This window comes from Rhizobium sp. 25PS6, assembly GCF_032464655.1.
Classification (GTDB): Bacteria; Pseudomonadota; Alphaproteobacteria; order Rhizobiales; family Rhizobiaceae; genus Rhizobium; species Rhizobium laguerreae.
This window is the reverse complement of record NZ_JAWDIV010000029.1, coordinates 1-53,999: the sequence shown is the minus strand read 5'-3', so window position 1 is coordinate 53,999 and position 53,999 is coordinate 1. Positions and strand designations below refer to the sequence as shown.

The window sequence follows — 53,999 nt, the reverse complement described above, 5'->3', positions numbered from 1 at the left end:
AAGCGCTATTCGATGCTGGTGGAAGACGGCGTGGTCAAAGCCCTCAACGTCGAGGAAAGCCCCGGCCAGGCAACCGTTTCGGGTGCCGCCGCGATGCTGGAACAGCTCTGATCTCTCGAACAACAATTACCCCTCCCCAACCCCTCCCCACAAGGGGGAGGGGCTTAAGGTGCGGCTTCGTCGTCTACCCCATTGAACGTCGAGTGTGCGGTTGGCCGGGGGCCGAAACCCAATGAAGTTGGTCTAAGAAGGTCCTAAGCCTGTCAACAGCTCGTTCTGGCGGTTCCGTCCGCGTCCATTGCCTGCGGTCCACGGCCGTGTCGATAAAGCGAAACTCTATCAGGCCCGATGACTGTGCTGAAATCCGCAGGTAGGCCACTGAATAGGGCTTATGCTCGGTTTGTTGGACGCATAGATCAGCCATTGATGTCCATCCGAACAGCGCATCCCGAAGCGAACCCTGAGCGATGAAATCAGCAAGTTGCTCAATGCCCAGCAAGGCCGACGAGAATTTTTCGTCTTCCGAACGTTTTCGAACATTGCGGATATGGTCAACAAGCAGAGGCCAAGGCTTTATCATGCGCTAAGTCTGGCTTTGGAGCGCGCGCCTGTCAAATGGGTGCAAGCACTCGATTATCTTATGTCGATGCTGCCCGTATTTAGCTTAGCAATAAAACTGGGATTACCTCCCGCCTCAATCTCGCCTCAATCGTTATAACATAACGGTAATGTTATTACATTGTAGGATGTGCCATGCCCCCGAGCCCCGACCGCCCCCTCGTCAGCCTGCTGGGACAGTCGGCATTCTCCAGGGTGACCGGCATGGCTCTGGCCATTGCGCTCCTGTGGCTGGCGATCCACTGGGCGGTTGTCTTGCCATGACGCCGCTGATCCGTCTCGAGAATTTGACCGTCGCCTATAACAGGCACCCCGCCGTCCATCATGTCTCCGGCGCCTTCGCCTCGGGCAGCCTGACGGCGATTGCCGGGCCGAATGGGGCGGGCAAGTCGACGCTGCTGAAGGCGATCATGGGGGAGCTTCGCCCCGCCGAAGGCAGGGTCGAGCACCGGTTGGAGCGGGCACAGTTCGGTTATCTCCCGCAGGCGGCCGAGATCGACCGGCGCTTTCCGATCTCGGTCATCGACACGGTCATGCTCGGCGCCTGGAAGAAGACGGGCGCCTTCGGCCGCATCGCACCCGCCGAGGTGAAGAGGGCAGGCGAGGCGCTCTCCGCCGTCGGGCTCGAAGGTTTCGGCCGGCGCCATGTCGGCTCGCTCTCGGCCGGCCAGTTCCAGCGTGTGCTCTTTGCCCGCCTGCTGCTGCAGGATGCCGGCATTATCCTGCTCGACGAGCCGTTTACCGCAATCGATGCCCGCACGACCAGGGACCTCGTCGATATCGTCACCCGCTGGCACGGCGAAGGCCGCACGGTAATCGCCGTGCTCCACGATTTCGAGCTCGTTCGCGCCCATTTTCCGCAAACCCTGCTGCTCGCCCGAGAACTGGTCGGCTGGGGTGCGACCGCAGACGTCATGTCCTCCGTCAATCTCCTGAAGGCCCGCGCCATGGCCGAGCGCTGGGATGAGGATGCAAATGCCTGCGCACCCGAAGAGGCGCCGGCGGCATGACGGCTTACGATCTCTTCCTCGCGCCCTTTGCCGATTACGGTTTCATGCGCCGCGCGCTCGTCGCCTGCCTCTGCCTCGGGCTCGGCTCCGGACCGATCGGCGTCTTCCTGATGCTGCGGCGCATGAGCCTGATGGGCGACGCCATGAGCCATGCCGTGCTGCCGGGGGCTGCCATCGGCTACCTCGTCGCCGGCTCCCTGTCGCTGACGGCGATGGGCCTCGGCGGCCTCATTGCCGGCCTGTCGGTGGCGCTGCTTTCGGGCGCCGTCAGCCGGATGACCGTGCTACAGGAGGATGCGAGCTTTGCCAGCTTCTATCTCGCTTCGCTGGCGCTCGGCGTGCTGATCGTCTCGCTGCGCGGTTCGAATATCGATCTCCTGCATGTGCTCTTCGGCACCATCCTGGCGATCGATGCGCCCGCCCTTCATCTGATCGGCGCGATCACTTCGCTAACCCTCGTCATACTCGCCTTCATCTACCGGCCGCTGGTGGCCGAATGCTTCGATCCGGGGTTCCTGCGCGCCGTCGGCGGGCGCGGGCCGGTCTATCACGTGCTCTTCCTGCTGCTGGTGGTGCTGAACCTCGTCGCCAGCTTCCAGGCGCTCGGCACGCTGATGGCGGTCGGCCTGATGATGCTGCCGGCAGCCGTCGCCCAGCTCTGGTCGCGCAGCCTGGCCGTGATGATGGCAATATCGGCCGTCAGTGCCGCCGCATCCGGCTATCTCGGCCTGATCGCCTCCTACCATCTGGAGCTTGCCTCCGGCCCGACGATCATCATGACGGCGGCATTGCTCTACGGCTTCTCTATTCTTTTCGCGCCATCCGGCTTAGCCCGGCGCTTCTTCCCCCGCCCGCATTTGAAGGGCTGATCCCAAGGAGACTTCGATGACACCGCACAGACTGCTTCTCTCCGCAGCAATCCCCGCTTTGATGGCGCTGTCGGCCGTGCCGGCCTCCGCCGAAACGCTGAAGGTTGTGGCCTCCTTCACCGTGCTAGCCGATGTCGTCAAACAGGTCGGCGGCGAGCACGTCAAGGTGACGAGCCTCGTCGGGCCGAACGGCGATCCCCACGAATTCGAGCCGTCGCCGGCCGACGCGAAGAATTTGAACGCGGCTCAAGTCACCTTCGTCAGCGGCGAGGGGCTGGAAGGCTGGATGGACCGCCTGATCACCGCCTCGGGCTATAAGGGCAATCCGGTCACCGTTTCCGAAGGCATCAATACCCGCACCATGGAAGAGGACGGCGAAAAAATCACCGATCCGCATGTCTGGAACAGCCCCGTCAACGTCAAGGTCTGGGTCGCCAATATCGAAAAGGCGCTGTCATCGGCCGATCCCTCGGACGCCGCCGCCTTCAAGGCCAATGCCGAGAAGTACACAAAGACGCTCGATGAATTGAACGCCTATGCCCATGCGAAATTCGACAAGGTGGCCGACGATCGCCGCAAGGTGCTGACCAGCCATGATGCCTTCGGTTATTTCGGCCGCGAATATAATGTCAGCTTCCTGGCGCCGCTTGGTCTGTCCACCGAAAGCGAGGCATCGGCCGCCGACGTCGCCAAGCTGATCGAGCAGATCAAGGGCGAGCATGTGAAGGCCTATTTCTTCGAGAATTCCAACGATCCGCGCCTGGTCAAGCAGGTCGCCAAGGCAACCGGTGCCGAGCCCGGCGGCGAGCTCTATGTTGAATCCCTGTCCGACGCCAAGGGACCGGCGCCGACTTATGAAAAGATGTTCAAGTACAATGTCGACCAGCTCGCCGCCGCCATGGCGAAATCGAGCTGAAGTATCGAGGGCTGCAGGCCTATCCTGCGGCCCTCACAAATTAAGGTCGAAGACCAGGATGCCGGCAAGGCCTCCATCCGTCGACGAGACGATGCGCTCGCCGACGGTCACGTGCTCGGGATGGATGAGATAGGCGTCCCGGGCTTCGGCGCTTTCAAAGGTCACGGCAAAACCGTCGACGAAGCCGCCATGCAGTCCCTCGGGCGAAACATTCGGCCCGTATTTGATATCCAATATGCCGGGGATGAGCTGTTTCAGGGCGACGATCGCCGCAAACAGCGACTGCTTGTCTTCGGCCGTCATCGCGGTCTTCAGCCGCAGGAATACGCAGTGCAGGATCATCAGTGGTCCTCCCGATTTTCTTTGGCCCGATTTTCTTTGGATGGAGAATAGCGGCGAAAGCCGGGAGAGCAACGAGATTTATTTTTCACGCGGACGTTGTGCCGCAGCCGTGAGCCGGGCAGATTACATCTGGTCGGTCTTGACCAGGGGCCGCTTGTAGATCTTCTGGACGAGATCGCTCGCCAGCGCGCGAGCTTGATCTTTCTCAGCCGCCGTCATCGGCCGACAGGTGTTCCTGGTGTTTGAACTGTCGAGCACTGTCGTGGAACCGGAATTGGCGATGACGAGATGCCAGCTGCAGGAGGCGACCTTGTCGATGGCGACGGCACCATGGCAACCGGTGGACAGGCAGAAGGCAATGGTCCTCTGCGCCCCGTTGTCGCCTTTATAGGCCAGCGCTACGGCTTTCTTGATATCCGTGACCCATCGCTCGCATTGCGCCTGTTTTGCCCCCGGCTGGCAGCTTTTGGTGACCGGAGTGATCTCAGCGGCCTGAAGCGGCGAGACGCAAAAAACACCCATCGAGAGGGCGAACAGAAACTTGAGCATGGGATTTTCCTTGTGCAAGCAATGAGAGACGCACATCGCAGGCCGTTGGTCAATGGCTACTCACAAAAGGGAAGGGTGGCGCGCCAAGCAGATGTTGGCGAACCACCGGGAAAATCCGAAATTGTCTCGATCCGCCGCCGCCGCTATTCCAGGACGACCACGGCTTCGACCTCGAAGAGCATGGGGTCGATGGCAAGCTTGGGGACGGGAATCAGCGTCTGGGCCGGCAATGCTTCGCCGAACATGTCCTTGACATTCCCAGTCAGCACCTCGAGCTTGGACATATCGTGATCGACCACGAAGACCGTCAGCTTGGCGACCTGATCCGGCCTTGCGCCGAGTGCATCGAGGGCGGTGCGCAAATTCGCATAGGCCTGCTTCACCTGGACGGCGAAGTCTGGCGACAAGGCGCCCGTGCTGTCCTGGCCGCCCTGTCCGGAGATATAGGCCAGCCGGCCTTGGCGCGGCACGATCACCGCCGTGCTGTAACCGTTCGGCGAGGGGTCGTAGAGGTTTTTCGGATTGACGATGGTCAGCTTGAGATGGTCCTCATTGGCTGTCGCCGCGGTGGGAACGCTGATGGTCATGATGATGAGTCCTCCGATAATGTGATGCTTGATTGCGCGTGACATGACTTCTCCTGGTTTTCCAGGGCTGCGAGCGACGGATCCTCGCGGCCTGCAGGATGGAATCTTATCGCCACATGATCGACTCGTACGGCGTACGACTAAATTGCATCGTACAGCGTACGAGTCAATCGGTCAGGATCGACATTCCCAGCATTGTCGGCTTAGATCGACGTCTGATCGATAAGGAAGACGAATGGCAGCCAAACGCAGCGATGCTGAGAGCAAAGGGTCCGGGCGGAGAGGTGCTTCACCTCAGTCCGGGCAGGAGCCGCGCAGTGAGCCGCCTCTCTCGCTGGAACGGATCGTGGCGACCGCGGTAGACCTGCTGGACGCCGAGGGCGTCGATGGATTGAAGATGCGTCGGCTGGCCGATCGCCTCGGCGCGGGCGCGATGAGCCTCTATTGGCACGTCGACAACAAGGAGGAGGTCTTCGATCTGGCGCTGGATGCGGTGCTCGAATATCGCGCACCGCTCGGTCTCGTTGCGTCTGAAGACTGGCGCGAGGACATCGTCCATATGCTCGAAGACTGGCGCGCCAACATGCTGCGCCATCCCTGGTCGGCCTCGCTGTTGCCGCGCCGGGCGCTCGGCCCGAACATCCTCATTCGCCTGGAACTGCTGAGCAAGACCCTGTCCGGAGCCGGTGTCGCCGATGCGGATTTGAACGTCGCCATCTGGTCGCTCTGGAACTATGTGATCGGCGCCACCATCACTCGGGCGAACTTCGATCTCTCGGACGAGGACAGAGCCGCCGCGCAGCAGCGCCTGACAGGTCTCAGCGAGCACTATCCGACGATCGAACGCTCTCGTCTGCTGCTGGACAATGATTGGGACGGTGCTTTCAGGAAGGGCCTCGACTTCCTGCTCGATGGCCTCGCGCCGAGACCGTGAACATTCGTCATTCCTGAACGAGACGGTGCCGGATTCTGCGCACGTGCCGTGGTGATCGCGGTATCGCAGCGACACGTCCGGCTATTTCCGCAGGATTTTCTCCATCGCTTTCCCCTTGGCGAGTTCGTCGATCAATTTATCCAGATAGCGGATTTCCCGCATCGTCGTTTCCTGGATGTCTTCCACGCGGACACCGCAAACCACGCCCGTAATCAACGATCGGGAGGGATTCATCTGCGGCGCTTGCGCAAAGAAATCCTCGAAGTTGGTCTTCGCAGCCAACTGATCGTCCAGGCTCTGCTGGCTATGCCCCGTCAGCCAACAGATGATTTCATCGACCTCCGTCTTCGTGCGCCCCTTCTTCTCTGCCTTGGCGACATAGTGGGGGTAGACGCTCGCGACGCTGATGGAATAGACGCGATGCTTCGTCATGCCTGCTGCTCCTCAACCTTCCAGATATTTTCCGGCTTGAGATAGCTGATTTCAAGACCTCAACAAGTGGCCGATAATGGGTAAGCTTCCGCGGGCGCGAAGTAGATCAGTGCAAAGGCGGCATCTCTCCAGCGCCGCGCGTCTTCGACCGGATTGCACCAACAACGGACATCGGCTCGGTTTGGGTAGACGGCCGCTACAGGGGCCGGGAGCAGACCGGCAGCTTCGGTCTGCAAATCGTCCAGAGCGGAGATTTATGTGGGGGCGCGGGCATCGTCGTGAGACGCGCGGCCGTAAGGACCGGACCAAGTCAGGACTTCGATGTTGCCGATCCCGCCCCACGGGCTCAAGATTCACTCAGCCCTCGACGCATTCCGGCAGGCGCACAGGCTTTTCGAAACGGGTCAGCGCCTCTGGTTTTGCACAGGGCGGAAAACCGGCGAGCCGCATGGTCTCGATGAGCCGCCGCCTGTCGTCTTCATTTGTGTCAGGAAGGCTAACAAATCCCTCTATGGTAAGATCGGGAAACCATTTCAGTGCCTCCGCAAGCGCGGTTTTCGCTTCGGCCGTGCGGCCGGTGGCGGCCAGCGCGGCTGGGCGATATACCCACATCCGTCGACCGTAGTTCTCCGGACCCATTTGCTGCTGCATGCGAAGCGCGTCTTCATAGCGTCCGGCCATGAAATAGGCAGCAGCAAAAAGCCTGCTGCTCGCCATCGGGTAGTTCGGGTTAACACGGATTGCCCGATCGGCCATGTCGGCACCGCGCTGCGGCTCGCCGAAGCTGGATGCCAAGAAAGCGTAGAAGCTCAGAATTTCGAACTGGTTCGGCGCCATGCGTAGCGCCGTGTCGAATTCCATCTTGGCGCGTGCAAGATCGTTCCTGTCGCCGAAACTGAAGCCCAGCACGGCGTGCGCCTCCGCGTCGCTCGGATCGAGCATGACCGCACGTTCGGCAGCCTCGGCGGCCAGTCGGAAGTTGGCCTCGAAATCGGCGCCGAAACTAGGCATGACGCCATACGCGTGATAGAGCTCGACCCAGGCGCGCGCGAGCCCCGGGTCGAGTTCGACGGCGCGTTTGAGGAGCTTGATGGCCTCCTCGACGTCGGCGCGATTCATCTTCGTAAGCTGTTCCGTGCCGAGCAGGTACAGCTCGTAGGCAGTAAGGTCGTTTGGCGGCTTGCGATGCGCCGCAATCCGGCCTGCCTCCTGGATCACGCCGTGCCCGCCGCCGAGCCGGTTGGAGACCTGCTCGGAGATCTCGGTCTGGATAGCGAACAGATCTTCGTAGGGCCGGTCCCAGCGATCTGACCACAGATGCTTGCCGGTTGCCGCGTCGAAGAGCTGCGCGGTGATGCGCAGCCGGCCGCCCTGGCGCTGGATCGAGCCTTTGACCACGAAACTGACCCCGAGCGTTTTGGCGATCTCGGCCAACCTGATCGATCTGCCGGTGTATGTTTGAATCGAGTCGCGGGCGATTACCTGGAATTCCGGGAAACGGGCGAGATCGGTAATGATCTCTTCCGTAAGGCCGTTCCCCAGCCGGCGCGCGGCGGCATCCTCTCCAAGCATGGCGAAGGGGAGCACCGCAACAACCGGCTTGCCGCTCGGAGGCGTTGGCCGCAGCATCCACCAAGCAGCAATGACAACGGCGAGAACGATTAGTAACGATCCGACCACGGCGGCGAGCGGTCGCCGGCGCGCTAGGCTACTCGCCAGATTCGTGCCTGGCGTCGCTGCGGCGTTCGCCTCCGGCAGCACCAGCCAGTAGCCGCGCCGCGACTTGGTCCTCAGGATGGAGTGCCTGTCATCCTTGAGTGCGCGTCGGATCTCGTGGATGCATTGCACCAAGCTGTCATCGGTGACTGCCGTTCCCGGCCACACCGACTGCATCAGCTCACTCTTGGTGACCAGTCGGTTGGGGTTGTTCGACAAATAGCGCAGCACCGCGAAGGCCTGCGGCCTGAGATCAATCGAATTGCCTGGCCCGCCGCTCAGCGCTTCGTTGCTCAGGTCGGCAATTACCCCATTGATAAGGATCTTGGTAGGCACCGAGGTGTCCATCGGCTATCTCAATGTCGCTGTCTTTCCTGCCTCCCTTTTACCATATTTTTGGGTGGTTGGACTGTCGCCCGATCGTCGTTTCTTCGGCAAAAAATCGGATGGCATTCGTTACTCGGCAAGCCCTTCGGCTTACCCTCACGGCAACGTCTTCGGCATTGTCCAACCACAAACTCGTTGCATCGAGAGGAGGACCCACCCATGAAGCCGCGATTAGTCAACGCACCTCGCATCGGAATCCTTGTGTTCTCACTGTGTGCTCTCGGGCTCATGCCCTCAGCGCCGATGGCCGCGGATGCCAAATTCGTCGTCGAGCCGGTGGTGGAGAAAAAGGTGAAGGAACTGCCGCCCGGACCGTTATTCTGGCGGCTGGAGAATTTCCCTACCCTGGCCCAGGCCCAGGGCGCTGCGGGCTCCACCTCGCTTGCGGCGGAGGTCGCAGGCAAGGTCTGGTTGTTCACGCTTGGGCCGAAGGATGGCGTCACTGCCGTCGGCACCAAGGCCACTGAGATTGGTCCCCTCCCATCGGTCAGCGCGAGCGAATACTTGCTGCGCATCAACCGTGCCGGCGGCGCGCCGGGCTCCAAGTCGTCGATCCATTCACATCCGGGACCGGAGGCCTTCTATGTCCTGGCCGGCAAGCTCGGCCAGAGGACGCCCCACGGCGTGGCTTATGCCGAGGCCGGAACGACCATGGTCGGGCATGGCGCCGATACTCCGATGGAAGTGTTCAACGCCGGAACAACCGACCTCGATCAGTTCGCCATCTTCGTGGTGGACGCAAATCGGCCGTTCTCGTCGCCGGCCAGCCTCGACTGAAGCGACATTTCGCTGGGTGGCGCGAATGTTTGGACGGCGGCGAAACGCCACTCCGGCGCTTTCATCACGGCGCGGCATCTACAGGATCGGCGCATGCTGTTCAGATACGCGTCCGCCTGCCCCAGATGTGCTGCAAATCCGCGTTCGCCTGGAACTACTGAGCAAGACCTTGTCCAAAGCCGGTGTCGCGGACGCGGATTTGAACGTCGCGATATGGTCGCTCTGGAACTATGTGATCGGCGCCACCATCACCCGGGCGAACTTCGATCTCTCCGATGACGACAGAGCGGCCGCGCAGCAGCGCCTGACAGGTCTGAGCGAGCACTACCCGACGATCGAACGCTCTCGTCTGCTGCTGGATAATGATTGGAACGGCGCTTTCAGGAAGGGCCTCGACTTCCTGCTCGATGGTCTTGCTCCGCGCCTGTGAACATTGGTCATTCCTGAACGAGACGGTGCCGGATTCTGCACACGCGCCGCGGGTGATCCCGCACTGCCGCGACACGGTTTCCCGGCTATGTCCGCAGGATTTTCTCCATCGCTTTCCCCTTGGCGAGTTCGTCGATCAATTTGTCCAGATAGCGGATTTCCCGCATCGTCGTTTCCTGGATGTCTTCCACGCGCACGCCGCAGATCACGCCCGTAATCAACGATCGGGAGGGATTCATCTGAGGCGCTTGCGCAAAGAAATCCTCGAAGTTGGTCCTCTCAGCCAATTGATCGTCCAGGCTCTGCTGGCTATGCCCCGTCAGCCAACAAATGATTTCATCGACCTCCGTCTTCGTGCGCCCCTTCTTCTCTGCCTTGGCGACATAGTGGGGATAGACGCTCGCGACGCTGATGGAATAGATGCGATGCTTCGTCATGCCTGCTGCTCCTCAACGTTCCAGATATTTTCCGGCTTGAGATAGCTGACTTCAAGTCCTCAACAAGTGCCCGATAATGGCATCTCTACAGCGCCGCGCGTCTTCGACCGGATTGCACCAACAACGGACATCGGCTCGGCTTGGGTAGACGACCGCTACGGGGCCGATGAACGAACCCGCTGCGCGGGAGGGCGCCTGCGGTTGGAATAGAGGGCACAGGCCGGAGGTTGCGCCGGGGTTGAACGTCGTCCGGCAAGGGCGAAGCATGACGAGCTCCTAAAATGATCCCCGATAGCAGGCATTCGCGCCTATGAGGTTTGCACTGACTCATTCCAATGGGTATTGGATATGGATTAAGTAGGGGGAAGCATGAGCGCTTATAATCTTGGCAAGCTCGTAAGGATCGAGCTTCGTGACATCTGGATAAGTGAGTCATCTCATTTCACGCCGTGGCTGGCGCGCGAAGAAAACCTTCTCACGCTCGGCGAAACGCTTGGCCTTGAGCTCGAACTAGAAGCGCAGGAGAGAGCCGTAGGGCCGTTTCGCGCCGACATACTATGTAAGGACATCGGCACCAATGCTTGGGTGCTGATTGAGAATCAGCTTGAGCGCACTGACCATTCTCACCTTGGACAATTGTTGACCTATGCCTCTGGCCTAGAGGCCGTGACGATCGTTTGGATTGCCGCCCGATTCACCGACGAGCACCGCTCCACACTCGACTGGTTGAATCGCATCACCGACGAAACCTTCCGATTCTTTGGGGTGGAGGTGGAGCTTTGGAGGATAGGCGAATCGCCGGCTGCTCCTCGTTTCAACATCGTGTCCAAACCCAACAACTGGAACAAACTCGTCACGCAGGCAGCACGGGCGATCGACGAGACTGAGCTTACCGGCACCAAGGCGCTTCAACTGGCTTATTGGAGTGCATTGGGCAGCGTCCTGATGGCTAAGGGTGGTCCACTGGCGAGAGAGCGTAAGCCGCAACCGCAGTCTTGGATGTCCTATTCGATCGGACGCAGCGGTTTTGGGGTCAACGCTACGATGGTGCGTCCGAAACGACAGGTGCGCGCCGACCTTTGGATCACCTGTGCTGACGCCAAAGCATTTTTCCATCTGCTCCATGCACAGAAATTGGAGATCGAGGCGGAACTTGGCTATGCTCTTGATTGGGACGAACTGCCCGAGGGGAGGGACACACGGATATCGACACCGCTCAACGAGATCGATCCGGAGGATCAAGCGGATTGGCCCCGCCAACACGATTGGCTAGCCGCGCGACTGAACGAATTTTACCGTGTGTTCGTGAACCGGGTTAGGGGCCTCGATGCGAGCGCTTGGCAGCCTGAAGAAGCGACGGAAGGTTACAGGCCTGTCGTTTAGGTTCGGCCTGATGGGCCTCTCGCTCATCAGGCCTCTTGTCTTGAAGGAGGAGCGCTAGAATGAGCACCGACCTGGATACCGTGCGGTCCTATGATAGGGTCGCGACGGAGTACGCTGCCGAGGCCGCGGCGATGCCCGAATGGGTCGCGACAGAGATCGATGCGTTCGTGACCGAGCTGGGCGGCTCGGGCAGGGTGCTGGAGATCGGAAGCGGTGGCGGGCGAGATGCACTTGAGCTTGAGAAGCGGGGAATGAGCGTCCGGCGCACCGACATTGCAAAGGGTTTCGTCGAACTGCTTCGCGAAAGTGGCTTCGAAGCCGACCTGTTGGACCCACTGACCGATGACTTGGCCGACCCGCAGCGTCCCGGCACGCCGTACGACGGGATCTGGGCCTGTGCCTGCCTGATTCATGTCGCCCGCGAGGATTTCGGCACGGTGCTTGGACGGCTTGCCGAGGCAACCCGGACCGGTGGCCGATTGCACGCCTCGGTAAGAGACGGCGAAGGCGAGGATGTGTCCACACACGGCAGTGCTGCAGCGCCCCGGCGCTACGTCGAGACGTACTGGCGCGAATCTGCCCTGCGGTCCGCACTCACAGACGCCGGCTGGATCGTCAGCGAGGTACGTCGGTGCGTCGGAAGGCCCCATGATCATTGGCTGAGCGTTCGGGCGAGTCGGGCGTGACGCACATGGAACTTGCGGGAATGGCCGGTTGTGGCGCGACCATGAACTCCAGGTGGTCACCGCAATGTCGGCTTCCGGGTGAAGGCAAAGGTCCTCGGTGGCCGACATGAAGGCGCGAAGCCGACGTTCAGCGAGCTAATCTTCTATTTCCGATTGGGTCCCATGGCAGAGATGAGGGGCCACACCGGCCATGTTAGTCGTGAGCGCCGATCTTCCATAAACGCCTATTAGAGGATTGTTTTCGTCGCGGTCATCGGCGATCGGACGGTGCTTCCTCGCCGGAACGAGAAAGCATCGTCGCGTCTCGGCTTAGCGTTGCTCCGGCACTCCGGGCACTTTGGACCTCGCCTCTTCTGCGCAACGTGGCCGGAGCTCGAAGATTCAGCCCCGGGGCTGCAGCAACGCCAGAACGATAGTCGATAACGCCAACATGGCTGTAAGTGTCAATGGCGCTGCCGGACCGTAGTGATCGACCACGTAGCCGCCGAACACCGCACCGATGCTGATGGCGACCTGGAAGGAAACGACCATCAGGCTGCCAGCTGCCTCCAAGGCATCCGTTGCGCCGCGGGACAAGTTGGTTGGCAGTACTACCGGAGCCATCCCGAAGGCGAAACCCCAAAGTGTAACCAGGGCAAACGCGATGCCGCTATATGAACCCCACAGTACGAGAGCAAGCGCCGCAAACGCCATCAGTGCGCCGGTCACAGCGAGTGCCGTGCGGATATTGGCGTCTGCCATTCGTCCGCCGGCGATATTACCGATCACAGCGGCGATGCCAAACCCGAGCAGCGCCAAGGCAATCGGCCCGGTGCCAAGGAGGGTTACCTGCTCGAGGAAGGGTCGCACGTAGACTGAGCCGGCAAAATGTCCCGTCATCAGCAAGACGATGGCAAGCATTCCCAGTTGAACAGTGCGCCGTTTTGTCAGCCCGAAGACGTCAGAAAGACTGTTGCTCGTGGTTGCGGGTAACGTCGGCAAACTGAGAATCTGAAGCAGCATCGCAACTACCGCGAGGCCTGCGGTCATCGCCATGGCGGCACGCCACCCAAGCCAATCGCTAACCAAAGCACCCATGGATGGTGCAGCTATGGTGGCAAGAGAGACGCCCAGGGTGACTATAGCCATACCCCGCCCTGTCGCATTGGCGCCAACCAATCTGGCCACAACGGCAACTGAAAGTGCCCAGAAGCCACTTAGCGCGATTCCCAGCCCGGCTCGCCCCAACAACAATAGCCAAAAATCCGTCGCGAAGGCGGCCAGGAGATTGGAGCCGATAGCCAAGGCACTTAAGCCAACCAGGACAGTCTTCCGGTTCAGCTTGCCGATGAAAACATTGCTCAACAAGGCCGTTACCGCGCCGACAGACGCGGTTGCAGTGACAACCTGACCAGCTGTTCCCTCGCTGACGCCAAGGTCACGCGCCATCGGCGTCAACAGGCCCGCCGGCAGGAATTCAGCGGACACAAGCGCGAAGCTTGTGGCCGCCATCGAAATAACGGCAAACCAGGTGGTGCGGCTCCATGAACTCGGAACGGTAGTATCGAGGCCGATCGTGGTGCTGTCTAGCTGTGATGTTGTGTCCGTCATTGAAAATACCTCCAAGATTTGGAGGTCTTCATAGCGGAGTTTTTCAGGATGATATGTATCCTAAAGTCCGAATTCCATGTCCGTTCGTCCGGAAATGGTGCGACGCATAACCCCAGGCGATACGCTCGTGATGCGCTTGAAGGCACGAGCGAAAGAGGCTTCAGACTCATAGCCCAGTTGAGAAGCGACCTCGGCAACCGACATGTTTTGACCAAGCAACTCTCGTGCAAGCTGCATGCGCAGACGGGCGAGATACCGCGCTGCGCCTTCTCCTAAGATGGCACTGAAGCGTTCCGCGAAGATCGAGCGCGATTGACCTGCCACGCCAGCAAGGGTCTCCAGCGTCCAGTCATGGCCGGGATCTCGGTGCATGGCCGCCAGCGCACGGCCGATATGAGGATCGCGGATCGCAGCGAGCCAGCCGCTGGTCGAGGCCCCGCTGCAATTGACCCAGCAGCGAATGAGCCGTGCGACGAGTACGTCGGCCATGCGTGACAAAACCGTGGCGCTGCCTATCTGGGGCTGAGACGCCTCCGCCGTCATCGCGGCGAGAAGCGGGCCGACGACTGGATCATTGCCAGCAACATCACAACCCTTGATGATCGGCGGCATCAGAGCGATCAACGGGTTGAGCGCATTCGCACCCAAGGCCATGGAACCGCAGAACAGGGTGCTTGTCGCGCCTGTTCCTTCCTGCACCACTTCGCAGACGTTCCCCCCCAATTTGATGACCTGGCAGCTCTTTAGCGAGTCCTCCACAACATCCGGCCTACTGGCCAGTCGGTGTTCGACCCCTTGTGGCAACAAGACAAGATCGCCAGCTTGCAGTTCCTGCCATCCCTGGGTTTCTGTATAGATCCAGCATGGCCCCTCACTAACGAAATGAAATCGCAGCAGCTGTTGCTGCGGAAAGGCGATGCTCCACGGATCGCGCAGCTCACAACGGCCGTAGTTGACGCCGCTCAGGCGAAAGTCCTGTAGAACTTCGCTTAGTGCGTCCGTGGGAATATGCGTCGAAGACTGGGATGAACGATCAAGCATTGAGCCAATTTATATGCCAGGCGTCCGGACTGCAAGTATTGCCGATCCGGGCTTCCTCCGCCCCATTTGCCCAACACCAAATCGAGGTGAGCCCCATGTCGAGTTCGTGCGCCATTGATATAACCGACCGGAGCACGGTCGCCTTCTTGTCGCTGCTGTCGCGCACCAGGGCCTTGTCGAGCTTGATCGTGTCGAAGGGGAAGCGGGTGAGATAGGCGAGCGTGATATGACGCCCACGCTGGCACCGCTTCTCAGGTGATCCAATCAAAGCGGCTGCAGTACGAAAATTAGCTAGGAATTTTCGTAGCGGGGTGTCGGGAAAGCCGTTGGGCGTTCGTCATATTGTGAAGCCTACGGAGATAAACATGCTGACTTTGCCCGAAATTATCGAGTTTCAAGCACGAAAATATGTTGCCACTCGTCTGAGTGTGGTCATTCCTTTCGATAACGAGGTTGCCCCTGCATTCGACGAACTTTGGGATGCCTTTGCACGGGCAGGAGTTGAGCCTGATGGCATCGAATTCATGAAATTCAACCTGATCGATATGCCGCGCCTCGAAATCGAAGTGGGCATGACGACCGACAGCACGCTCCCTCTCTCCGGGCGCCTGGTCCATGGCGAGTTGCCCAGCGGAAGATATGTCAGTTCGACCTACACCGGCTCATACGACGGACTTTACGATGCAACCGCGATGCTGATCGGCTGGGCGAAGGAAAAAGGAATCAAATGGGACGTCACGCCGACAGAGGAGGGTGATTTATTCGCCTGCCGCCTCGAAATCCACGAGAATAATCTCTCGATTGAACCCGATCCGTCAAGATTGGTGACAACGCTAATGATCAAAATGGCTGATGGCGAAGGTCTCGAGTGAGCGCGATCAGCCAGGCTACTCTATTTTGATCATCCGAACATCTCGTCTCGATTCCGGTTGATGGCCAAGGCCACTGCGGTGCATTGAGAACCTATCCATCTGTCAGAACTTCGGCAGCTGAACGCCAACAAAGGAGTCGACCATGATTGCGTCCGTATCAAACGATCCAACCGGAGCACAGGTTGAAGTCGCCACCACGGCCGACGAGCGCGACGTGAGAGCCGTTCTGGACCGGTGGGTCCGAGCCATCCGGTCGCACGATCTCGACGCTGTTTGCGCGGAAAGGACCGACGATATTGTGATGTTCGATGTTCCTGAGCCGATTCGGCTGGCAGGCATGGGTGAATACCGAAGCTCATGGGTGCAATATTTCGCGTTCGAAGGATCGAGAGAGTTTCAGCTGCAGGACCTTCACGTGGTCTGCGGCTCCGATCTCGCGTGGGCACACGCTTTGCTTCGATGCGAAGGTGTCCCGGAGGCAACCGCGCGATTGACGGTTGGTTTTGTCAAACAAGATGGCGCGTGGCGGGTCGCACATGAGCACCATTCTGGACCTGCGAAGTAGGCGCGTTGAGGTGGTAGCCGCAATGTCTGCTTTCAGGTGAGGGCAAAAGTCGCCGTTATGGCCGACAAGGGGGCGCAAACCGGTTACAGGCGTCGCAAAAAATCCGCCGCGAAACTCCAGCTCTTGCGACAGAGACTTGCGGCGAGAACCCTCGACGCTTTCAAAGACCGGAGTGTCGCAAAAGTCAGGATTTTCGCGACAGTTGACAGCTTCTCGCAGGTTTTCGCTGAAATGAAATTGCGCATAGGCGGCGCCGCTGACGCTCTATCGCAATCGGTTTCGGGTAGCTCGGAAGGCCCGGAAAACTATCCTCGACGATCACAGCGGAGAGTGGTCTTGCCAACGCTCAATGGTGTTTTTCAACAGTATCCGCCAGAGCGGACATAGCGACATTTTCAGCGACGATTTTCGGTGTTGTCATAGCGTAGCGTGGCCGCCTCGACCTTGTCGCCGTTGGCCGCTGCCCATGAACACAGTGCTTCAAACGGCTCCCGCAGTGAATGGCCTAGTGGAGTAATTGCATATTCCACGCCAATCGGCTGCGTTGGGAGCACGGTTCTCGTCACAAGGCCGTTCCGCTCAAGCCTCTTCAAAGCGTCGGCCAGAGCCTTGTGCGTGATCCCATCGAGACGCCGCTTGATTTCGTTGAAGCGCGAGGGTTTGGGACAGATCACTGTCAGTATCAGGATCGTCCATTTGTCGGCGATCTTGTCGAGCACCGGGCGAACCTGCGCCATGTCGCCAAACGCGCGATCAGAAAGTGCTTCCAGGTCAGTATACTCGTCCATATCTAGGCTACTTCAGGTGCGTAATTGATACCAGATATACAACGTATATCATGGCGAGACCATCATCAATTGAAAGGATTTTCGATGGCTCGAATGAGTAACAAGGTTGCCCTGGTCGTCGGCGGCGCCAAGGGCATCGGCTTGGCAATTGCAGAGCGGCTTTCTGCCGAAGGGGCGAAGGTCTTCATCACCAGTCGTAGAAGTGAAGATGCCGAGAAGGCGGCCAAGGGGATCGGCAATGACGCGGTCGGCATTGCCGCCGATGCCAGTGTCCCCGAAGATATGGTGGAGGCTGTCGAAAAAGTGCGAAAGACATGCGGGCGTATTGACGCGCTCGTATTGAATGCAGGCCTCTCCGAGCCAGCGCAGATCGCCGAAATAACGCCGGACCACTTCGACCGCCACTTCGGCGTCAACGTCCGCGGGATGGTTTTCGGCCTGCAGGCGGCTCTCCCGGTGATGACAGGAGGTGGGGCGGTCGTCCTCGTCGGATCCATCGCCGATAACGCGGGCTACTCTTCTTACGGAACCTATGCCGCCACCAAAGCGGCCGTCCGTTCCTATGCTCGAACCTGGACGGCAGAACTCGCGCCCAAAGGTGTACGCGTCAACGTTGTTGCGCCCGGTCCAACCGATACGGAAATGATGGCTGCGGTCCCGGAAGACACTCGCGCGGCACTTGTCGCTCCGATCCCGATGGGACGAATGGCGAGGCCTTCAGAAGTGGCTGCGGCCGCCTTGTTCTTGTTGAGCGATGACGCGAGCTACATCGCCGGTGCCGAACTGTGCGTCGACGGCGGCTTGCGGCAGGTCTAAGGTTCCGTCGAAACGGTGTACCCGATCTGAGCAGATCGGGTACAGCAAAACGCGCCTGTCGTGAAGCTTCCGCTTAGAGCCGCATAGCAGCCGCACCCTTCAGCAACGAACGGATGTCCGCCTCGGGCTGAAGGCAGCCTTTGGCTGCCACCGGAAACCGACCAGCCGCTCCGATCACGCCCGTTTCGTCAGCGGAAAGCGGTCCCGTAGCAGCCGCAGCACCGATTCCGAAGGCATCGGCGGGCCGAAAAGGTAGCTCTGGCCGTAGTTGCAGCCCATCTTGGCGAGTTCGATGGCATCCTCGTTGGACTCGATCCCCTCTGCCACCACCTTCATGTCAAGCTCGCGCGCCATTGATATCACCGACCGGAGCACGGTAGCCTTCTTGTCGCTGCTGTCGCGCACCAGGGCCTTGTCGAGCTTGATCGTGTCGAAGGGGAAGCGGGTGAGATAGGCGAGCGACGAATATCCGGTGCCGAAATCGTCGAGCGCCAGCCCGATGCCGGCTTCCTTCAGCTTCTGCAGCACGAGGCGGGCCTGTTCCGGATTTTCCATCACCATGGATTCCGTCAGTTCGAGCTTGAGGCGCGAGGGCTGGCAATGCGTCTTGGCGAGAACCGAACGCACGTCGTCATAGAGCTCGTTGTTGAGCAGCTGCACGCTCGACAGATTGATCGAGACGAAGATCGGCAACTCGCCGGTCTGGTGCTGCCAGCTCATCAGATCGTTGGTCGCCTGTTCCAGCGCGAACATGCCGAGCGGGCCGATAAGATCGGAGGCCTCGGCGATCGGGATGAATTCGGATGGCGCGATATTGCCGCGTTTGGGATGTTCCCAGCGCATCAGCGCCTCGAAGCCGGCGACCTCGACATCCTCCAGCCTTGCGATCGGCTGGTAGACCATCGACAATTCCTTGCGCTCGATGGCGCGGCGCAGATCCGTTTCCAGCTGCAGCCGGTCGGTGCCGAAGTCACGGAAGGCCGGCTGGAACGGCTCGACACGGTTGCCGCCGGCCCGTTTTGCCCGGTACATCGCAAGTTCCGCGTCGCTGAGCAGGCCGGTGGCGCTCTCCTGCCGGTCCACCCAGGAGGCAAGGCCGACCGAGGCGGTCAGGATGATCTCGCGATTGGCGAAGTTGATCGGCACCATGATCGCCTTGCTGATCGCATCGGCGAAATCGGCGACCTTGGCCGGATTGTGCTCGGAAACCAGGATGAGACCGAACTGGTCGCCGGCAAGCCGCGCCAGTGTGTCCTGCGGTTTCAACAGCCGGCGCAGGCGCCGCGTCAGCGCGATGAGAATGTTGTCGCCGGCGGCAACGCCGAGCGAATCATTGACCAGCTTGTAGCGGTCGATATCGATCACCATCACCGTCGGGCGTAGCGTATCGCCGCCCGGCGCCAGCGCCAGCACCGACTGCAGCCGGTCGAGGAAGACCTGGCGGTTCGGCAGGCCGGTCAGATTGTCGTGCAGCGCATCGTGCAGCAGCCGCTCGACGGAATTCTTCTGTTCGGTCACGTCGACGATCGTGCCGACGCAGCGGATGATCTCGCCGTTCGAGCCGAGCACCGGCCGGGCGCGGATCAACAGCCAGTGGAAATGTCCATCCTCGGCGCGGATGCGGAACTCGTGGTTCAGCCGCCCGCGCCGGTGTTCGAGCAGCACGTCGAGCGTGGCGCGGAAGCGGTCGCGGTCGTCGGGATGCAGCCGCGGCAGCCAGTTGCGCGCCGCCCCATGCATGGCGCCCGGCGACAGGCCGAGCTTGATCGAGACGTCGGGAATGGTGACGACGCGGTCGCGCGCCACGTCCCAATCCCAGACCATGTCGCCGGAGCCGGTCAGCGCCAGCGATTGCCGCTCGAGATCGGAAAACAGCCCTTGCTGATAGGCACCGCCGGCGAACGCATGCTGCATGACGGTGAAGCCGATCAGAAGCACGATGAGCACGAGACCGCCGCCGAGTGCCGGCTGAATGATGTCGTTATCGAGCCGTCCGGTAACGGTCAGCCACGCCCCGAACAGCCAGACGAGCGTCAGCGCCCAGGCCGGCACCAGCAGAATGGCGCGGTCGTAGCGGTTGAAGCCGAGATAGATGATCAAGAGCAGTCCCGTCGCGGCCGTCAACGCGAAGGAAAGCCTGGCGATGCCGGCGGCGATCGACGGATCGTAGATCGCCACGCCGAAGAGCAGGGCAAGGCCGAGCACCCAGGCAAGCGTGGCGTAGCCGAGATGCGCATGCCAGCGGTTGAGGTTGAGATAGGTGAAGAGGAAGATGACGAAACTCGAGGCCAGCGCCACCTCGGCGCAGGCGCGCCATATTCGCTGGTCGGCCGAGGCGACGCTGATCAGCTTGCCGAGAAAACCGAAATCGACGCAGATATAGCCGAGTACCGCCCAGGCGAGTGCTGCCGTCGCCGGCAGCATCGAGGTGCCCTTGACGACGAAGAGGATGGTCAGGAACACGGCAAGCAGGCCGGCAATGCCAAGCACGATGCCGCGATAGAGCGTGAAGGCGTTGATCGTGTCCTTGTAGGCGTTCGGTTCCCAGAGATAGATCTGCGGCAGTTCCGGCGTCGACAGTTCGGCAACGAAGGTGATGACGGCGCCGGGGTTCAGCGTGATGCGGAAGACGTCGGCTTCGTCGCTCGGCTGCCGGTCGAGCGCGAAGCCTTCGCTCGGCGTAATCGCGCTGATGCGCTGCGAGCCGAGATCCGGCCAGAACAGCTTGGAATTGACCAGACGGAAATGCGGCGCGACGATGACGCGCTCGAGCTGTTCTTCCGAGACGTTGGCAAGCGCAAACACTGCCCAGTCGCCCTGATGGTTCTCCGAGCTTGCCCTGACCTCGATGCGGCGGCGGATGCCGTCGGCGCCTGCCGCCGTCGAAACCTGGAAGGCCTCGCCCTGGCTGGCGTAGATCTCGGTCGTTGCCGTCAGATCGAGCGCGGTATCGTCACGGGAAATTTTTACCGGTTCGGCCGCCTGGGCAACGCCCGCCATGAAGGCGAAGGCCGCCAGGAAAAGGGCTGCGATCACCGCGATCACTCGTCCGGACGGTGACTTGGGCAGCATGCGGTCTCTTGTCATCAGCTGTCGGTTTTCCTGCCTTTATCCGTATCGGTGGCGAGACGTGAAAACATCACATGGTCATGCCACTGACCGTTGATCTTCAAATATCCGCGCAGATAGCCTTCCTGTTGAAACCCGGCTTTTTCAAGCAGACGGATGCTGCGTGCGTTATCTGGAATACAGGCTGCTTCGATACGGTGCAACTCAAGCCCGGTGAAGATGTAAGGAATAACCAATTGAAGGGCGGCGAACATATGCCCCTGGCCGGCATGGCGTTCGCCCATCCAGTAGCCGATCATGCAGCTTTGCGCCGCACCCCGTCTGATGTAGCCGATGGTGACGCCGCCGATGAGCATCATGTCGTCTTTCAGGAATATGAACAGCGGCACCGCCTGGCCCGAGGCATATTCCTGCTTGCCGCGGACGACGCGGGCGCGGTAGGCGCCCTCCGTCAGCTCGTCGCGCCGCCAGGTCGGCTCCCAGGGTTCCAGGAACTTGCGGCTGTCGGCGCGCAGCCGGTGCCACTGGTTGAAATCCTGGTAGCGCGGCAGGCGTAGCAGATATCTGTCGTTCTCCAGCTGCACCGCTTCCGGCTGCCGCTGCAGGAACCGAAAAACCGATTTTGGCATCGATCACTCCCGGCAGGACGACGTCGGCTCAGCGGCTTGCCTGCAGCGTCTTCGACGCCGGGACCGAAAGCGAGGCAGTGATGTCTTCCATCGGCGCGAGCTGTTCCAACGGACCGATCGCCGACAGCGTCGGCACCGTGTCATAGAACAGGCGGCCGGCGAGGTCGGTCAGCCGCTCGATGGTGATGCCTTCCAGCCGCTCCATCATCTCCGGATTGGAAATCGGCCGGCCGTAAAGCATCATCTGCCTGGCAATCTGGCCAGCGCGGGCAGCCGGGCTTTCCGCACCCATCAACAGCTGGGCGCGGATCTGGGCGCGGGCGCGCTCGATCTCGTTCTGGTGGATCGCATCGGCTGACTTGTGCAGCTCGTCGATGATGACGGGCACCAGCTCCGGCAGGTTTTCGCCGCCGGTCGCGGCATGAATGCCGAAGATGCCGGTGTCGGAAAAGCCCCAGTGAAAGGCATAGACCGAATAACAGAGGCCGCGGAACTCACGCACCTCCTGGAACAGCCTGGACGACATGCCGCCGCCAAGGATATTGGCGAGGATCTGCGAGCAATAGAAATCGCGGGCGTGGTAGGGCTTGCCTTCGAAGCCGAGCAGGATCTGCGCGTCCATCAGGTCGCGCGGTTCACGCACGCTGCCGCCGATATAACGCGCCGCGTCCATGACGGGCGGGGCGGAAGGTGCCGTCGGCAGACTGGCGAACCGATCCTCGACCATGCGCAGGAATTCTTCATGCTGGACGGCGCCGGTGGCGACCACGAACATGCGGTCGGTCGTGTAGTTGCGGCTGAGATAGCCGCGGATCTGCTGCGGCGTGAAGGAGACGACGGTCTCCGGCGTGCCGAGAATCGCCCGGCCGAGGGTCTGGTCGCGATAGGCCACCTCGGAGAACCGGTCGAACACCACGTCGTCGGGCGTGTCGTTGGCGGCGTTGATCTCCTGCAGGATCACCTGCTTCTCGCGCTCCAGCTCCTCTTCCTCGAAGGCCGATTCCGTCAGGATGTCGGCGAGGATATCAACGGCGAGCGGCACGTAGTCCTTGAGCACGCGGGCGTAATAGGAAGTCGTCTCGGTCGAGGTGGCGGCGTTGACTTCACCGCCGACATCCTCGATCTCCTCGGCGATCTGGCGGGCCGTGCGCCGCGCCGTGCCCTTGAAGGCCATGTGTTCGAGCAGGTGAGCGATGCCGTGCTCGTTGTCCGTCTCGTTACGCGATCCCGATTTGATCCAGACTCCGAGCGCAACGCTTTCAAGATGCGGCATGGTCTCTGTGACTACTGTCAGCCCGGATTTCAGCCGGGTGCACTCAACTGTCATTGGCTATCTTTCTGCGCCTGCTGTCGTCTCGCCGCGGGCGTGCTTGCCGATAAAAGTTTCAACGGCTTTCAGCTCCGGTTTGATGATCTGGAAACGCTCCTCCCTTTGCATCAGATCAGCAAGCCACGTCGGAAGCGCCGGGTCAATACCGCACGCGGATTTTACGGCGGCGGGGAATTTCGCCGGATGCGCGGTCGAAAGCGTCACCATCGGCGTATTCGGCTTTTCTTTCTTGGCAGCGACGAAGACGCCGATCGCCGAATGCGGATCCAGCAGATAACCGGTTTCGGCATGGGTCTTGCGGATCGTCTCAGTCACCTGCTTCTCGCTGGCGCGCCCGGAGCGGAAGTCGCGGCGGATCGCCTTCAGCGCTTGCGCGCCGATCTCGAAGCCGTTGGATTGCTTGAGGCTTTCCATCGCCGCGCGCACCTTCGAGGCGTCGCGGTCATAAGCTTCGAACAGCAGCCGTTCGAAGTTCGAGGAGATCTGGATGTCCATCGACGGCGAGCTCGTCGCCTTGACCGCCTTCATGTCGTAGCGGCCGGTTTTCAGCGCCCGCGCCAGAATGTCGTTTTCGTTGGTGGCGATCACCAGCCGGTCGATCGGCAGACCCATGCGCTTGGCGCAGTAGCCGGCGAATATATCGCCGAAATTGCCTGTGGGCACCGTAAACGAGATCTTCCGGTCCGGTCCGCCAAGCGCCACCGCCGCCGTGAAATAATAGACGATCTGGGCCATGATGCGCGCCCAGTTGATCGAGTTGACGCCGGATAGGCCGACCCCGTCGCGGAAGGCCGCGTCGTTGAACATCGCCTTTACCAGGTTCTGGCAATCGTCGAAATTGCCCTCGACGGCAAGCGCATGCACGTTCGGCGACGACGAGGTCGTCATCTGCCGCTGCTGCACCGGCGAAACCTTGCCATGCGGGAAGAGGATGAAGATGTCGGTGCGCTCACGGCCCGCGAAGGCGTCGATCGCTGCCCCGCCGGTGTCGCCCGAGGTGGCGCCGACGATCGTCGCCCGCTCGCCGCGCTTTTCGAGCGCATAGTCCATCAGCCGGGCGAGTAGTTGCATCGCCACGTCCTTGAAGGCGAGCGTCGTGCCGTGGAAGAGCTCCATGACGAAGCTGTTCGGTCCGGTCTGGACGAGCGGCGCGATTGCCGGGTGGCGGAAGGTGCCATAGGCCTCGTCGACCATCGCCCGGAACGTGTCGTCGGGGATCTCGCCATTGGTGAAGGGCGACAGGATGGTGAAGGCGATTTCCTGATATGTCTTGCCGCGGAGTGCGCGGATCTGCTTCTTGGAAAAGCTCGGCCATTTGCGCGGAACATAGAGCCCGCCGTCGCGCGCCAGCCCCGTCAAAAGGGCGTCGCAAAAGCCGAGGGAAGGGGCCTCGCCGCGGGTCGAGATATAGTCCACGTTCATCATCCTTGATCTATCGCTGGAGGGAATCCGGCCGGGCGCGGCCCTGGTGCGGTCTGCCGGAATTCGGCAAGGTGGTGCCTTCGGGCCTTACCATTGCCGTTATCTTGTTGAACTTGCCCACATCCGGCGTCGAAAAGTGCATCAAAACGGCGCTGACCCAATCGATTTTTGTTTGCGCCGCTGATATAGACCATCGCAAACCGTCGTGAAAGGCCCCACGGAAAAGACATGGGGTCTCCAAGAAGCGCTTATACAAGGGATGGAATATGGTGCTCGGCAAGGTCTCGCGTCTCATCGTCTCCGCATCTTTTCTTGCCCTGCTCGCTGGTTGCAACTCGCTCGGTATCGGCGGCGACAGCAAGCCGGCTGCGCCGGCGACCCAGCCGAACGGCACCGCCCAGATCATGCCGCTGGCGCCGGCCAACCCGTCCTCGAACAATCCTTCGATCGGCACCGCCACGACGGCGCAGGGCACGGTTGCTCCCGTCGTCCAGGGCGCCTGCCCGCAGATCTTCATGCGTGACCAGGATGCGATCTTCCGCACCTATGCCAAGGGCAAGAAGGACGATCCGCAGCAGATCGTCTTCCAGGCCTCGGTCGGCGATTACACCCGCCAGTGCACGCTGAACGACACGAACCTGACGATGACCATCGTCGCCCAGCTGCGCCTGATCACCGGCCCGGCCGGCACGCCCGGTCCGGTGACGCTGCCGATCCGCATCTCCGTCGTCGACGGCGAGACCGTGCTCTATTCCGAAGTCACCAAATTCCCGACCGAGATCCCGCCGGGTGCGCCGGGCACCCAGGTCATCTTCCGCAAGGACGGCATCACGATGCCGGTCGGCTCCGGCTCCCTGGTGCGCGTCAATATCGGCTTCGACACCCAGCCGGCAAAGACGAAGAAGAGCAGCTGAGTTATTCCAGCGACTGCTTCCGAGATACGGATGCACGACCTCCCTCATTCCTGTGCTCGTCACAGGAATCCAGCCACGGCGCGTCTGCTCCGTGGATAACTCATCATCGATGAAGTCGTTCTCCCGCGCCCAAGGACTTGGGCGCACTGGATCCCTGTGACATCCCTGGGGCAAAGCCCTGAGGACACAGGGATGAGGGAGGAGAGGGCGTGCCCACCCGGCAGAGCAATCAGTGTTGAATCAGGATGATTCCGCGGGCCTCATAGACTCGGAGCATAGTGAGAGTTGCATAACCCCTGGTATCGGAATCAGCGCTCCGACGCCTCAGAAAACGTTGTCCCATACAGCCAGCGCGGCGACGACGCCTGGCAGGTCGTTCATGCGCGAGATTGCCGTTTCGGCGCCGGCATCGGTCAATTTGTCGGCATGGGCGGGATAGCTGTGCGAGGCGCCGGTAAAGCCGATGACGCGCATGCCGGCGGCGCGTGCAGCGTGTACGCCGTGGACGGAATCCTCGACCACAACAACCTTATCAGGCGAAACGCCCATCTGGCTTGCGCCGTGCAGGAAGATGTCGGGCTTCGGCTTGACGCGGTCGGGGCCAAGATCCTTGGCAGAAAAGATGTTCGGCGCAAATAGCGGCTTGAGGCCCACCTTGGTCAGCATCATGTCAAGCCGCTTGGTGCTCGAATTCGAGCAGATGCAATGCTTGATCGGCAGTCTGGAGACGGCGAATTCAACGCCTGGGATGGCTTGGACGTCCTGCGCCAATCTGAGGTCGAGCAGATGCTCCGACTTGTCGAGCAGCGAGGCCGAAAACGGGATGCTCGCCTCGCGCTCGATCTGCAGCAGGATGTTGCGCCATGTCATGCCGGCAAAGCGCTCGCCCATTTCCTCGGCGCTGATCGGATATCCGGCCTCGGTCAGAAGTCCGGATTCGACTTCCGCCGCGATGATTTCCGAATCGACGAGAACGCCGTCGCAGTCGAAGATGATGAGCTCGAAGCCGTCCATATGTTCACGCCTTGCTGAAAGTCTGGGCTGGAAGTCTGGGTCTTGTCCGGGAATGCTGCGGCTTTACACGATGCCCGGCCAAAGCTCAACCTGATCTCAAGCATGGCTGCGATGCGGCAAGCGACCGGCTCCGGCGTCGCCGCCGGATGGGTCGTGTCGGCTTGACCTGGGAATGAAGACTGGCGAGCAGATAGCAGCCGTCAGGCCGCCAGCTGTCTACTCCGCCGTCCAGCTGCAGATGGGCGGCCACCGCGAAGCCCTTGCCGGCGTCGCCGGCGCGGGCCGCTTCGACGCCGGCGTTCAGTGCCAGCAGATTGGTCTGGAAGGCGATCTCGTCGATCACGCCGATAATGCTGGGCGAGCCCCATCAAATTATTGCTCCGGCAGGATGATCTTCTGATTTGTGGTGTTCTTGACCGGCTTCTCGCCCGGGACATGCGACATCGTGCGGGTCGTGCTATCCAGCGTGCTGCCGTCGGTGCTGGTCTTTGTGCGAGACTTGCTGAACGTCCCCTGGTCGACTGCCTGGGCTTTCGTCTGCGCCTTCAGCTTGTCGCCACTGTCGTTGACGTGGGTCTTGCTTTGCGCCTTTCCATCGGTGGTGGCTGCACTTCCCCCCGATCCGATCGAAGAGGTCGTGCCGTCATCGGTCCGGCAGGTGCCCGCCGTTCCGACCGAGCTTGCCGATGTGCCTCCGGCCGAAGCGCTTCCGCCTGTTCCGACCGTTCCGGCGGCATTACACTCCTCTGCAAGTACGGCCGAGCTCGATGCGAGCAGCGCGATCGAGGCGGCCGCGATAAGGTTGATAGGTTTCATTGCCATCTCCTACTTCTTGGGTTTCATGACCGAGCAGGTTCCGTCGGACCGTTTGGTGATCACGGTGCCGTCAGGCCGGGTGATGCTTGCCGTCGAAAAGCTGTCGACGCTTCCTGATCCGGCCGAGGAGCCGGCGGAGGAGGATGACGAAGAGGAGCCGGCCGATCCGCCGCCGGTCGTGGTCGATGACGAAACCTGTCCGTTGCCGGCCGTCACGGTGGTGGACATGTCCCCCTGCGACGATTGAGACTGGACGACGGTGCATGTCGTTCCGTCGTCGAGCTTGATCTCCTCGGACATTGCCTGCCCGGCGATCAGGGCGAGTGACGTGCTGAATGCGATTGTAGAAAACTGTGCCATTGGTTTATCTCCGAGGGCTTGGCCGACGCCATCGAGGCGCCGGCCGACATTGTCAGCAGCCTTCTGTGCCGGCGGCGTCCTTCTTGACCTGTCCGGGTGCACAGCCCTTCTTGCCCTTGTTGTCAGAGCTTCCTGCGGCGCTGCCGCCGGTGCCGACAGTGCTGCCGGTCTTGTCTCCGTCCGCAGACGAAGCACCAGTCCCGACGCTCGAGGCCGAGTTCGCGTCGCCCGAGCCCGCAGCAGAGCCGCCGGTGCCGACCGTGCTGCTCGAAGTGCCGCCACCGGCCGATGAGCCACCCGTGCCGACCGTCGAGGACGAGCCGGAATTACAGTTGGTTGCGCCGGCAGGGCAGGTGCCCCCGGCAGAGCTGCCACCAGTACCAACCGTGCTGCTCGCAGTTCCGCCGCCGGCCGACGAACCGCCTGTGCCGACGGTGCTAGACGATTGAGCGAAGCCGGAAACAGCCGTGCCAGCCAAAAGGGCGGCCGCCAAGGCCAGATGTGTTGCCTTCATCATGGTGTATTCCTCCGTTTGTTTCTAACTTGCCGTCGCATCCTGAATGGATGGATAGCTGCCTGACAAACTTCGCTCTCACACCACTGTTCCTGCCTTAGGCACTCAGTCGGATGGGCCTCGGACCTTGGTCCGACCTCGCCGTCATGGTTGACGTTCGAGCGTTCTGGGAGGGTTTCATGAGCCGGCCGGCGGGTTGGAAAACCTCCATCCCGGCGTCCGTTACCATCGGGATGGACCGCGCTCATTGCGGCTTCAAGGGCCTCGGCGTGCCATCCATTTGCAATGGGAGAGGGACCATGAGGCTTCCAGCTTTCGTCCGACCGGCGGCAGCCGTAGTGCTGCTGTTTGCCTTCACATCCACCGACGTCATCGCCAAGGGCAAGCACCGAAGCTGTGCGCAGCTGCAGGCGATGAAGGATAATGCCCTGACCGGCGGAAAGCATGCTGGGGATGGCACCGACAAGAGAGCCAAAATCGAAAGGAAGATGAGGAGGAAAGGTTGCCAGAGGTAAGCCGTCGATAGCTTGCGGGCACCGAGAACGTGGTCTGGCAGCGACAAGATCCCGCGCATTTTCATCGGAACAAATCAAAGGAATCCCGGTTCGCTCACTATCCCCGGTGAAGCAAAAAGGAGATTCCAATGCTTCTGAGACTGCTCGCAGTAACAGCGCTTTCACTTGGCCTGACAACGGCCGCCATCGCACAATCCGGCGGCAGCGGCGGTTCCGGATCCGGTTCCGGCAGCAGCAGCGGCTCCTCGAGCTCCGGCAGCGGTTCGGATTCTGGTTCCGGCAATTCGGGCTCGGGCGGTTCGGGCGCGAATTCGACAGATGGCGGCGGCGCAGGAGGGATAAACGGCGCCAACAATTCCGGCGGCGACCCCGATGATTGCCAACGCCAGCAGGCAGGCCAACCCGGCAATTCGGCACCCTCCGGCACGACGACAAACAAGCCGGATTCTGCGACCGCGTGCTAGAGCGGTTCAGCTTTTAACGGGAGCACAGAACCGCTCTATCCCATTGTTTTTACGCAATTCCGGACGGAAAACCACTTCGCACTTTTCCTGGAATTGCTCTAGGAGAAGATGTACCTCGTTGCGGCCCAGCCCCTCAGGCGCCCAGTGCCTTTGGGGCGGCCGAGCAATGCACCTTGAACTTACGTGGGTTCGATGACTTTTGTGCGATCGAATGTGAACTTGCAATCTTGCAACTCCTTTTAAGCCGGCGAGAAATTTTCAACCTTACAAGCTATTTAGCTGTACCTCCAGGTTGTCTACATTCTGTAGCTCGCCTAAGTTGCCGTTCCAATTCACGATTCCGGGGACGACCATGGACGCCGATACGTTGCCGGCCATCAACAAGATCGGCGCGCCATCCCTCAATCTGCGCGGGCTGGCGGGCGTCTCAGCGGTGGCGTCAATGATGATGTCTGCGGCGGCGGCTCAAGGCGCTGACTGGATCGGCACGACAAGCACGGACTGGACGAACGGGAGCAACTGGTCGACGGGGAGCGCTCCGGGCGCCGGCCAGGCCGTCAATATAGGCGCGCTGGCGACAACGCAGCCAAACGTGATCCTCGGCCTCGGCGGGCCGGTGGTTGTCTCGGTCGGCACCACAAGCGTAGGCCAGAGCGTCGGTAAGTCTGGCGTGCTGACTATTCAGAACGGCAGCCGTTTGACTAGCACGGGCGGTATCTCGCGGGTTGGGGTAGCAGTCGGAAGCACTGGAACCGTCACCGTCACCGGTCCTGGATCACAATGGAACATACCGGCCGGAACTTTTTATCTCGGCTTTTCCGGCACAGGTACACTCAATATCGAGAATGGCGGCCAGGTTACTGCGGGGTCCAATACAGTTTTGGGCGGCAGTGCCGGGTCGTCCGGCACGCTCAACATCGGCAGCGGCGGTACGCTGCAAACGTTATCCCTTCGGGGGGCGGGCGGCGGCAGCCAGGCAACTTTCGACGACGGCATTTTGCGCGCGACTGCCACCAATGCGATCTTCATCAACGGATTTTCCGCCACTGAACTCAACCTACTCGCGGGCGGGCTGACGATCGATACTGCCGGTTTCGCTGTGGGAACCGACGCGGCGTCGGGGTTTTCAGGCGTCGGCGGCCTGACCGTCACCGGCGGCGGCGTCTTCAGCCTGCTGGCAAACAGCGTCTATACCGGCGAGACGCAGATCGACTTCGGCAGCAGTCTTGCCCTTTCCGGTGCCGGCGCCATCGCCAATTCCAGCCGGGTCGTCGCCGATGGCACTTTTAACGTTTCGGCAGCCGCCGCCCCGACGATCCAGAGCCTGGCCGGCAGCGGCAGCGTGCTGCTCGGAGCCCAAACTCTGTCGATCGCCAATGCCAACGACACGTTCGCTGGCGTCATCGGCGGCACGGGCGGGCTGACCGTCACCGGCGGCAGTCAGACGCTTTCGGGCGTCAACACCTATACCGGCGCGACGACGGTGAGCGGTGGCCGGCTTGCCGTCAACGGCTCGATCACCAGCCCGGTCACGACATCGGGAACCGGCATTCTCGGCGGCACCGGCACGATCTTCGGCGATGTGACCAATGCCGGCGTGCTGGCACCCGGCAATTCGATCGGCACGCTGACGATCGCAGGCAATTATACCGGCACTGGCGGCACACTTGAGATCGAAAGCGTGCTCGGCGGCGATGCCTCGCCGTCCGACCGTCTCGTCGTGACGGGCAACACGGCGGGCACGACTGATGTCAAGGTCATCAATCTCGGCGGCGGCGGCGCGCAGACGGTCGAAGGCATCAAGATCGTCGATGTCGGCGGCATCTCGGCCGGCAGCTTCTCGCTGCAAGGCGACTATGTGTTCGAGGGCGATCAGGCCGTGGTGGGCGGCGCCTATGCCTATCGGCTTTACCAGAACGGCCTCAGCACGCCTGGCGACGGCGACTGGTATCTGCGCTCGACCGTGCTCGATCCCAGCAGCGGCGGGACCGGGCCGCTCTATGCGCCGGGCGTGCCGCTCTATGAGGCCTATGCCGGTGTGCTTCAAAGCCTTAATCAGTTCGGCACGCTGCGCCAGCGCACCGGCGGGCGCGACGATGGTCAATCTGCCGACGAAGCAGCCAATGATCAGGGCAGGGCGATCTGGACCCGCATCGGCGGCACGCATTCGCATTTCGAGCCGGAAAGCTCGACGACGGGCACCGAATACGACGTCGACAGCTGGACGATGCAGGCGGGCGTCGACGGAATGCTGCATGAAAGCGGGGCAGGCGTCTTGATCGGCGGGGTCAGCTTTCATGCCGATACGGCCTCGGCGGATATCTCCTCGCGCTTCGGCAAGGGCGATATCGACACGACAGGCTACGGCTTCGACGGCACCCTGACCTGGTACGGCAATAGCGGCTTCTATCTGGATACGCAGGCAGGCGTGACCTGGTACGAGAGCGATCTCAAATCCTCGACGCTGCACACCACGCTTGCCGACGGCAATGACGGCTTCGGCTATGGCTTCAGCGTCGAAGCCGGCCAGACGATCGCTCTGACGGACCAGTGGTCGCTGACGCCGCAGGTCCAGCTTGCCTATTCCTCCGTGCGCTTCGACAGTTTCACCGATGCCTATGGCGCCGCCGCATCGCTTGACGACGGTGACAGCCTGACCGGCCGCCTCGGCATCTCGGCCGATTATGACCGCGACTGGAAGGACGCCTCCGGAAGGACCAGCCGCGCGAAGTTCTACGGCATCGCCAACCTCTATTACGATTTCCTCGACGGTTCGAAGGTCGATGTCTCCGGGACCAGCCTCGTCAGCGAGAACCAGGCGCTCTGGGGCGGCCTTGGCATGGGCGGCTCGCTCAGCTGGGCGGACGACCGATACGCGGCCTACGGCGAGGCCTTCGCCCGCACCAGCCTCCAGGACTTCGGCGACAGCAACGCCCTCGGCGCCAAGGCCGGGTTCAGCGTGAAATGGTAGCGATCAGCCCTCGACCGGAAAAAGCTTCAGAAACTGCCGGTCGCCCTCCGGCGAAAATAGGATCGAGCGGCTTTCCGCCGTGCGCCGCGCCCAGCCTTTGTCGAGGAAGCTTGAAAGCAGGGCCTTGCCGAGGCTGCCGGCGAGGTGGGCGCGTCTTTCGCTCCAGTCGAGGCAGGAGCGGCAGAGCGGCCGGCGCGACGATCTGAGGTCGCTAACATCGATGCCGATGCATTGGAGATCGCTTTCGCCCTTTTCCGTCAGCGCCAGGCCATCGCCGACCGCGTCGATCGAACCTGATGCAATCAGGCTGTCGAGCATGCGCACGCCGTAATCGCCGGCAAGATGATCGTAGCAGATGCGCGCCTTGCGCAGCGCCGGCTCTTTCGGCCCCGGCTGGTGGCGCAGATGCCCGCGCCCGGCGGCAAAGCCCATCATGCTTTCGATCAGCCGGGCGACGGCCTCGTCGGCCAGCGTGAAATAACGGTGGCGCCCTTGCTTGCGCTGGGCTAGCAACCCGCCGGCCTCGAGCTTGGCGAGATGCGTGCTCGCCGTCTGCACGGTGATGCCGCCGACGCCGGCAAGCTCGGTCGCCGTCAGCGCCCGGCCGCCGGTCAGCGCCGCCAGCATGTTGGCGCGAGCGGGATCGCCGATGAGCGCGCCGATCTGCGCAATGTCAGGACCTTCCTTCATCCTTCGATCGTAACCGAAGCATCGCCGTCAGGCAATGTGCGAAAACGGGTGAAGAGCCAAAGGAGAAAACCCATGATCACCTGCTTCATCCGTTATCAGATCGACCCCTTCAAGAAGGAGGCGTTTGCCGAATATGCCCGCAACTGGGGCCAGGCGATACCGAAAAACGGCGCCGACCTGATCGGCTATTACGGCCCGCATGAGGGATCGGCAACGACGGCTTACGGCGTCTATAATATCGAAAGCCTCGCCGCCTACGAAGCCTATCGCGCCAGGCTGGCTGCCGACCCGCTCGGCCGCGAGAATTACGAATTTGCCAGACGCGAAGGCTTCATCCTCAAGGAGGATCGTATCTTCCTCAAAAATGTCTCCGCCCCTCACGCCAAGCTGGTGCTGCCATGATCGCCGTCATCTTCGAAGTCGTGCCCTATATGGGCGAACGCCACAAATATTTGGATCTCGCCGGCGAGCTGCGCGGCGAACTCGAAAAGATCGACGGCTTCATCTCGATCGAGCGTTTCGAGAGCCTGACGACGCGCGGCAAGCTCTTGTCGCTCTCCTTTTTCCGCGACGAGGCGGCGGTGAAGGAATGGCGCAATCTCGAGGTTCACCGGGCGGCCCAGCAGGCCGGACGCTGCGGCATCTTCGCCGATTATCGCCTGCGGATCGCCAGTGTCATCCGCGATTACGGCATGTTCGAACGCGACGAAGCGCCGGCCGACAGCCGAAGCGTTCACGACGCCGCCTGATCGCCGGCGGCGGCAAAGTCTGCCGCTCACTCATCGGCCACCCGAATAAATTCCCGAAATCGGCCACCGCTTCAGGCTTTGGTAACTAAGTTGCGTAACCATAACGGACAGTTAAGCGTAGAGCGTATGAGTGAGTATCAGAATGGCATCAGTTTTTCCGCTTGCCGACCTCAAGGCTTCCGTCAAGTCGGATTCCCGGCCGGGATCCCGGTCGGATTCATGGGTTGACACGATCATCAAGGGTGATTGTGTCAGCGCCCTTGAGGCTTTGCCCAGCCACTCCGTCGATATCATCTTTGCCGATCCGCCGTATAATCTCCAGCTCGGCGGAACGCTGCATCGTCCCGATCAGTCGCTGGTCGATGCGGTCGACGACGAATGGGACCAGTTCGCCTCCTTCGAGGCCTATGACGCCTTCACCCGCGCCTGGCTGCTGGCCTGCCGCCGGGTGCTGAAACCATCAGGCTCGATCTGGGTGATCGGCTCCTATCACAATATCTTCCGCGTCGGCGCCACGTTGCAGGATCTGAATTTCTGGATCCTCAACGACATCATCTGGCGCAAGACCAACCCGATGCCGAATTTCAAGGGCCGCCGTTTCCAGAACGCCCATGAGACGATGATCTGGGCAAGCCCCAGCGCCAAGGCCAAGGGCTATACTTTCAATTACGATGCGCTGAAGGCCGCCAATGACGACGTGCAGATGCGCTCCGACTGGCTCTTCCCGATCTGCAACGGCAGCGAGCGGCTGAAGGGCGAGGACGGCAAGAAGGCGCATCCAACGCAGAAGCCGGAAGCGCTGCTTGCGCGTGTCATCATGGCCTCGACCAAGCCCGGCGATATCGTGCTCGATCCCTTCTTCGGCTCGGGAACGACGGGTGCGGTCGCCAAGCGTCTCGGCCGTCACTTCGTCGGCATCGAGCGTGAGCAGGATTATATCGATGCGGCCTCGGCCCGCATCGCCGCCGTTGAGCCGCTCGGCAAGGCGGAACTGACCGTCATGACCGGCAAGAAGGCGGAAGTGCGTGTCGCCTTCAACGTGCTTGTTGAAAGCGGCCTGATCAAGCCCGGCCAGGTGCTTACCGACGCCAAGCGCCGCTATAGCGCGATTGTCCGCGCCGATGGCACGGTAGCTTCCGGCGGCGAGGCCGGCTCCATTCATCGTCTCGGCGCCAAGGTGCAGGGTCTCGATGCATGCAACGGATGGACCTTCTGGCATTTCGAAGACGGGCAGTCCCTGCGCCCGATCGACGATCTCAGGTCCGTCATCCGCAGTGATCTGGCAAAGGCGTAGTGAGCAACGCCTCTGACGGATCGAAACCACCTTCTTCCGATTTCCCTCCAGTTGCGGAAGAAGACCAAGGCGCCCGGGGTCAAACCCGGGCGTCCTCTTTTGTTTTTGCGCAACTCCGGACGCAAAACCGCTGCACACTTTTGCTGGAATTGCTTTAGTCAGAACTCCTGGTAATCGGTGACCTCGACCCGTGTGACGCGGCCTTCCGCGTTGAAGGTGATCGTCTCCTCGCCCTCGCGGATCAGCGGCTTGCCCGTCTTGCTGTGGGTGGCGCGTACCGACCAGACCGACCGGCCGGAGAGCGGCGTCAACGTTTCCACCAGTGAATTTTCCGCCGTCTGATCGGGATAGTCGTCGAAATAGCGCCGGAAGGCCGCCATGATCTCGATCCGGCCGGTGAGATCGCCGACGCCGTTCGAGACATAGGTAGCATCCTCAGCGAAATAGGCCTCGATCGCCGGAAAATCGAGGGCGTTGATGGCGGCGTGGAAGAGTTCGATTTGCTTTGCCGGATCGAAAGCCATGGGTCTCAGACCTTCACCCCATAGCAGGCAAGATCGCTGCGCAGCTTCTCGGGCCCCGAAAACAGCACCGCATTCCAGCCGAAGGTCTTGGCGCCTTCGACATTAACAGGCGCGTCGTCGATGAAGATCGTCGCTGCCGGATCGAGGCCGAAGCTTTTCGTATGCGTCTCGTAGATGGCGATATCGGGCTTGATCAGGCCGACATCGCCGGAAACGGTGACGCCGCGCGGTTTGGTCAGGAAGGGGAAGCGCGCCTGCGCCTCGCGGAAGGTGTCGGAGGCGAAGTTGGTCAGCATTGTCACGTCGCGCCCTTCGGCAATCAGCCCTTCCATGATCGCGACGCTGTCGTCATAGGCGTGCGGCACCATCTCGTGCCAATATTTGCGGAAAGCGCGGATATGCTCTTCGCGGGCCGGGTGCTGTTTTATCAGCAGCGCTTCGGCCTCCGACCAGGTGCGGCCGCGGTCCTGCTCGATGTTCCAGTCATGGGTGCAGATATTGTCGAAGAACCAGTTGCGCTCGGTCTCATCGGGAATGAGACGGCTGAAGGGAAGATGCGGATCGTAATGAATTAGGACTTTGCCGATGTCGAAAACGATATGTCTTATGTCGGTGGTCATGGTCATCCCTTGGATGTTTTAAACGCGAGAGGAATAGCCGCTGCGATCGCTTTTTTCATGATGGTTGGTAATGCCTGGGCTTCAAGATTTGTAACCGGCTCCCACCATCCGTCATTCATGGCGACCTTGGCAGCGATAGCCGCACGCCAGATCGAAAGCCTGAGCTCGAAATGGGTGAAGACATGGATGACGGTGCCAGCGGCCTGCCATGCCGCATCGAAGGGGGCGGCATCAGCCGAGGTTTCGCCGTCGATGCGCGCCGTCCAGGCGCTAGTCGGCACCTCGGTCATGCCGCCGAGCAGGCCGCTGTCGATGCGCCGTCTGAGCAGGATCTCGCCATCACCGGTCACTGCGATGAAGGCCGCGCCATATCTGACCGGCTTCTCCTTCTTCGCCGCCTTGACCGGAAAGAGCTCCGGATCGGAAAGCTTCAGCGCCGCACAGGCACCGAGGAACGGACAGAGCGAACAGGCCGGCCGCTTCGGCGTGCAGATCGTCGCGCCGAGATCCATCATCGCCTGGGCGAAATCGCCGGGCCGATCGGCAGGCGTCAACAGCGCCACCTTCTCTCTCATCCCGGGCTTTGCGGCCGGTAGCGGCGTGGCAATTGCATAAAGCCTGGAGATCACCCGCTCGACATTGCCGTCCATGACGGCCGCCCGCCGGTTGAAGGCGATGGCCGCGACGGCGGCTGCCGTATAGTCGCCGATGCCGGGGAGCGACTTGAGGCCCTCTTCAGTATCGGGAAAGATGCCGCCATGCTCTGTCGCCACCGCTTCGGCGCATTTCTTCAGGTTGCGGGCCCGCGCGTAATAGCCAAGCCCCGCCCAGGCGGCCATCACCGCGTCGGTCTCCGCCGCGGCAAGATCGGTCACCTGAGGCCAACGCTGCAGAAACTTTTCGAAATAGGGTTTGACCGCCTGCACCGTCGTCTGCTGCAGCATCACCTCGGACAGCCAGACGCGATAGGGATCGGCCTTGACGCCGCGGGCCGCCATGCGCGGCGAAACGCGCCAAGGCAGGTCGCGGTGGTGGCGATCGTACCAGTCGAGCAGGGGCTTGGCTGAGGGCGTGTCGAGTGTGGTGATCGTCATGATTTGCCGCGATGGGGGGAAGTGCCTATACTTGGCGAAGCAATGCCGCGCGATCAAGTCGCCAATACGAGTTGGCATGCGAATTGGCGGCGTCGCTGAAGGGTTTCGATGAGTTATCCACGTAAAGGTGCAAAGCAGATTTCCGAGCTGGCGAACGGGCTGATCGACCCCGTGCTTGCGAGGCGCGCCGGCATCAACACGGCTCTGCTCGGCTCGTGGAGCGAAATCGCCGGCGAGGATTTCGCCGATTGCACCCGGCCTGAAAAGATCGCCTGGGCCCGCGGCGGCAATGAGACCGGCGGCTTCCGCCCCGGCGTGCTGACCATTGCCTGCGAAGGCGCGCGTGCACTTTTCCTCACCCATGCCCAGGGCGAACTCATCCAGCGCATCAACAGCTTCTTCGGCTTTGCCGCCGTCCACCAGATCCGCATCGTCCAGAAGCCGGTCTCACAAGCCACCCGCCGCTCCCGCACCCCGCCGCCGCTGAAGGGCGAAGCCGCCCGCAAGCTCGAAGGCATGATGGAGGGGATAGAGAACGACAAGCTGCGCCAGGCGATCCAGCGTTTGGGGACCGCGGTGATGGGGAAACGGGGGAATCAACGCTGATGAGCAAAACGCCCTATCTCCGCATGCTTAGTTTTTTGATCCTGCTTCGACAAGCTCGCGGGTAACAGCAAATTCCATCCTGCCCGAGATTGAGCCATAAGGCTCGCACTGCGTGATCGCATCAGCGATCAACGGGGCTGCCGTTTTTTCCCATTCGGATGGCGGTGTTCGGAAGTTGATGGATAAAAAGTCGGCAGATCCATCCTTGATGACCGCTACAATCAGGAAGCTATAAGCACTCGGCGCGTCCGCAGGCAGCTTTAGACATTTAAGCATCTGGTTGAAAGCAATACTACCGCTGTCTTCAGCCGCGACCACGCTCTTGACGTTTATGGCCAATGCGACAGATGTAATAAGAACGTAATAGAGAAAAGTCTTAGTCAACGAATGTATTCAAATATCCCTCTGAATAATCGTCTGCTATACTTGTACAGCAGACGGGAGAAAAAATCATGCTGGTCTTGCAGTTGCCCCCTGATATCGAAGCGCGGCTGATTGAGCTTTCGAGGCGTACCGGCCGCAGCAAGAGCTTCTATGCGCGGCAAGCCATCCTCGCGCATCTCGACGACCTCGAGGATGTCTATCTTTCCGAAAAACGCCTGGAAGAGCTTCGTCAGGGCGAGAGCGATACCGTGCCGCTGGCCGAGCTGTTGGCGCGTCATGGCTTGGACAACTGAGTTTCATCGAGCAGCCGATACGAGGTGGGCCGCCGCCTCGATGTAATCCTGCAATTTTTGGTCTAGTCGTCCCACCACGGTCACAATTCTTTGAAGGAAGTTGGCGAACCGTGCCTTGTGAGTGGCCGCCAGCCGTTATATCGCACAGTCATGCCGTCAATCTCACTATCTATGGGGAATCCATGCAGATGTCCGAAATGCAACTGACGAAACGCCGCCTGCTCAGCGGTATCGCCATCGCCGCAGCTGCCGTAGTGCTTGTCGCCTGCAACGACAGCAACGACGCTGCCGATGCTTCGTCCTCCGGCAAGACCATGGCTGATGGCACCAATGTCGACACCATGCAGACGGCGGCCACCTCGGCGACCGAAATGCCGGAGTCCGACGGCGATGTCGACATGGCCGAAGTGCTGAAGCCCGGCGTGCTGCCGGAAATGGCGCTCGGCAAGGCCGATGCCCCGGTCAAGATCGTCGAATATATGTCGATGACCTGCCCGCATTGCGCCCATTTCCACAACACCGTTTTCGACACGATCAAGCAGAAATATGTCGACAGCGGCAAGGTGCAGTTCATCATCCGCGAATTCCCCTTCGACCCGCGCGCCGCCGCTGCCTTCATGCTCGCCCGCTGCAATTCTTCCAATCCGGAGCAGTTGAGCACGCCGGAACAGTATTTCCCGATGGTTTCGATGCTCTTCAAGCAGCAGCAGGTCTGGGCCGCCGCCGACGATGGCCGCGCCGCACTGCTGCAGATGTCGAAGCTTGCCGGATTTACTGAGGATAGCTTCACGAAATGCTTGACGAACCAGAAGCTTCTGGATGAAGTGAACGCCACGCGGGAAAGAGGTTCCAAGGATTTCGGCGTCAACGCCACCCCGACTTTCCTGATCAATGGCAAGCGCTACTCTGGAGACATGCCGGTTGACACTTTGTCGAAGCTCATCGACAGCCTGCTCTGAACCGGATCGTTTCGATAGAACGGGCGACGGCGAAAGCCGTGCGCCTGTTTTTTTGTGGCTGCATGACGAGCCCGCCCCGCGCCCCGGAGCGGCTGCATGAAGTTCAACAAGCTGCGCCTGGTCGGCTTCAAATCCTTCGTCGAACCGACGGAATTCATCATCGAGCGCGGGCTGACCGGCGTCGTCGGGCCGAATGGCTGCGGCAAGTCGAACCTGGTCGAGGCGCTGCGCTGGGTGATGGGCGAGAATTCCTACAAGAACATGCGCGCCTCCGGCATGGACGACGTGATCTTTTCGGGCTCGGGAAACCGCCCGGCGCGCAATACCGCCGAAGTGGCACTCTATCTCGACAATGCCGAGCGCACCGCGCCTGCCGCCTTCAACGACAGCGACGAGATCCAGGTCACCCGCCGCATCGAGCGTGAACAGGGCTCGCTCTATCGCATCAATGGCAAGGAAAGCCGCGCCAAGGACGTGCAGCTGCTGTTTGCCGATGCCTCCACCGGCGCGCGCTCGCCCTCGATGGTCGGGCAGGGGCGTATCGGCGAGCTGATCCAGGCCAAGCCGCAGGCCCGCCGCCAGCTGCTGGAAGAGGCGGCCGGCATTTCAGGCCTGCATTCCCGCCGCCACGAGGCAGAACTGCGGTTGCGTGCCGCCGAAGGCAATCTCGAGCGTCTCGACGATGTCACCTCGCAGCTCGAAAGCCAGATCGAGAGCCTGAAGCGCCAGGCCCGCCAGGCAAACCGCTTCAAGACGCTGTCTGCCGATATCCGCGCCCGCGAGGCGATGCTGCTGCATATCCGCTGGGTGCAGGCGAAGGAGGCCGAGGCCGAGGCCGACAGCGCGCTGAACCAGGCGACCTCCGTCGTCGCCGAAAAGGCGCAGATGCAGATGGAGGCGGCGAAGAACCAAGCTATCGCCAGCTTCAAGCTGCCGGAACTGCGCGAGGGCGAGGCGCGTGCCGCCGCCGCCCTGCAGCGCCTGCAGATCGCCAGAAGCCAGCTGGAGGAAGATGCCGGCCGCATCCTGCGCCGCCGCGACGAGCTGACCCGCCGTCTCGCTCAGCTTGCCGAGGATATAAGTCGCGAGCAGCGGCTGGTGGCCGACAATGCCGTCATCCTGGCGAGACTCGACGCCGAAGAGGCGGAGATTTCGGAAATTCTCGCCGATTCCGGCCGTTATGCCGAGGAAACCCGCGAGGCCTTCGAGGGCGCGGCGGCAAAACTTGCCGACAGCGAGCGCATCTTCACCCAGCTGACGGCCGAGCGCGCCGAGGCTGCCGCCGGCCGCAACCAGCTGGAACGCGCCATCCGCGATCTCGCCGACCGCCGGATGCGCCTCGAACGCCAGATGGATGAGGCAAACCACGAACTGTCAGCCATCGGCGAGAAGATCGCCGGCCTGCCCGATCCCGACGAAAAACGCGCCATCGTCGAGGCCGGCGAAATCGCTGTCGCCGATGCGGAAGCCGCGGTCCAGGCGGTCGACCAGGCGCTGGCTAGCGCCCGCCAGACCGAGGCGCTGTCGCGCGCGCCGGTCGAGCAGGCCCGCTCCAGCCTGAATGCGCTGGAGACCGAGGCCCGGACCATTTCCCGCATGCTCGCCGCCGGTGCCGCGGCCGGCAAATTTCCGCCGGTTGCCGACGAGCTGAAGGTCGACCGCGGCTTCGAAACCGCACTCGGTGCCGCCTTCGGCGACGATCTCGAATCGCCGCTCGATGCCGAGGCGCCAGCCCATTGGTCGGACAATGGTGACGGTGCTGCCGATCCCGCCCTTCCATCCGGTGTTGCGCCGCTGCTTGCCCATGTCCGCGCGCCTGCAGCACTCACCCGCCGCCTGCGCCAGATCGGCCTGGTGGCGGAAGGCGATGCCGGTTCGCTGATGGCGGCGCTGAAACCCGGCCAGCGGCTGGTGACGAAAGAGGGCGCGGTCTATCGCTGGGACGGCCATGTCACCGGTGCCGACGCCCCGAGTGCGGCCGCCCTTCGGTTGGCCCAGAAGAACCGCCTAGCCGAGCTCGAAGGCGAAGCCACTCTTGCCCGCGACGTGCTTGCCGAAGCCGAAGAGCGGCAGGCAGCCGCTGCCGAAGCGATCCGCGCCGAGGAGCGCCGGCTTGCCGAGGCGCGCGACATGAGCCGCCTGTCGGCGCGCCATCTCACTGAGGCGCGCGAGGCGCTTGTTGCCGCCGAGCGAGCCTCCGGCGATCTGATCCGCCGCCGCGATGTTGTCAGCGAGGCCGCCAGCCAGCTGCGGTCGCAGCTGGAGGAGATCGCTATCCAGGAAGAGACTGCCCGCATCGAGCTGGAGGACGCGCCCGATCTGACTGCGATCGACGAGCGGCTGCGGTTCCAGCAGGCGGAAGTTGCGACCGATCGCGGCGCGCTGGCCGAAACCCGCGCCCGCCATGAAAGCCTCGCGAGGGAAAACGAGGCCCGCCAGCGCCGCATCATGGCGATCGGCCAGGAGCGCGAGACCTGGCGCCAGCGGGCGGCAAGTGCCGAAGACCATGTCGCCACACTGCGCGAGCGCGAGGAAGAGGCGCGCGAAGAGGCAGCCGAGCTCGAACTGGCGCCGGATGAATTCGACGACAAGCGCCGCGCCTTGCTCAGCGAATTGCAGAAGGCCGAGGAGGCGCGCCGCCAGGCGAGCGACCTTCTGGCCGAGGCCGAACGCATCCAGCGCGAGGCCGACCAGAAGGCGACGACGGCCCTGTCGGAACTTGCCGAATGCCGTGAACGCCGCGGCCGCGCCGAGGAGCGCCTGGTTTCGGCCCGCGAGAAGCGGCAGGAAAGCGAAGGCCGCATCCGCGAGGTCCTGAACGTCGCCCCGCACGAGGCGCTGCAGTTGACCGGGCGGCCGACCATGCAGGCGCTTCCCGATCCGCGCGAAGTCGAGCGCGAGCTGGAACGTTTAAGGATCGAGCGCGAGCGGCTGGGCGCCGTCAACCTGCGCGCCGACGAGGAACAGAAGGAGCTGAGCGAAAAGCTCGAAGCGCTGATCAAGGAACGCGACGACGTCATCGATGCGATCCGCAAGCTGCGCGGCGCCATACAGAGCCTCAACCGCGAGGGCCGCGAACGGCTGATCGCCGCCTTCGACATCGTCAACGCCCAGTTCCAGCGGCTGTTCACCCATCTTTTCGGCGGCGGTACCGCCGAGCTGCAGCTGATCGAATCCGACGATCCGCTGGAAGCCGGCCTCGAAATCCTCGCCCGCCCGCCCGGCAAGAAGCCGCAGACCATGACGCTGCTCTCCGGCGGCGAACAGGCGCTGACGGCAATGGCGCTGATCTTTGCCGTGTTCCTCACCAATCCGGCGCCGATCTGCGTGCTCGACGAAGTGGATGCGCCGCTCGACGACCATAATGTCGAGCGCTACTGCAATCTGATGGACGAAATGGCGGCTTCGACCGAAACCCGCTTCGTCATCATCACCCACAATCCGATCACCATGGCCCGCATGAACCGCCTGTTCGGCGTCACCATGGCCGAGCAGGGCGTCTCCCAGCTCGTCTCCGTCGACCTGCAAATGGCCGAGCGCCTGCGCGAGATTGCCTGAGGTTTTCGACGAACGCGTTTTCTGCGTCGGGGAAGGGCTTCTTGTCACTGGACATCCCGGCCCAGGGGATTGGCGAGAGCAGCCCCTCATCCGCCTGCCGGCACCTTCTCCCCGTAAACGGGGCGAAGGGGACATGCCGCACCGGCTTCCCCCAATCTCGACGCTGCGTTTGGCACGTCCCCTCGCCCCGTCAGAACGGGGAGAGGGTTAGGGTGAGGGGCAGCCATTGGCGCCAACCGAGCATCCATTCAGACGCCGAGCGCCGACGCAATTTCCGTAAAGCGATGACGCGGGTTTGCGTCCACAAATTGCGTAAAATCAAGGGCTGAGCAATAAACACCAAAAAAGGTCGGCTCTCTTGCCGTCTGTACCCCATTTGGGTGATGCTCTTTTCGCTGACTTGCATTAGAAGTTGTTTCAACGCAACCTAATTACTCTGCTGGAAAGCGGGCGACCAGAGGTTGCGCATTGTCGAATTTGCGTGCGGTTTTCCGGGCGAGGGCAAGAACCGGAAACCGAGAGCAAATCTTGGGAAGTAGCGATCTATTTTCCCAGGAATTGCGTAAGACGCGGTCAGAGCGGTTCTGTTTGAGAAAAAGCTGAGCCGTTTTTTGGTTGAGGGACCCCCCGTCCGGTTTTCCTGGCCGGACGGAAACAAGGCTTTGCGGGACATTGTTGCAGTCCCGCAAAGCTTTTTTTGTGCCTTGTTGGCTGTTTTGGCACCTTTCAATCGTTTCGACGCCGGCCGCGGCGAAGATTTATTGTGCAGCGCAACATTCTGCCGCATTTGTCGATTTTCATTTCAACTCCAACGGATTAAGCTAATCTCGATTTGGTGTTGGGGGGAAGATGACCAAGTGGGTCTATAGGTTCGGCGACGGGCAGGCTGAGGGCCGGGCGCGCGATCATGGGATTCTGGGCGGCAAGGGCGCCAATCTCGCGGAAATGTGTGCGCTCGGACTTCCTGTGCCGCCGGGGCTGACGATCGTCAGCGACGCCTGCAACACCTATTACAAGAATGGCCGCCACATCGAGAATGCGGTGAAGGCTGAGGTGCGCGCCGGCATATCGGCGATCGAGGCAATCACCGGCCGCCGCTTCGGCTCGGTCAGCCAGCCGCTGCTGCTTTCGGTGCGCTCCGGCGCCCGTGTCTCCATGCCGGGCATGATGGACACCGTGCTCAATCTCGGCCTCAACGACGAGACGGTGCAGGCGCTCGGCCATGATGCCGGTGATGCGCGTTTTGCCTGGGATAGCTACCGCCGCTTCATCCAGATGTATGCCGATGTCGTCATGGGCCTCGGCAACGATGCCTTCGAGGAGATCCTGGAAGACGAGAAGGCCAAGCTCGGCCATGAATTCGATACTGAACTCAGCGCCTCGGAATGGCAGCATATCGTCTCCCTCTATAAGCGGCTGATCGAGGAGGAGCTGGACCAGGAATTCCCGCAGGATCCCGAAGTCCAGCTCTGGGGAGCCGTCGGCGCCGTCTTTTCCAGCTGGATGAGCGCGCGCGCCGTCACCTATCGCCAGCTCCACAATATTCCGGAAGCTTGGGGCACGGCGATCAACATCCAGGCGATGGTCTTCGGCAATCTCGGTAATAGCTCCGCCACCGGCGTTGCCTTCACCCGCAACCCCTCGACCGGCGAGAGGGCGCTTTACGGCGAATTCCTGGTCAATGCCCAGGGCGAGGATGTCGTGGCCGGCATCCGCACGCCGCAAAGCATCACCGAGGAGGGGCGGATTTCCTCCGGCTCCGAAAAACCCTCGATGGAAAAGCTGATGCCGGAGGCGTTCCGCGAGCTCTGCCGCATCTGCACCGAGCTCGAGATCCATTACCGCGACATGCAGGATATCGAATTCACCATCGAGCGCGGCAAGCTGTGGATGCTGCAGACCCGATCGGCCAAGCGCTCGACCCGGGCGGCAATGAAGATCGCCGTCGACATGGTCGACGAGGGGGTGATCACCGAGGACGAGGCGGTGTTGCGCATCGAGCCCTCCAGCCTCGACCAGCTGCTGCACCCGACGATCGATCCGCGCGTCACCCGCCAGGTGATCGGTAGCGGGCTGCCGGCTTCGCCCGGCGCTGCCACCGGCGCCATCGTCTTCACCGCGGAAGAGGCCGTCGAGGCGGAATCCGAAGGCCGCAAGGTCATCCTGCTGAGAGTCGAGACCAGCCCCGAGGATATTCACGGCATGCACGCCGCCGAAGGCATTCTGACGACCCGCGGCGGCATGACCAGCCATGCGGCGGTCGTTGCCCGCGGCATGGGCATCCCTTGCGTCGTCGGCGCCGGCACCATGCGCATCGATCAACGCAACGAGCGGCTGCTCGGCGTCGGCGTGACGCTGAAGAAGGGCGATATCATCACCATCGACGGTTCGGCCGGCCAGGTGCTGAAAGGCGAGGTGCCGATGATCCAGCCGGAGCTGTCTGGCGATTTCGGCCGCATCATGGGCTGGGCCGACCGCGCCCGACGCATGACGGTGCGCACCAATGCCGATACGCCGGCCGATGCGCTGGCTGCCCGCTCCTTCGGCGCCGAAGGCATCGGCCTTTGCCGCACCGAGCACATGTTTTTCGAGGGCGAGCGCATCCATGTGATGCGCGAGATGATCCTTGCTGTCGATGAGAAGGGCAGGCGGCTGGCGCTTGACAAGCTGCTGCCGATGCAGCGGCTGGATTTCACCGGCCTTTTCACCGTCATGCACGGCCTGCCGGTAACGATCCGCCTGCTCGATCCGCCGCTGCACGAATTCCTGCCGAAGACCGATGACGAGGTGGCCGAAGTCGCCTTCGCCATGGGCATGGAGGCATCCGTGCTTCGCCAGCGCGTCGATGCGCTGCACGAGTTCAATCCGATGCTCGGCCATCGCGGCTGCCGGCTGGCGATCTCCTATCCCGAAATCGTCGAGATGCAGGCCCGCGCCATTTTCGAGGCGGCGGTCGCCGCAGCCAAGGAAACCGGGGCTGCCGTGGTGCCGGAGATCATGGTGCCGCTCGTTGGCCTGCGCACCGAGCTCGATTACGTCAAGGCGCGCATCGACGAGGTCGCCGGCGACGTCATGCGCGAGGCCGGCATGAAGATCGATTATCTTGTCGGCACGATGATCGAGCTGCCGCGTGCGGCCCTTCGCGCCCATGTGATTGCCGAAGCCGCCGAATTCTTCTCCTTCGGCACCAACGACCTGACGCAGACCACCTTCGGCATTTCGCGCGACGACGCCTCGGCCTTCATCCCCACCTATCAGCGCAAGGGCATCATCGAGCACGATCCCTTCATCTCGCTCGATTTCGACGGTGTCGGGGAACTGATCAGCATCGCCGCCGAACGCGGCAGGCGCACCCGCAACGACATGAAGCTCGGCATCTGCGGCGAACATGGCGGCGACCCGGCCTCGATCCGCTTCTGCGAGACGATTGGCCTCGACTATGTCTCCTGCTCGCCCTTCCGCGTGCCGATCGCCAGACTGGCGGCAGCGCAGGCGGTGATTGCAGGCAGTCTGGACGAGATCCGGCGGGGTCCGAAGGACCTGCGGGCAACCGTGTAAAATAGCGGTGGAGTGTGGGGCAGGGCGCCCGGGTACTCAGTAACGATAGCGCCAACGATCGCGGTAAACGTAGGGTCCGTTCAGATCCCAGGCCATGCGGTTCATCATCTCGGCACTCTGCGCCCGTGATTCGGCGCGCCGGTCGAGATCGATGCGCTGCAGGCAGGCGGCAAAACCATCTGTGCCGCGGCGGAAGCCATAGCTCAGGCACCGCTGCTCATCCGCCGCCCGCCGCTCCTCCGGCGTCATCGTCTGACAGGCGGAAAGCCCGGCGACGATGGTGGCCATGACGGTGATGAGGAGACGAATGCGCATTGGTTTGGTCCTTGGAATGCTTTTCTCAGAGGAAAGGCCATTCGGGCGAGGGCGTCAAGCTGCTCTTGGCCCAGGAGATCGCTGAGTGCTGGGTGATAAAGTGAGCCGTTTACCGTGCGGCCCCCTCATCCGCCCTACGGGCACCTTCTCCCCAAGGGGAGAAGGGGATAGGCCGCAACCTCTCGATTGCCTCTTCTCCCCTCGGGGAGAAGGTGCCCGTAGGGCGGATGAGGAGGCCGGGTCTGCCATTCCTTACAGCCTCCTGCACCCAACCTCTCCTCCCTCATTCCTGTGCTCGTCACAGGAATCCAGCCACCGCGCGTCTGCGCGGTGAATGACTCTCATAGGTGAAGCAGGTCTCCTGCGCCCAAGGACTTGGGCGCACTGGATTCCTGTGACGAGCACAGGAATGAGGGAGATTGGGGGTGACGCTCTCACGACTTCACGCCGCCCCAGCCGGATCTCCGATCGGCAGCAGCGCCGGATTAAGCGGCGGATCCTCCGGGTTCTTCGTGTCGCCCGGGTCCTGAGCCGGTGTCAGCGGTGGTTTTTCCTGGATGCGGTCGGGAATGCCAGGCGTCGGCGTCGGGCCGCGTGGCGTATCGGCATTGGGTGTCGGGATCGGGTCTCTGTTGGGCATGAGTGCCTCCTTTTCGAAAAAGGAACGGCAGGCTTGGCACTTGGTTCCACTTTCGCCGAGGGCCATTCCTATGTATGAGGAAAGCATGGCCACTCCATGAGCGGCCGGAAACCTTGGAACGAGCATGGCCCTTCGCGATCGATTTTCGAAAAAACTGAACTGTCCGCAATGCGGTAATGAGGGTTTTGCCGAAGCCTCGGAAGTCGATGATCCCAAGCGCAAGCATCCGGATTTCAAGGTCGATCAGCTGCCGCGCGGCTTTGGCGTGCAGCGACCTTCCAACCACCAGGAAAACTTCGTCATCAAATGCGAATGCGGGCGCAAGTTCCCCTTCCGCAGCGTTGCGGAAGCCGCGGCCGAGCGCCGGTAGTTTTTCGGAGTAACAATGCTTGGCTTTTTCCTGCGCGTGATCGCCATCTTGGGACTTTCACTCAGTTCAGCCACTGCTACCAACGCCGAAGTCGCCGAGAAATTTCATGATGCCGTCCAGGTGGGAGATCTCACGACGGTAAGAGCCATGCTTGCGGCGGATCCATCTCTCGCGACCTCCGTCGATGAATATCGATTCCAACCTGTCCACCTTCTCGACATGTATTTCGAACGGGAAATCCTGGAGCTTCTGCTTGCGAACGGAGCCGATATCAACGCCAGGAATGACGAGGGGATAAGCATTCTCCACATCATCACCGACCCTGAGGCGGTGAATCTCCTCATAGAGAAGGGGGCCGACATCGAGGCTCGCGACAATCGCGGCCGAACGCCTCTTATCGTCCAAATGCTCAACCGGCAGAATGGGCCTGATGTTATCGCCGCGCTCATCGAGAACGGCGCAGATCCCAATGCCAAGGATGATAGCGGCGTGACAGCCTTCGACATCGCGCGGCAAAGTGGCGACGAGGATCTTATCGGCCTGATGACGAGAAGCGGGAAGAGGAACTGACGCCGAGGTTTCAGCGACCACCCGTGCTCTGAGCCTCAGATCCGCTCCAGCACCTCGATGAAGGCATCGGCGAAACGCACCAGCGGTGCGGTCTCTTCATTGGGCGCCTGCATGCGGATTTCGGTGCCGTTACCGTCGAGCAGCGCCAGCACGACGCGCATCTCGTGGCCATCGTCAGGAATCCGCAGCACGGCGATGCGGCGGCAATCGTCGATGAGGCCGCCGGCTGGAAGATCGAACAGCAATTCGCCGCCGGAGCGTGCCGCCGCCTGGCGCACGGCCTCGCAGAAGCCGGCATCGCCGCCGGCATAACCTTCGAGCGAAAGTTCGAGCTCGAGCAGCTCCATCGGCAGCGTCGGCTCGGACTGGTGGTCGATCCCGCCAAGCGCAGACGCCTGCGGCCTTGCTGCCAATTCGGGTGAAATCATCCCGTCTCTCCTCTGCATCTGGAGATGAAACCGCGGCAGAATGGCCTTTTTTTGACATATCAGCAAGGGCTTATGAAGCGGCCGCCGTTTCGCCACGGCCATCGCCGTGGATTCCAACGCAATGCCTCAGACAATAGTTTCAATTTAGCCGAATCTTGCCCCAGATCCGGATGATTTTAGGCCGGGCCGGCCTAAAATCTGAATCCGGATCTAAATCAAAGAATAGAGCATGATGTCGTCCGAAAACCGCTTCACACTTTTCGGCATCATGCTCTAAACAGGGTGGAGGCGATTTGCGTGGTCGAACGCGCGGGCGCTGACGAGCAACCGGTAAGTTTGATGGCCATCCGCTATGACCGCCCCGTTTCCAGCGCCGCCCGCTCTTCGCGGCTCATCGGGGCGTTTTCCCTCGTTCTGGCGCTGGCTGTCATAATCGCCCATCGCTTCGGCGGCCTCGCCACGCCCTATCTGGTGCTGCTGCTGATTGTCGCTGCCGGCTGCGCGCTGCTCGCGGCGATGCTGGCAGCCATCGGGCTGCGCAGCCTCTGGATGACGGGGGCTGAGGGCGGACTGGCGGCGCTGGCGGCGCTGATCTATGCCGCCTTTCCGCTGGCGCTTGGCGCCTATGCCACCGAGCGCTATCTGACGCTGCCCGATATCTACGACGTTTCCACTGATCCGGTCTCCGCGCCCGACTGGCTTTCCTATCCGTATTTCGACCAGATCTGGCTGAAGCGCAAGGTGCAGGTGACGCCGGAGGATCGCGAAAAGCAGCTCGCTGCCTATCCCGAACTCACCGGCCGGCGCTATGAGGGCGCGCTCGACCGCGTGCTCGAAGCGGTGCGCAAGGTCGCCAAGATGAGCGGCATGACCATCACCGAGAGCAGCGGCGACACAGAGCCGGGCCGCGATCCCGAGGACAGACCGGTCAAGCCGCCGCAGCCGGGCGACGATGCCGTGGCCGATGCGCCTGATACCATCCCCGTGCCGACGCCGCGCCCCTATGACGACGATGTCGCCAAGCTGATCCGCGGCGTCAACGGCGTGACGTTGCAGGGCACCACCCGCACGCTGATCCTCGGCCTGCGCTTCGATTTCATCATTCGGCTGCGCGAAGAGGCCGAGACCACCTTCGTCGACATCCGCGTCGCCTCCCGCTACGGCCAACACGACCTCGGCTTCAGCGCCGAAATCGCCGGCGATTACCTGAAGGCGCTGGATGCTGAGCTGTTGGGAATTGCGGGTGGGTGAGCAACGGTGGCGCAAAGCGCCAGCAATCGATCCAGTGAATCGATTGCAGCGGCGAACGCCCTGAGCCCAAGCGAAGGGCCGGGATACGGTGCGGCGGACTCAACCCCCGTACCGGTGGCGCAAAGCGCCAGCAATCGATCCAGCGAATCGATTGCAGTTGCGAACGCCCTGAGCCCAAAGCGAAGGGCCGGGATAGGGTGCGGCAGATTCGACGCCTTGTACCGCATCAAAGGGGGAGAGGGGCTGTTATGGGAAGCGATGTCGATTTTCTGAGTGTGTCTGACCAGGAGACTCTTGATGAATTCGGTTTCGTCAAAACTCTTTCAGGTGAGACTTATCTAAAATTTGTCGCCGGCTGCCACTTTTTGGATTTTTCTCCGATGGGCAAGATCTTTTCTCTCCATGTTCCGGATGACTTTTTAAAGTTTGATCGCGTTGTGAAATGCGCACTGCAGATTCAGCCCGATGTTAAAAATTCAGTCATTCATACGTTCGCCGTTAGAAAGCGGGGCGGCATAAGTGTAGCTGCCTATAAGAGGCCGGATGATATCTATATATACGTTCCTGAGAGCTGTGAGATTGATGTTCAGCTATTGAGCAGTTTGACAATCTCAATTCTCTCGATGGAATACACGACCGAGCCCCATCCCTTGAATAAGTTTTCTGTTGCTTGATCAGTGGATTGGGCCTCTCAAATCTCAAGATCCAACCACCACCTATACTGCACCCACCACCCCGTCAGCCCCCTCTGCCCTGCCGGGCATCTCCCCCACAGGTGGGGAGATTGGCTGGGCGCACCGGCTTCCCCAAACAACTGGTGTCACAGCACGGCGAAACGGTAGATGGGCAGGAAGGTTTAGCCACCTGTGGGGGAGATGCCCGGCAGGGCAGAGGGGGGTATCACGGCACGCCGGCAGAGGTGCGGGAGGGCACTTGGCGCATCTTCCAAGGCGGCATCACCGCAGCCTCCTCACTCCACCACCAACCACCCCGTATACCGCACCACCAACCCCGTCAGCCGCCCGCCGATCTCCACATGAAAGTGGAAGCGCCCATCCCGCTCCTCCTCATAGGTATCCCCGCCAGGCGCCAGAAACAGTGGCAGCGGAATGCCGCAGAACCGCCAGCCGCGCACGACGAGCCGCAGCTTCTCCCCATCCGGCACCAGCGCCATCAGCACCCGGAACGGCCCGAAGACTTCGGCGAGCAGATGCCGGTCGCGGCCCTTGCCCTCGACCTGCCAGCTGCGGAACACCGTGCCGCCGAAATCGCGTGTCCAGATCTCCTTGTCGCCGTCGGGCACGAAACGCACCGTAACCGGCACATCCTCGCCCGCTCGGGGAAAACCGATCACCCCGGCGACGATCCTCGCCAGCAGCCCGCCGCCGCGCTCGATCCGCGCCCGGCCGGAGGCGACGCGCGCGCCGCCCGCATGCAGGGCCGATAGGGCAGGCGGCAGCCGCTCCCAGGCGCTGCCGAGAATCTGCCGGTAGAGCGGCTGGGGTGCTGCCTCGTGTTCCATCCGGATGCCGGATGTGATCTGAAAACGCCGGAAGGCCGCTTCGAAATCTTCAAGCCGCAATTCCCCGGCCGCCGGCCGCGCGCCGCTCTCCGGCCGTACACCGGTCAGCAGCCGTCGCACCAGCGCGTCCACGCCGATGATGGGAATGAACGGCCCGTCATCACCTTCGGCAATCAGATGCCAGCCTGAGGTCAGCCGCTCGCCCGCATGATCGTCGCCGGTCACGCGGACGAACATGCCGCCGCGATGTTCGCCGACCGCGAAAACGTGGCTGGCGCGCTGCAGCAGCCGTGAAAACGGCAGCAGCGATGGCAGCAGTCGGAGATGGACGAGCCTTGCCGCAAGGCTGAGCAAATGCTGCAGCGGCTGCGGCTCCGTTCCGACCCCGGTGAAGCTGGATTTGAGGCCGGCAAAACGTGCCGGCAGCAGCGCCAGATCCGGCGCATCCACCAGCAGGAATTTCCGGCTGCGCAGCGGCTTAACCCCCGGCGCCGCCACCGTCACCCGCATCGAATCGATCAGCCCGCGCCCGGCGGCCGGCCGCCCATCGCGCCGAACGGTGATCTTCTTGCCGGCATAGCTTGCGATCGCCCTCACGACATTGAGCCCGATCCGCACATGAGCCGAGGGCGCAATGCCCGCCGCGACAGTTTCGATCCGGGAGAAATGCGGCGCCATCGCCTCGAGTGCTGCGAAGGAAAGCGCAGGCAGGCTGCTGAGCCCCGAGAGCGCGAAGGTGCCCTTGGCCTTGGCTGCCGCATCGAGCCCACCGATGCCGGCGACGAAGCCGGTGCTGTCGGCAATATCGGCATAATCGATGCCGAGATCGATGCAGGCCTCCACCACCTTATAGCGATCCTTGCCGAAGCTCTGGAACGGTCCCGAGGCATCGATGACGAGATGAGGCCTCATCCGCGTCAGCTGTTCGGTGAGATCACCGTCACGATCGAAGCGAACGGCCTGCACCAACGCGCCGAGATTGTTGCTTCCGAGGCCCTCGGCGCCATCTTTCGGCGACCGGAGATCGGCAACGAAATCGTCGGCCTTTTCAAGCGAGCGCCCGGCAACCAGCAGCCTAAGCCGCGGTTCATCGCCAAGCGACTGGGCGAGCCGCCCGCCGAAGGTGCCGTAGCCGCCGATGATGAGCAGGCAAAACCTCTCGTCGCTCATGCGATGAACCGGCTGCGCTGCTCCGGCGTCGGCACCATGCAGCTTTGCCGGCCGGCAAGCTTCAGCCTGTTGCGGGCGATGAATTCATAGAGCGCATCGGCCGCCCGCCGCGGCAGCAGCCGGAAGATCTTGACCAGCGAATAGGGAAAGCCGAGGCCCGCCACCATGCGGATCGAGCCGTCGGATTTGAAGAAGGCACGGCCGTTTTCGATCAGGATATTGGTCTCGTAATCGCGCGCATGCAGCCCGTAATGCCGGTAGAGCGCTTCGCCGAGCGGCGTCTGCGCGGCGAGGAAGCGGTATCGCTGCTGCCTGTCATGTTTCAGCGCGAATTTCACCCAGCCGGAGCAGAACACGCATTCGCCATCGAAGATGATCAACGGCCGGTCATCGGCAAAGGCGGGCACATCGGCATCGTTGCGATAGCTGTAATCGGCTCGAGGCGTCATCGTTATGTCCCCTTCCTCATGACCCCACCCTCATATTCATGCCGCCGGCCGGTAGTGGGCGGCAAGCGAAGGCGGCCCATCCGCCGCGATCTCGCCGCGCTCCAAAAGATCCTCGATATGGGCAAGCACGGAAAGGGCGGCCGCCCCATGCAGCTTCGGATCGGTATCGCGATAGATCACCTTCACCATCTCGGCAATCCGCCCATCGCCCGCCCGGATGCGCGCCAGCACCGCCTGTTCGCGCTTCAGCCGATGCGCCTTCAGCGCCTTGAGGAAACTTGCGGGCTGTGTCACCGGCCCGCCATGGCCGGGCAGCAACAGGCGGTCCTCACGCGCAATCAGCCGCTCGAGCGATTCCATGTAATCCGCCATCGAACCATCCGGCGGCGCGACGATCGAGGTCGACCAGGCCATGACGTGATCGCCTGAGAACAGGATCTCGCATCCCGCAAGCGCGAAGGCGGAATGATTGGCCGTATGCCCCGGCGTCAGCGCCGCGCTCAGCGACCAGCCATCGCCCGAAATCGTCTCGCCATCGCCGATCGCGATATCCGGCACGAAGGACAGATCCGAGCTTTCGGAAAAGGGATTGATCTCGCCATCCCGCAGCGGCCGCGCCGGCCGGTGCGGCCCCTGGCCCACCGTCACCGCCCCCGTTGCCGCCTGCAGGCGCTTGGCCAGCGGCGAGTGGTCGCGATGCGTGTGGCTGACGAAGATATGCGTCACCGCGCGGCCGCCAAGGGCGGCCATCAGTGCCTGAAAATGCGCATCGTCCTCCGGGCCGGGATCGATGACAGCGACCGAGGAAGAGCCGACGATATAGCTGTTGGTGCCGAAAAAGGTGAAAGGCCCGGGATTGTTCGCTGTAACCCGCTCGACACCAGGGGCAACCGGCACGGCGCGCCCATAGGCCGGCTCGAAAGCGAGGTCGAATGCGGGACTGTCCATGAAGGAATGATCTCGGGCCGATGACGTCGCCACTTCCTAGCACGACGGCGGGTGCTACGCAGCGCATAAATCTGCGCCAGGTTAAACTTAGTCATTGTGACAGGCGAAGAGCTTTGCTAATCAGGCGTCGATTTGAGCAGGCGGTTTCCGCTCAAGCTCTGGTGGGGCGTCGCCAAGCGGTAAGGCAACGGTTTTTGGTACCGTCATCCCTGGTTCGAATCCAGGCGCCCCAGCCAGTTTTTCTA

At 61.8% G+C, this 53,999-nt stretch carries 56 protein-coding genes, 1 tRNA gene and 4 pseudogenes (1 of these 61 running past the window's edge); 31 read left to right on the top strand and 30 right to left on the bottom strand.

Annotated features, from left to right (window positions below; genetic code table 11):
• From RWK44_RS31460 to RWK44_RS31440, 5 genes are all read left to right on the top strand, one after another.
• On the top strand, nucleotides 1-111 hold the 3' end of the coding sequence (locus tag RWK44_RS31460; RefSeq protein ID WP_011650769.1) for a peroxiredoxin. It extends 375 nt beyond the left edge of the window; only the last 111 of its 486 coding nucleotides appear in the window; its start codon lies off the left edge, out of view; its stop codon occupies nucleotides 109-111.
• 642 nt (nucleotides 112-753) lie between these two features.
• A complete protein-coding gene (locus RWK44_RS31455; protein WP_260692929.1) occupies nucleotides 754-882 on the top strand; it encodes a hypothetical protein in 129 nt (42 codons plus the stop codon).
• The gene (locus RWK44_RS31450) at nucleotides 879-1,628 is read left to right on the top strand and encodes a metal ABC transporter ATP-binding protein (RefSeq protein ID WP_316029921.1); all 750 of its coding nucleotides are present in this window, start codon (nucleotides 879-881) and stop codon (nucleotides 1,626-1,628) included. The genes RWK44_RS31455 and RWK44_RS31450 overlap by 4 nt, the downstream gene beginning before the upstream one ends.
• The gene (locus RWK44_RS31445; RefSeq protein WP_316029920.1) at nucleotides 1,625-2,497 is read left to right on the top strand and encodes a metal ABC transporter permease; all 873 of its coding nucleotides are present in this window, start codon (nucleotides 1,625-1,627) and stop codon (nucleotides 2,495-2,497) included. The genes RWK44_RS31450 and RWK44_RS31445 overlap by 4 nt, the downstream gene beginning before the upstream one ends.
• Nucleotides 2,498-2,513: 16 nt before the next feature.
• A complete protein-coding gene (locus RWK44_RS31440) occupies nucleotides 2,514-3,413 on the top strand; it encodes a metal ABC transporter substrate-binding protein (protein WP_316029919.1) in 900 nt (299 codons plus the stop codon).
• 33 nt (nucleotides 3,414-3,446) lie between these two features.
• On the opposite strand, the gene RWK44_RS31435 is transcribed toward RWK44_RS31440, so the two are convergent.
• From RWK44_RS31435 to RWK44_RS31425, 3 genes are all read right to left on the bottom strand, one after another.
• Nucleotides 3,447-3,755 carry a Dabb family protein gene (locus tag RWK44_RS31435; RefSeq protein WP_020048801.1) on the bottom strand — a complete coding sequence of 103 codons (309 nt, stop codon included), beginning with the start codon at nucleotides 3,753-3,755 and terminating at the stop codon, nucleotides 3,447-3,449.
• Nucleotides 3,756-3,878: 123 nt separating this feature from the next.
• Nucleotides 3,879-4,304, bottom strand: a complete 426-nt coding sequence (locus RWK44_RS31430) for a hypothetical protein (protein ID WP_316029918.1) — start codon at nucleotides 4,302-4,304, stop codon at nucleotides 3,879-3,881.
• Between the two features lie 143 nt (nucleotides 4,305-4,447).
• A complete protein-coding gene (locus tag RWK44_RS31425) occupies nucleotides 4,448-4,936 on the bottom strand; it encodes a RidA family protein (RefSeq protein ID WP_316029917.1) in 489 nt (162 codons plus the stop codon).
• Between the two features lie 190 nt (nucleotides 4,937-5,126).
• Here RWK44_RS31425 and RWK44_RS31420 point away from each other — a divergent pair, with 190 nt between their 5' ends.
• Entirely contained in the window at nucleotides 5,127-5,825 is a 699-nt protein-coding gene (locus RWK44_RS31420) for a TetR/AcrR family transcriptional regulator (protein WP_316029916.1), read from the top strand.
• A gap of 81 nt (nucleotides 5,826-5,906) precedes the next feature.
• Here RWK44_RS31420 and RWK44_RS31415 read toward each other — a convergent pair whose 3' ends face one another.
• Nucleotides 5,907-6,257, bottom strand: a complete 351-nt coding sequence (locus tag RWK44_RS31415; protein WP_316029915.1) for a DUF2200 domain-containing protein — start codon at nucleotides 6,255-6,257, stop codon at nucleotides 5,907-5,909.
• A gap of 357 nt (nucleotides 6,258-6,614) precedes the next feature.
• On the bottom strand, nucleotides 6,615-8,321 hold the full coding sequence (locus RWK44_RS31410; protein WP_316029914.1) for a winged helix-turn-helix domain-containing protein: 1,707 nt from the start codon (nucleotides 8,319-8,321) through the stop codon (nucleotides 6,615-6,617).
• Nucleotides 8,322-8,519: 198 nt separating this feature from the next.
• On the opposite strand from RWK44_RS31410, the gene RWK44_RS31405 reads away from it, so the two are divergent.
• Both RWK44_RS31405 and RWK44_RS31400 read left to right on the top strand, forming a co-directional pair.
• Nucleotides 8,520-9,137, top strand: a complete 618-nt coding sequence (locus RWK44_RS31405) for a cupin domain-containing protein (protein ID WP_316029913.1) — start codon at nucleotides 8,520-8,522, stop codon at nucleotides 9,135-9,137.
• Nucleotides 9,138-9,282: 145 nt separating this feature from the next.
• Nucleotides 9,283-9,567, top strand: a pseudogene (locus RWK44_RS31400) (TetR family transcriptional regulator); the annotation flags it as partial.
• Between the two features lie 85 nt (nucleotides 9,568-9,652).
• On the opposite strand, the gene RWK44_RS31395 reads toward RWK44_RS31400, so the two are convergent.
• On the bottom strand, nucleotides 9,653-10,003 hold the full coding sequence (locus tag RWK44_RS31395; RefSeq protein WP_316029912.1) for a DUF2200 domain-containing protein: 351 nt from the start codon (nucleotides 10,001-10,003) through the stop codon (nucleotides 9,653-9,655).
• A gap of 369 nt (nucleotides 10,004-10,372) precedes the next feature.
• Between RWK44_RS31395 and RWK44_RS31390 the strand changes: the two genes are divergently transcribed.
• Nucleotides 10,373-11,386, top strand: coding sequence for a DUF4268 domain-containing protein (locus RWK44_RS31390; RefSeq protein ID WP_316029911.1), 1,014 nt, complete (start codon nucleotides 10,373-10,375; stop codon nucleotides 11,384-11,386).
• 59 nt (nucleotides 11,387-11,445) lie between these two features.
• Nucleotides 11,446-12,072 carry a class I SAM-dependent methyltransferase gene (locus RWK44_RS31385; RefSeq protein ID WP_316029910.1) on the top strand — a complete coding sequence of 209 codons (627 nt, stop codon included), beginning with the start codon at nucleotides 11,446-11,448 and terminating at the stop codon, nucleotides 12,070-12,072.
• Between the two features lie 381 nt (nucleotides 12,073-12,453).
• Here RWK44_RS31385 and RWK44_RS31380 read toward each other — a convergent pair whose 3' ends face one another.
• The 3 genes and pseudogenes from RWK44_RS31380 to RWK44_RS35100 all read right to left on the bottom strand — a co-directional run.
• The gene (locus tag RWK44_RS31380; protein ID WP_316029909.1) at nucleotides 12,454-13,662 is read right to left on the bottom strand and encodes an MFS transporter; all 1,209 of its coding nucleotides are present in this window, start codon (nucleotides 13,660-13,662) and stop codon (nucleotides 12,454-12,456) included.
• A 60-nt stretch (nucleotides 13,663-13,722) separates the two neighbouring features.
• Nucleotides 13,723-14,703, bottom strand: a complete 981-nt coding sequence (locus RWK44_RS31375; RefSeq protein ID WP_017959289.1) for an AraC family transcriptional regulator — start codon at nucleotides 14,701-14,703, stop codon at nucleotides 13,723-13,725.
• A gap of 94 nt (nucleotides 14,704-14,797) precedes the next feature.
• Nucleotides 14,798-14,926: pseudogene (locus RWK44_RS35100) on the bottom strand (EAL domain-containing protein); the annotation flags it as partial.
• Between the two features lie 142 nt (nucleotides 14,927-15,068).
• Here RWK44_RS35100 and RWK44_RS31365 point away from each other — a divergent pair.
• On the top strand, nucleotides 15,069-15,575 hold the full coding sequence (locus RWK44_RS31365; protein ID WP_316029907.1) for a GyrI-like domain-containing protein: 507 nt from the start codon (nucleotides 15,069-15,071) through the stop codon (nucleotides 15,573-15,575).
• Nucleotides 15,576-15,717: 142 nt separating this feature from the next.
• Entirely contained in the window at nucleotides 15,718-16,140 is a 423-nt protein-coding gene (locus RWK44_RS31360; protein WP_316029906.1) for a YybH family protein, read from the top strand.
• 395 nt (nucleotides 16,141-16,535) lie between these two features.
• On the opposite strand, the gene RWK44_RS31355 is transcribed toward RWK44_RS31360, so the two are convergent.
• A complete protein-coding gene (locus RWK44_RS31355; protein WP_131645697.1) occupies nucleotides 16,536-16,928 on the bottom strand; it encodes a winged helix-turn-helix transcriptional regulator in 393 nt (130 codons plus the stop codon).
• A gap of 84 nt (nucleotides 16,929-17,012) precedes the next feature.
• Between RWK44_RS31355 and RWK44_RS31350 the strand changes: the two genes are divergently transcribed.
• Nucleotides 17,013-17,744, top strand: a complete 732-nt coding sequence (locus RWK44_RS31350) for an SDR family NAD(P)-dependent oxidoreductase (protein WP_222053555.1) — start codon at nucleotides 17,013-17,015, stop codon at nucleotides 17,742-17,744.
• A 174-nt stretch (nucleotides 17,745-17,918) separates the two neighbouring features.
• On the opposite strand, the gene RWK44_RS31345 is transcribed toward RWK44_RS31350, so the two are convergent.
• From RWK44_RS31345 to thrC, 4 genes are read right to left on the bottom strand one after another with little or no spacing between them, the layout of a single operon-like run.
• Nucleotides 17,919-20,831 (bottom strand): EAL domain-containing protein, encoded by a 2,913-nt coding sequence (locus tag RWK44_RS31345; protein ID WP_316029905.1) that lies wholly within the window; start codon nucleotides 20,829-20,831, stop codon nucleotides 17,919-17,921.
• Nucleotides 20,831-21,442: a GNAT family N-acetyltransferase gene (locus tag RWK44_RS31340; protein WP_131666626.1), complete on the bottom strand. Its 612-nt coding sequence runs from the start codon at nucleotides 21,440-21,442 to the stop codon at nucleotides 20,831-20,833. Before RWK44_RS31340 ends, RWK44_RS31345 begins: the two co-directional genes overlap by 1 nt.
• Nucleotides 21,443-21,470: 28 nt before the next feature.
• The gene (locus RWK44_RS31335; protein WP_131666625.1) at nucleotides 21,471-22,769 is read right to left on the bottom strand and encodes a M16 family metallopeptidase; all 1,299 of its coding nucleotides are present in this window, start codon (nucleotides 22,767-22,769) and stop codon (nucleotides 21,471-21,473) included.
• Nucleotides 22,770-22,772: 3 nt separating this feature from the next.
• Nucleotides 22,773-24,197 (bottom strand): threonine synthase, encoded by a 1,425-nt coding sequence (gene thrC / locus RWK44_RS31330; RefSeq protein WP_316029904.1) that lies wholly within the window; start codon nucleotides 24,195-24,197, stop codon nucleotides 22,773-22,775.
• 263 nt (nucleotides 24,198-24,460) lie between these two features.
• Between thrC and RWK44_RS31325 the strand changes: the two genes are divergently transcribed.
• On the top strand, nucleotides 24,461-25,108 hold the full coding sequence (locus RWK44_RS31325; protein ID WP_020048818.1) for a hypothetical protein: 648 nt from the start codon (nucleotides 24,461-24,463) through the stop codon (nucleotides 25,106-25,108).
• Nucleotides 25,109-25,432: 324 nt separating this feature from the next.
• Here the strand turns inward: RWK44_RS31325 and RWK44_RS31320 are convergent, their stop codons facing one another.
• The 5 genes and pseudogenes from RWK44_RS31320 to RWK44_RS31300 all read right to left on the bottom strand — a co-directional run bounded on the left by RWK44_RS31320 (nucleotide 25,433) and on the right by RWK44_RS31300 (nucleotide 27,815).
• A complete protein-coding gene (locus RWK44_RS31320) occupies nucleotides 25,433-26,122 on the bottom strand; it encodes an HAD family hydrolase (RefSeq protein ID WP_168284304.1) in 690 nt (229 codons plus the stop codon).
• A gap of 241 nt (nucleotides 26,123-26,363) precedes the next feature.
• A pseudogene (locus tag RWK44_RS31315) lies at nucleotides 26,364-26,477 on the bottom strand (methyl-accepting chemotaxis protein); the annotation flags it as partial.
• 17 nt (nucleotides 26,478-26,494) lie between these two features.
• A complete protein-coding gene (locus tag RWK44_RS31310; RefSeq protein WP_168284303.1) occupies nucleotides 26,495-26,938 on the bottom strand; it encodes a hypothetical protein in 444 nt (147 codons plus the stop codon).
• Between the two features lie 9 nt (nucleotides 26,939-26,947).
• Nucleotides 26,948-27,298 (bottom strand): hypothetical protein, encoded by a 351-nt coding sequence (locus RWK44_RS31305; protein WP_222011247.1) that lies wholly within the window; start codon nucleotides 27,296-27,298, stop codon nucleotides 26,948-26,950.
• Nucleotides 27,299-27,350: 52 nt separating this feature from the next.
• Nucleotides 27,351-27,815 (bottom strand): hypothetical protein, encoded by a 465-nt coding sequence (locus tag RWK44_RS31300; protein WP_221947902.1) that lies wholly within the window; start codon nucleotides 27,813-27,815, stop codon nucleotides 27,351-27,353.
• 296 nt (nucleotides 27,816-28,111) lie between these two features.
• Here RWK44_RS31300 and RWK44_RS31295 point away from each other — a divergent pair, with 296 nt between their 5' ends.
• From RWK44_RS31295 to RWK44_RS31285, 3 genes are all read left to right on the top strand, one after another.
• Nucleotides 28,112-28,327, top strand: coding sequence for a hypothetical protein (locus RWK44_RS31295; RefSeq protein ID WP_316029930.1), 216 nt, complete (start codon nucleotides 28,112-28,114; stop codon nucleotides 28,325-28,327).
• Between the two features lie 128 nt (nucleotides 28,328-28,455).
• Nucleotides 28,456-28,791 (top strand): oxidoreductase, encoded by a 336-nt coding sequence (locus RWK44_RS31290; RefSeq protein ID WP_221947903.1) that lies wholly within the window; start codon nucleotides 28,456-28,458, stop codon nucleotides 28,789-28,791.
• A gap of 352 nt (nucleotides 28,792-29,143) precedes the next feature.
• Nucleotides 29,144-31,762, top strand: coding sequence for an autotransporter family protein (locus RWK44_RS31285; RefSeq protein ID WP_441005341.1), 2,619 nt, complete (start codon nucleotides 29,144-29,146; stop codon nucleotides 31,760-31,762).
• A 3-nt stretch (nucleotides 31,763-31,765) separates the two neighbouring features.
• Here the strand turns inward: RWK44_RS31285 and RWK44_RS31280 are convergent, their stop codons facing one another.
• On the bottom strand, nucleotides 31,766-32,452 hold the full coding sequence (locus RWK44_RS31280; protein ID WP_168284301.1) for an ArsR/SmtB family transcription factor: 687 nt from the start codon (nucleotides 32,450-32,452) through the stop codon (nucleotides 31,766-31,768).
• A 72-nt stretch (nucleotides 32,453-32,524) separates the two neighbouring features.
• Between RWK44_RS31280 and RWK44_RS31275 the strand changes: the two genes are divergently transcribed.
• From RWK44_RS31275 to RWK44_RS31265, 3 genes are all read left to right on the top strand, one after another.
• The gene (locus tag RWK44_RS31275) at nucleotides 32,525-32,854 is read left to right on the top strand and encodes an NIPSNAP family protein (protein ID WP_017993201.1); all 330 of its coding nucleotides are present in this window, start codon (nucleotides 32,525-32,527) and stop codon (nucleotides 32,852-32,854) included.
• Nucleotides 32,851-33,201: an antibiotic biosynthesis monooxygenase family protein gene (locus tag RWK44_RS31270; protein WP_131666618.1), complete on the top strand. Its 351-nt coding sequence runs from the start codon at nucleotides 32,851-32,853 to the stop codon at nucleotides 33,199-33,201. The genes RWK44_RS31275 and RWK44_RS31270 overlap by 4 nt, the downstream gene beginning before the upstream one ends.
• 142 nt (nucleotides 33,202-33,343) lie before the next feature.
• Nucleotides 33,344-34,495, top strand: coding sequence for a site-specific DNA-methyltransferase (locus tag RWK44_RS31265; protein ID WP_316029903.1), 1,152 nt, complete (start codon nucleotides 33,344-33,346; stop codon nucleotides 34,493-34,495).
• A gap of 158 nt (nucleotides 34,496-34,653) precedes the next feature.
• Here RWK44_RS31265 and RWK44_RS31260 read toward each other — a convergent pair whose 3' ends face one another.
• From RWK44_RS31260 to mutY, 3 genes are read right to left on the bottom strand one after another with little or no spacing between them, the layout of a single operon-like run.
• Nucleotides 34,654-35,019, bottom strand: coding sequence for a nuclear transport factor 2 family protein (locus RWK44_RS31260; protein WP_316029902.1), 366 nt, complete (start codon nucleotides 35,017-35,019; stop codon nucleotides 34,654-34,656).
• Between the two features lie 5 nt (nucleotides 35,020-35,024).
• Nucleotides 35,025-35,639: an HAD family hydrolase gene (locus tag RWK44_RS31255; protein WP_316029901.1), complete on the bottom strand. Its 615-nt coding sequence runs from the start codon at nucleotides 35,637-35,639 to the stop codon at nucleotides 35,025-35,027.
• Between the two features lie 2 nt (nucleotides 35,640-35,641).
• Nucleotides 35,642-36,733, bottom strand: a complete 1,092-nt coding sequence (mutY, locus tag RWK44_RS31250; RefSeq protein ID WP_316029900.1) for an A/G-specific adenine glycosylase — start codon at nucleotides 36,731-36,733, stop codon at nucleotides 35,642-35,644.
• Between the two features lie 108 nt (nucleotides 36,734-36,841).
• On the opposite strand from mutY, the gene RWK44_RS31245 reads away from it, so the two are divergent.
• Nucleotides 36,842-37,339: a DUF721 domain-containing protein gene (locus RWK44_RS31245; protein ID WP_151518344.1), complete on the top strand. Its 498-nt coding sequence runs from the start codon at nucleotides 36,842-36,844 to the stop codon at nucleotides 37,337-37,339.
• 27 nt (nucleotides 37,340-37,366) lie between these two features.
• On the opposite strand, the gene RWK44_RS31240 is transcribed toward RWK44_RS31245, so the two are convergent.
• Nucleotides 37,367-37,732 carry a hypothetical protein gene (locus RWK44_RS31240; RefSeq protein ID WP_077976494.1) on the bottom strand — a complete coding sequence of 122 codons (366 nt, stop codon included), beginning with the start codon at nucleotides 37,730-37,732 and terminating at the stop codon, nucleotides 37,367-37,369.
• A gap of 59 nt (nucleotides 37,733-37,791) precedes the next feature.
• Here RWK44_RS31240 and relB point away from each other — a divergent pair, with 59 nt between their 5' ends.
• The 4 genes from relB (at nucleotide 37,792) to ppdK (ending at nucleotide 46,091) form a co-directional block, all read left to right on the top strand.
• Nucleotides 37,792-38,016 carry a type II toxin-antitoxin system RelB family antitoxin gene (relB, locus tag RWK44_RS31235; RefSeq protein ID WP_077976493.1) on the top strand — a complete coding sequence of 75 codons (225 nt, stop codon included), beginning with the start codon at nucleotides 37,792-37,794 and terminating at the stop codon, nucleotides 38,014-38,016.
• A gap of 188 nt (nucleotides 38,017-38,204) precedes the next feature.
• Entirely contained in the window at nucleotides 38,205-38,975 is a 771-nt protein-coding gene (locus RWK44_RS31230; RefSeq protein ID WP_373423267.1) for a DsbA family protein, read from the top strand.
• Between the two features lie 96 nt (nucleotides 38,976-39,071).
• Entirely contained in the window at nucleotides 39,072-42,533 is a 3,462-nt protein-coding gene (locus RWK44_RS31225; RefSeq protein WP_221964148.1) for a chromosome segregation SMC family protein, read from the top strand.
• A gap of 849 nt (nucleotides 42,534-43,382) precedes the next feature.
• Entirely contained in the window at nucleotides 43,383-46,091 is a 2,709-nt protein-coding gene (gene ppdK / locus RWK44_RS31220; protein ID WP_316029899.1) for a pyruvate, phosphate dikinase, read from the top strand.
• A 36-nt stretch (nucleotides 46,092-46,127) separates the two neighbouring features.
• Here the strand turns inward: ppdK and RWK44_RS31215 are convergent, their stop codons facing one another.
• Nucleotides 46,128-46,406, bottom strand: a complete 279-nt coding sequence (locus RWK44_RS31215) for a hypothetical protein (protein WP_316029898.1) — start codon at nucleotides 46,404-46,406, stop codon at nucleotides 46,128-46,130.
• Between the two features lie 276 nt (nucleotides 46,407-46,682).
• Here RWK44_RS31215 and RWK44_RS35095 point away from each other — a divergent pair.
• Nucleotides 46,683-46,832: pseudogene (locus tag RWK44_RS35095) on the top strand (tRNA lysidine(34) synthetase TilS); the annotation flags it as partial.
• Nucleotides 46,833-46,848: 16 nt separating this feature from the next.
• On the opposite strand, the gene RWK44_RS31210 reads toward RWK44_RS35095, so the two are convergent.
• Entirely contained in the window at nucleotides 46,849-47,046 is a 198-nt protein-coding gene (locus tag RWK44_RS31210; RefSeq protein WP_131666608.1) for a hypothetical protein, read from the bottom strand.
• A 124-nt stretch (nucleotides 47,047-47,170) separates the two neighbouring features.
• Between RWK44_RS31210 and RWK44_RS31205 the strand changes: the two genes are divergently transcribed.
• Both RWK44_RS31205 and RWK44_RS31200 read left to right on the top strand, forming a co-directional pair.
• Nucleotides 47,171-47,416 (top strand): hypothetical protein, encoded by a 246-nt coding sequence (locus RWK44_RS31205; protein WP_003546063.1) that lies wholly within the window; start codon nucleotides 47,171-47,173, stop codon nucleotides 47,414-47,416.
• Nucleotides 47,417-47,431: 15 nt separating this feature from the next.
• Nucleotides 47,432-47,986, top strand: coding sequence for an ankyrin repeat domain-containing protein (locus RWK44_RS31200; RefSeq protein WP_316029897.1), 555 nt, complete (start codon nucleotides 47,432-47,434; stop codon nucleotides 47,984-47,986).
• Nucleotides 47,987-48,021: 35 nt separating this feature from the next.
• Here RWK44_RS31200 and RWK44_RS31195 read toward each other — a convergent pair whose 3' ends face one another.
• Nucleotides 48,022-48,414, bottom strand: a complete 393-nt coding sequence (locus tag RWK44_RS31195) for a hypothetical protein (RefSeq protein WP_316029896.1) — start codon at nucleotides 48,412-48,414, stop codon at nucleotides 48,022-48,024.
• Nucleotides 48,415-48,753: 339 nt separating this feature from the next.
• Between RWK44_RS31195 and RWK44_RS31190 the strand changes: the two genes are divergently transcribed.
• Together RWK44_RS31190 and RWK44_RS31185 are read left to right on the top strand one after the other, a co-directional pair.
• Complete coding sequence (locus RWK44_RS31190) at nucleotides 48,754-49,665, top strand: DUF1499 domain-containing protein (protein WP_131642501.1); 912 nt, start codon at nucleotides 48,754-48,756, stop codon at nucleotides 49,663-49,665.
• Nucleotides 49,666-49,913: 248 nt separating this feature from the next.
• Nucleotides 49,914-50,339: a hypothetical protein gene (locus RWK44_RS31185; protein ID WP_168284329.1), complete on the top strand. Its 426-nt coding sequence runs from the start codon at nucleotides 49,914-49,916 to the stop codon at nucleotides 50,337-50,339.
• Nucleotides 50,340-50,635: 296 nt separating this feature from the next.
• On the opposite strand, the gene RWK44_RS31180 is transcribed toward RWK44_RS31185, so the two are convergent.
• From RWK44_RS31180 to RWK44_RS31170, 3 genes are read right to left on the bottom strand one after another with little or no spacing between them, the layout of a single operon-like run.
• Complete coding sequence (locus tag RWK44_RS31180) at nucleotides 50,636-52,357, bottom strand: SDR family oxidoreductase (RefSeq protein WP_316029895.1); 1,722 nt, start codon at nucleotides 52,355-52,357, stop codon at nucleotides 50,636-50,638.
• Nucleotides 52,354-52,806 (bottom strand): thiol-disulfide oxidoreductase DCC family protein, encoded by a 453-nt coding sequence (locus RWK44_RS31175; RefSeq protein WP_316029894.1) that lies wholly within the window; start codon nucleotides 52,804-52,806, stop codon nucleotides 52,354-52,356. Before RWK44_RS31175 ends, RWK44_RS31180 begins: the two co-directional genes overlap by 4 nt.
• Nucleotides 52,807-52,842: 36 nt before the next feature.
• The gene (locus RWK44_RS31170) at nucleotides 52,843-53,754 is read right to left on the bottom strand and encodes an MBL fold metallo-hydrolase (RefSeq protein WP_316029893.1); all 912 of its coding nucleotides are present in this window, start codon (nucleotides 53,752-53,754) and stop codon (nucleotides 52,843-52,845) included.
• A 162-nt stretch (nucleotides 53,755-53,916) separates the two neighbouring features.
• Between RWK44_RS31170 and RWK44_RS31165 the strand changes: the two genes are divergently transcribed.
• Nucleotides 53,917-53,990 (top strand) — tRNA-Gln (locus RWK44_RS31165).
• Nucleotides 53,991-53,999 lie beyond the last annotated feature (9 nt).

Coding starts and splice junctions, on each gene's coding strand:
- RWK44_RS31455 (WP_260692929.1), top strand. CDS start 754: ATGCCCCCGAGCCCCGACCGCCCCCTCGTCAGCCTGCTGGGACAGTCG.
- RWK44_RS31450 (WP_316029921.1), top strand. CDS start 879: ATGACGCCGCTGATCCGTCTCGAGAATTTGACCGTCGCCTATAACAGG.
- RWK44_RS31445 (WP_316029920.1), top strand. CDS start 1,625: ATGACGGCTTACGATCTCTTCCTCGCGCCCTTTGCCGATTACGGTTTC.
- RWK44_RS31440 (WP_316029919.1), top strand. CDS start 2,514: ATGACACCGCACAGACTGCTTCTCTCCGCAGCAATCCCCGCTTTGATG.
- RWK44_RS31435 (WP_020048801.1), bottom strand. CDS start 3,755: ATGATCCTGCACTGCGTATTCCTGCGGCTGAAGACCGCGATGACGGCC.
- RWK44_RS31430 (WP_316029918.1), bottom strand. CDS start 4,304: ATGCTCAAGTTTCTGTTCGCCCTCTCGATGGGTGTTTTTTGCGTCTCG.
- RWK44_RS31425 (WP_316029917.1), bottom strand. CDS start 4,936: ATGTCACGCGCAATCAAGCATCACATTATCGGAGGACTCATCATCATG.
- RWK44_RS31420 (WP_316029916.1), top strand. CDS start 5,127: ATGGCAGCCAAACGCAGCGATGCTGAGAGCAAAGGGTCCGGGCGGAGA.
- RWK44_RS31415 (WP_316029915.1), bottom strand. CDS start 6,257: ATGACGAAGCATCGCGTCTATTCCATCAGCGTCGCGAGCGTCTACCCC.
- RWK44_RS31410 (WP_316029914.1), bottom strand. CDS start 8,321: ATGGACACCTCGGTGCCTACCAAGATCCTTATCAATGGGGTAATTGCC.
- RWK44_RS31405 (WP_316029913.1), top strand. CDS start 8,520: ATGAAGCCGCGATTAGTCAACGCACCTCGCATCGGAATCCTTGTGTTC.
- RWK44_RS31395 (WP_316029912.1), bottom strand. CDS start 10,003: ATGACGAAGCATCGCATCTATTCCATCAGCGTCGCGAGCGTCTATCCC.
- RWK44_RS31390 (WP_316029911.1), top strand. CDS start 10,373: ATGAGCGCTTATAATCTTGGCAAGCTCGTAAGGATCGAGCTTCGTGAC.
- RWK44_RS31385 (WP_316029910.1), top strand. CDS start 11,446: ATGAGCACCGACCTGGATACCGTGCGGTCCTATGATAGGGTCGCGACG.
- RWK44_RS31380 (WP_316029909.1), bottom strand. CDS start 13,662: ATGACGGACACAACATCACAGCTAGACAGCACCACGATCGGCCTCGAT.
- RWK44_RS31375 (WP_017959289.1), bottom strand. CDS start 14,703: ATGCTTGATCGTTCATCCCAGTCTTCGACGCATATTCCCACGGACGCA.
- RWK44_RS31365 (WP_316029907.1), top strand. CDS start 15,069: ATGCTGACTTTGCCCGAAATTATCGAGTTTCAAGCACGAAAATATGTT.
- RWK44_RS31360 (WP_316029906.1), top strand. CDS start 15,718: ATGATTGCGTCCGTATCAAACGATCCAACCGGAGCACAGGTTGAAGTC.
- RWK44_RS31355 (WP_131645697.1), bottom strand. CDS start 16,928: ATGGACGAGTATACTGACCTGGAAGCACTTTCTGATCGCGCGTTTGGC.
- RWK44_RS31350 (WP_222053555.1), top strand. CDS start 17,013: ATGGCTCGAATGAGTAACAAGGTTGCCCTGGTCGTCGGCGGCGCCAAG.
- RWK44_RS31345 (WP_316029905.1), bottom strand. CDS start 20,831: ATGACAAGAGACCGCATGCTGCCCAAGTCACCGTCCGGACGAGTGATC.
- RWK44_RS31340 (WP_131666626.1), bottom strand. CDS start 21,442: ATGCCAAAATCGGTTTTTCGGTTCCTGCAGCGGCAGCCGGAAGCGGTG.
- RWK44_RS31335 (WP_131666625.1), bottom strand. CDS start 22,769: ATGACAGTTGAGTGCACCCGGCTGAAATCCGGGCTGACAGTAGTCACA.
- thrC (WP_316029904.1), bottom strand. CDS start 24,197: ATGATGAACGTGGACTATATCTCGACCCGCGGCGAGGCCCCTTCCCTC.
- RWK44_RS31325 (WP_020048818.1), top strand. CDS start 24,461: ATGGTGCTCGGCAAGGTCTCGCGTCTCATCGTCTCCGCATCTTTTCTT.
- RWK44_RS31320 (WP_168284304.1), bottom strand. CDS start 26,122: ATGGACGGCTTCGAGCTCATCATCTTCGACTGCGACGGCGTTCTCGTC.
- RWK44_RS31310 (WP_168284303.1), bottom strand. CDS start 26,938: ATGAAACCTATCAACCTTATCGCGGCCGCCTCGATCGCGCTGCTCGCA.
- RWK44_RS31305 (WP_222011247.1), bottom strand. CDS start 27,298: ATGGCACAGTTTTCTACAATCGCATTCAGCACGTCACTCGCCCTGATC.
- RWK44_RS31300 (WP_221947902.1), bottom strand. CDS start 27,815: ATGATGAAGGCAACACATCTGGCCTTGGCGGCCGCCCTTTTGGCTGGC.
- RWK44_RS31295 (WP_316029930.1), top strand. CDS start 28,112: ATGAGGCTTCCAGCTTTCGTCCGACCGGCGGCAGCCGTAGTGCTGCTG.
- RWK44_RS31290 (WP_221947903.1), top strand. CDS start 28,456: ATGCTTCTGAGACTGCTCGCAGTAACAGCGCTTTCACTTGGCCTGACA.
- RWK44_RS31285 (WP_441005341.1), top strand. CDS start 29,144: ATGGACGCCGATACGTTGCCGGCCATCAACAAGATCGGCGCGCCATCC.
- RWK44_RS31280 (WP_168284301.1), bottom strand. CDS start 32,452: ATGAAGGAAGGTCCTGACATTGCGCAGATCGGCGCGCTCATCGGCGAT.
- RWK44_RS31275 (WP_017993201.1), top strand. CDS start 32,525: ATGATCACCTGCTTCATCCGTTATCAGATCGACCCCTTCAAGAAGGAG.
- RWK44_RS31270 (WP_131666618.1), top strand. CDS start 32,851: ATGATCGCCGTCATCTTCGAAGTCGTGCCCTATATGGGCGAACGCCAC.
- RWK44_RS31265 (WP_316029903.1), top strand. CDS start 33,344: ATGGCATCAGTTTTTCCGCTTGCCGACCTCAAGGCTTCCGTCAAGTCG.
- RWK44_RS31260 (WP_316029902.1), bottom strand. CDS start 35,019: ATGGCTTTCGATCCGGCAAAGCAAATCGAACTCTTCCACGCCGCCATC.
- RWK44_RS31255 (WP_316029901.1), bottom strand. CDS start 35,639: ATGACCACCGACATAAGACATATCGTTTTCGACATCGGCAAAGTCCTA.
- mutY (WP_316029900.1), bottom strand. CDS start 36,733: ATGACGATCACCACACTCGACACGCCCTCAGCCAAGCCCCTGCTCGAC.
- RWK44_RS31245 (WP_151518344.1), top strand. CDS start 36,842: ATGAGTTATCCACGTAAAGGTGCAAAGCAGATTTCCGAGCTGGCGAAC.
- relB (WP_077976493.1), top strand. CDS start 37,792: ATGCTGGTCTTGCAGTTGCCCCCTGATATCGAAGCGCGGCTGATTGAG.
- RWK44_RS31230 (WP_373423267.1), top strand. CDS start 38,205: ATGTCCGAAATGCAACTGACGAAACGCCGCCTGCTCAGCGGTATCGCC.
- RWK44_RS31225 (WP_221964148.1), top strand. CDS start 39,072: ATGAAGTTCAACAAGCTGCGCCTGGTCGGCTTCAAATCCTTCGTCGAA.
- ppdK (WP_316029899.1), top strand. CDS start 43,383: ATGACCAAGTGGGTCTATAGGTTCGGCGACGGGCAGGCTGAGGGCCGG.
- RWK44_RS31215 (WP_316029898.1), bottom strand. CDS start 46,406: ATGCGCATTCGTCTCCTCATCACCGTCATGGCCACCATCGTCGCCGGG.
- RWK44_RS31210 (WP_131666608.1), bottom strand. CDS start 47,046: ATGCCCAACAGAGACCCGATCCCGACACCCAATGCCGATACGCCACGC.
- RWK44_RS31205 (WP_003546063.1), top strand. CDS start 47,171: ATGGCCCTTCGCGATCGATTTTCGAAAAAACTGAACTGTCCGCAATGC.
- RWK44_RS31200 (WP_316029897.1), top strand. CDS start 47,432: ATGCTTGGCTTTTTCCTGCGCGTGATCGCCATCTTGGGACTTTCACTC.
- RWK44_RS31195 (WP_316029896.1), bottom strand. CDS start 48,414: ATGATTTCACCCGAATTGGCAGCAAGGCCGCAGGCGTCTGCGCTTGGC.
- RWK44_RS31190 (WP_131642501.1), top strand. CDS start 48,754: ATGGCCATCCGCTATGACCGCCCCGTTTCCAGCGCCGCCCGCTCTTCG.
- RWK44_RS31185 (WP_168284329.1), top strand. CDS start 49,914: ATGGGAAGCGATGTCGATTTTCTGAGTGTGTCTGACCAGGAGACTCTT.
- RWK44_RS31180 (WP_316029895.1), bottom strand. CDS start 52,357: ATGAGCGACGAGAGGTTTTGCCTGCTCATCATCGGCGGCTACGGCACC.
- RWK44_RS31175 (WP_316029894.1), bottom strand. CDS start 52,806: ATGACGCCTCGAGCCGATTACAGCTATCGCAACGATGCCGATGTGCCC.
- RWK44_RS31170 (WP_316029893.1), bottom strand. CDS start 53,754: ATGGACAGTCCCGCATTCGACCTCGCTTTCGAGCCGGCCTATGGGCGC.